The sequence below is a fragment of the Actinomyces sp. oral taxon 181 genome (assembly GCF_018370895.1).
Classification (GTDB): domain Bacteria; phylum Actinomycetota; class Actinomycetes; order Actinomycetales; family Actinomycetaceae; genus Pauljensenia.
The window spans coordinates 1-57671 of record NZ_JAGYZL010000009.1; the positions used below are offsets into that span (position 1 = coordinate 1).

The 57671-nt window shown below is 54.9% G+C and carries 45 protein-coding genes and 1 other RNA gene (1 of these 46 running past the window's edge); 14 read left to right on the forward strand and 32 right to left on the reverse strand.

Features of this window, described 5'->3' with window-relative positions; translation table 11 throughout:
- Positions 1 to 83: 83 nt before the first annotated feature.
- From KHW85_RS05205 to gdhA, 16 genes are all read right to left on the reverse strand, one after another.
- A complete protein-coding gene (locus KHW85_RS05205) occupies positions 84 to 2204 on the reverse strand; it encodes a VaFE repeat-containing surface-anchored protein (protein WP_291459074.1) in 2121 nt (706 codons plus the stop codon).
- A gap of 425 nt (positions 2205 to 2629) precedes the next feature.
- On the reverse strand, positions 2630 to 4774 hold the full coding sequence (locus KHW85_RS05210) for a pectate lyase (RefSeq protein WP_291459075.1): 2145 nt from the start codon (positions 4772 to 4774) through the stop codon (positions 2630 to 2632).
- Positions 4775 to 5279: 505 nt separating this feature from the next.
- Positions 5280 to 5654: a transfer-messenger RNA gene (gene ssrA, locus KHW85_RS05215) on the reverse strand.
- A 179-nt stretch (positions 5655 to 5833) separates the two neighbouring features.
- Positions 5834 to 8038, reverse strand: a complete 2205-nt coding sequence (locus KHW85_RS05220; RefSeq protein WP_291459076.1) for a YhgE/Pip domain-containing protein — start codon at positions 8036 to 8038, stop codon at positions 5834 to 5836.
- Positions 8035 to 10635, reverse strand: coding sequence for a YhgE/Pip domain-containing protein (locus tag KHW85_RS05225; RefSeq protein WP_291459077.1), 2601 nt, complete (start codon positions 10633 to 10635; stop codon positions 8035 to 8037). The genes KHW85_RS05220 and KHW85_RS05225 overlap by 4 nt, the downstream gene beginning before the upstream one ends.
- 81 nt (positions 10636 to 10716) lie before the next feature.
- Complete coding sequence (smpB, locus tag KHW85_RS05230) at positions 10717 to 11244, reverse strand: SsrA-binding protein SmpB (protein ID WP_291459078.1); 528 nt, start codon at positions 11242 to 11244, stop codon at positions 10717 to 10719.
- 40 nt (positions 11245 to 11284) lie between these two features.
- Positions 11285 to 12556, reverse strand: coding sequence for a peptidoglycan DD-metalloendopeptidase family protein (locus tag KHW85_RS05235; RefSeq protein ID WP_291459079.1), 1272 nt, complete (start codon positions 12554 to 12556; stop codon positions 11285 to 11287).
- Positions 12557 to 12560: 4 nt separating this feature from the next.
- A complete protein-coding gene (ftsX, locus tag KHW85_RS05240) occupies positions 12561 to 13475 on the reverse strand; it encodes a permease-like cell division protein FtsX (RefSeq protein WP_048713394.1) in 915 nt (304 codons plus the stop codon).
- Positions 13475 to 14164: a cell division ATP-binding protein FtsE gene (gene ftsE / locus KHW85_RS05245; protein WP_009408207.1), complete on the reverse strand. Its 690-nt coding sequence runs from the start codon at positions 14162 to 14164 to the stop codon at positions 13475 to 13477. The genes ftsX and ftsE overlap by 1 nt, the downstream gene beginning before the upstream one ends.
- A gap of 105 nt (positions 14165 to 14269) precedes the next feature.
- Positions 14270 to 15397 (reverse strand): peptide chain release factor 2, encoded by a 1128-nt coding sequence (gene prfB / locus KHW85_RS05250; protein ID WP_291459080.1) that lies wholly within the window; start codon positions 15395 to 15397, stop codon positions 14270 to 14272.
- 156 nt (positions 15398 to 15553) lie between these two features.
- Positions 15554 to 16696, reverse strand: coding sequence for an ABC transporter ATP-binding protein (locus KHW85_RS05255; RefSeq protein ID WP_291459081.1), 1143 nt, complete (start codon positions 16694 to 16696; stop codon positions 15554 to 15556).
- A gap of 21 nt (positions 16697 to 16717) precedes the next feature.
- Positions 16718 to 18487 carry an iron ABC transporter permease gene (locus KHW85_RS05260; protein WP_291459082.1) on the reverse strand — a complete coding sequence of 590 codons (1770 nt, stop codon included), beginning with the start codon at positions 18485 to 18487 and terminating at the stop codon, positions 16718 to 16720.
- A 138-nt stretch (positions 18488 to 18625) separates the two neighbouring features.
- A complete protein-coding gene (locus KHW85_RS05265) occupies positions 18626 to 19684 on the reverse strand; it encodes an ABC transporter substrate-binding protein (protein WP_291459083.1) in 1059 nt (352 codons plus the stop codon).
- A gap of 124 nt (positions 19685 to 19808) precedes the next feature.
- Positions 19809 to 20486, reverse strand: a complete 678-nt coding sequence (locus tag KHW85_RS05270; protein WP_291459084.1) for a response regulator transcription factor — start codon at positions 20484 to 20486, stop codon at positions 19809 to 19811.
- Positions 20483 to 21331 (reverse strand): HAMP domain-containing sensor histidine kinase, encoded by an 849-nt coding sequence (locus tag KHW85_RS05275; RefSeq protein ID WP_291459085.1) that lies wholly within the window; start codon positions 21329 to 21331, stop codon positions 20483 to 20485. Before KHW85_RS05275 ends, KHW85_RS05270 begins: the two co-directional genes overlap by 4 nt.
- Before the next feature lie 115 nt (positions 21332 to 21446).
- Complete coding sequence (gene gdhA / locus KHW85_RS05280) at positions 21447 to 22811, reverse strand: NADP-specific glutamate dehydrogenase (protein ID WP_178705387.1); 1365 nt, start codon at positions 22809 to 22811, stop codon at positions 21447 to 21449.
- Positions 22812 to 23004: 193 nt separating this feature from the next.
- Here gdhA and KHW85_RS05285 point away from each other — a divergent pair, with 193 nt between their 5' ends.
- Positions 23005 to 24234: a phosphotransferase gene (locus tag KHW85_RS05285; RefSeq protein WP_291459086.1), complete on the forward strand. Its 1230-nt coding sequence runs from the start codon at positions 23005 to 23007 to the stop codon at positions 24232 to 24234.
- Positions 24235 to 24341: 107 nt separating this feature from the next.
- Here KHW85_RS05285 and KHW85_RS05290 read toward each other — a convergent pair whose 3' ends face one another.
- The 3 genes from KHW85_RS05290 to KHW85_RS05300 all read right to left on the reverse strand — a co-directional run bounded on the left by KHW85_RS05290 (position 24342) and on the right by KHW85_RS05300 (position 31812).
- Positions 24342 to 27746 (reverse strand): ATP-dependent DNA helicase, encoded by a 3405-nt coding sequence (locus tag KHW85_RS05290; protein WP_291459087.1) that lies wholly within the window; start codon positions 27744 to 27746, stop codon positions 24342 to 24344.
- A complete protein-coding gene (locus tag KHW85_RS05295; protein ID WP_291459088.1) occupies positions 27743 to 30889 on the reverse strand; it encodes a PD-(D/E)XK nuclease family protein in 3147 nt (1048 codons plus the stop codon). Before KHW85_RS05295 ends, KHW85_RS05290 begins: the two co-directional genes overlap by 4 nt.
- Before the next feature lie 137 nt (positions 30890 to 31026).
- Positions 31027 to 31812, reverse strand: coding sequence for a DUF5067 domain-containing protein (locus KHW85_RS05300; protein WP_178705398.1), 786 nt, complete (start codon positions 31810 to 31812; stop codon positions 31027 to 31029).
- 258 nt (positions 31813 to 32070) lie between these two features.
- Here KHW85_RS05300 and KHW85_RS05305 point away from each other — a divergent pair, with 258 nt between their 5' ends.
- Positions 32071 to 32295: a DUF3107 domain-containing protein gene (locus tag KHW85_RS05305; protein ID WP_178705401.1), complete on the forward strand. Its 225-nt coding sequence runs from the start codon at positions 32071 to 32073 to the stop codon at positions 32293 to 32295.
- Between the two features lie 37 nt (positions 32296 to 32332).
- Here KHW85_RS05305 and KHW85_RS05310 read toward each other — a convergent pair whose 3' ends face one another.
- The gene (locus KHW85_RS05310) at positions 32333 to 32956 is read right to left on the reverse strand and encodes a ferritin-like fold-containing protein (protein WP_291459089.1); all 624 of its coding nucleotides are present in this window, start codon (positions 32954 to 32956) and stop codon (positions 32333 to 32335) included.
- Between the two features lie 187 nt (positions 32957 to 33143).
- Between KHW85_RS05310 and KHW85_RS05315 the strand changes: the two genes are divergently transcribed.
- On the forward strand, positions 33144 to 34778 hold the full coding sequence (locus tag KHW85_RS05315; RefSeq protein ID WP_291459090.1) for a DEAD/DEAH box helicase: 1635 nt from the start codon (positions 33144 to 33146) through the stop codon (positions 34776 to 34778).
- A 117-nt stretch (positions 34779 to 34895) separates the two neighbouring features.
- Here KHW85_RS05315 and KHW85_RS05320 read toward each other — a convergent pair whose 3' ends face one another.
- The 8 genes from KHW85_RS05320 to KHW85_RS05355 all read right to left on the reverse strand — a co-directional run bounded on the left by KHW85_RS05320 (position 34896) and on the right by KHW85_RS05355 (position 42160).
- The gene (locus KHW85_RS05320; protein ID WP_178705410.1) at positions 34896 to 35237 is read right to left on the reverse strand and encodes a DUF2249 domain-containing protein; all 342 of its coding nucleotides are present in this window, start codon (positions 35235 to 35237) and stop codon (positions 34896 to 34898) included.
- Positions 35238 to 35369: 132 nt separating this feature from the next.
- Complete coding sequence (locus tag KHW85_RS05325; protein WP_291459091.1) at positions 35370 to 35990, reverse strand: CPBP family intramembrane glutamic endopeptidase; 621 nt, start codon at positions 35988 to 35990, stop codon at positions 35370 to 35372.
- Between the two features lie 104 nt (positions 35991 to 36094).
- Complete coding sequence (locus KHW85_RS05330) at positions 36095 to 36907, reverse strand: hypothetical protein (protein ID WP_291459092.1); 813 nt, start codon at positions 36905 to 36907, stop codon at positions 36095 to 36097.
- On the reverse strand, positions 36907 to 37635 hold the full coding sequence (locus KHW85_RS05335; protein WP_291459093.1) for an ABC transporter ATP-binding protein: 729 nt from the start codon (positions 37633 to 37635) through the stop codon (positions 36907 to 36909). The genes KHW85_RS05330 and KHW85_RS05335 overlap by 1 nt, the downstream gene beginning before the upstream one ends.
- A 16-nt stretch (positions 37636 to 37651) precedes the next feature.
- A complete protein-coding gene (locus tag KHW85_RS05340; protein WP_178703731.1) occupies positions 37652 to 38017 on the reverse strand; it encodes a GntR family transcriptional regulator in 366 nt (121 codons plus the stop codon).
- A gap of 187 nt (positions 38018 to 38204) precedes the next feature.
- Positions 38205 to 40571 carry a glycogen/starch/alpha-glucan phosphorylase gene (locus tag KHW85_RS05345; protein WP_291459094.1) on the reverse strand — a complete coding sequence of 789 codons (2367 nt, stop codon included), beginning with the start codon at positions 40569 to 40571 and terminating at the stop codon, positions 38205 to 38207.
- A gap of 108 nt (positions 40572 to 40679) precedes the next feature.
- Positions 40680 to 41318 (reverse strand): MarC family protein, encoded by a 639-nt coding sequence (locus KHW85_RS05350; protein WP_291459095.1) that lies wholly within the window; start codon positions 41316 to 41318, stop codon positions 40680 to 40682.
- The gene (locus KHW85_RS05355) at positions 41315 to 42160 is read right to left on the reverse strand and encodes a PHP domain-containing protein (RefSeq protein ID WP_291459096.1); all 846 of its coding nucleotides are present in this window, start codon (positions 42158 to 42160) and stop codon (positions 41315 to 41317) included. Before KHW85_RS05355 ends, KHW85_RS05350 begins: the two co-directional genes overlap by 4 nt.
- A 57-nt stretch (positions 42161 to 42217) precedes the next feature.
- Here KHW85_RS05355 and KHW85_RS05360 point away from each other — a divergent pair, with 57 nt between their 5' ends.
- Positions 42218 to 43750, forward strand: coding sequence for an aminopeptidase P family protein (locus tag KHW85_RS05360; RefSeq protein WP_178703720.1), 1533 nt, complete (start codon positions 42218 to 42220; stop codon positions 43748 to 43750).
- Positions 43751 to 43810: 60 nt separating this feature from the next.
- Here KHW85_RS05360 and KHW85_RS05365 read toward each other — a convergent pair whose 3' ends face one another.
- Positions 43811 to 44491, reverse strand: a complete 681-nt coding sequence (locus tag KHW85_RS05365; protein WP_291459097.1) for a general stress protein — start codon at positions 44489 to 44491, stop codon at positions 43811 to 43813.
- 87 nt (positions 44492 to 44578) lie between these two features.
- Between KHW85_RS05365 and KHW85_RS05370 the strand changes: the two genes are divergently transcribed.
- The 10 genes from KHW85_RS05370 (at position 44579) to KHW85_RS05415 (ending at position 55895) form a co-directional block, all read left to right on the forward strand.
- The gene (locus KHW85_RS05370) at positions 44579 to 45883 is read left to right on the forward strand and encodes a CBS domain-containing protein (RefSeq protein ID WP_291459098.1); all 1305 of its coding nucleotides are present in this window, start codon (positions 44579 to 44581) and stop codon (positions 45881 to 45883) included.
- Positions 45876 to 46451 (forward strand): DUF1003 domain-containing protein, encoded by a 576-nt coding sequence (locus tag KHW85_RS05375; RefSeq protein ID WP_178703714.1) that lies wholly within the window; start codon positions 45876 to 45878, stop codon positions 46449 to 46451. The genes KHW85_RS05370 and KHW85_RS05375 overlap by 8 nt, the downstream gene beginning before the upstream one ends.
- 42 nt (positions 46452 to 46493) lie before the next feature.
- A complete protein-coding gene (locus KHW85_RS05380; protein WP_178703712.1) occupies positions 46494 to 47624 on the forward strand; it encodes an Mrp/NBP35 family ATP-binding protein in 1131 nt (376 codons plus the stop codon).
- Between the two features lie 95 nt (positions 47625 to 47719).
- Positions 47720 to 48355, forward strand: coding sequence for an O-methyltransferase (locus KHW85_RS05385; protein WP_019127244.1), 636 nt, complete (start codon positions 47720 to 47722; stop codon positions 48353 to 48355).
- 304 nt (positions 48356 to 48659) lie between these two features.
- A complete protein-coding gene (locus KHW85_RS05390) occupies positions 48660 to 50285 on the forward strand; it encodes an anthranilate synthase component 1 (RefSeq protein WP_178704540.1) in 1626 nt (541 codons plus the stop codon).
- Positions 50263 to 50961 (forward strand): gamma-glutamyl-gamma-aminobutyrate hydrolase family protein, encoded by a 699-nt coding sequence (locus tag KHW85_RS05395; RefSeq protein WP_291459099.1) that lies wholly within the window; start codon positions 50263 to 50265, stop codon positions 50959 to 50961. The genes KHW85_RS05390 and KHW85_RS05395 overlap by 23 nt, the downstream gene beginning before the upstream one ends.
- Entirely contained in the window at positions 50954 to 51985 is a 1032-nt protein-coding gene (trpD, locus tag KHW85_RS05400; protein WP_178704542.1) for an anthranilate phosphoribosyltransferase, read from the forward strand. The genes KHW85_RS05395 and trpD overlap by 8 nt, the downstream gene beginning before the upstream one ends.
- Positions 51982 to 54282: a tryptophan synthase subunit beta gene (gene trpB, locus KHW85_RS05405; RefSeq protein WP_178704545.1), complete on the forward strand. Its 2301-nt coding sequence runs from the start codon at positions 51982 to 51984 to the stop codon at positions 54280 to 54282. The genes trpD and trpB overlap by 4 nt, the downstream gene beginning before the upstream one ends.
- Positions 54279 to 55136 (forward strand): tryptophan synthase subunit alpha, encoded by an 858-nt coding sequence (trpA, locus tag KHW85_RS05410; protein WP_178704548.1) that lies wholly within the window; start codon positions 54279 to 54281, stop codon positions 55134 to 55136. Before trpB ends, trpA begins: the two co-directional genes overlap by 4 nt.
- A 3-nt stretch (positions 55137 to 55139) precedes the next feature.
- Positions 55140 to 55895: a HisA/HisF-related TIM barrel protein gene (locus tag KHW85_RS05415; RefSeq protein WP_178704551.1), complete on the forward strand. Its 756-nt coding sequence runs from the start codon at positions 55140 to 55142 to the stop codon at positions 55893 to 55895.
- Here the strand turns inward: KHW85_RS05415 and KHW85_RS05420 are convergent.
- The 3 genes from KHW85_RS05420 to KHW85_RS05430 form a co-directional block, all read right to left on the reverse strand.
- The gene (locus KHW85_RS05420) at positions 55878 to 56042 is read right to left on the reverse strand and encodes a DUF3117 domain-containing protein (RefSeq protein ID WP_178704554.1); all 165 of its coding nucleotides are present in this window, start codon (positions 56040 to 56042) and stop codon (positions 55878 to 55880) included. The two genes, KHW85_RS05415 and KHW85_RS05420, sit on opposite strands and share 18 nt — an antisense overlap.
- Before the next feature lie 89 nt (positions 56043 to 56131).
- A complete protein-coding gene (locus KHW85_RS05425; protein WP_178704557.1) occupies positions 56132 to 56866 on the reverse strand; it encodes a TIGR00730 family Rossman fold protein in 735 nt (244 codons plus the stop codon).
- Between the two features lie 8 nt (positions 56867 to 56874).
- Positions 56875 to 57671, reverse strand: the 3' portion of a protein-coding gene (locus KHW85_RS05430; RefSeq protein WP_291459100.1) for a BMP family ABC transporter substrate-binding protein. It continues 265 nt past the right edge of the window; 797 of the gene's 1062 nt are visible here — the last part of the coding sequence; its start codon lies off the right edge, out of view; its stop codon occupies positions 56875 to 56877.

Sequence of the window (57671 nt, forward strand, 5' to 3'; positions counted from 1 at the left end):
CCCCCCCACCACTCATTTTTAGGACTGCTTATCTAAGGCTCGTATGCTCCAATCCGGTAAGTCACCTCAGATATCAACGTGCCCTACAAGCATCCTTTCCTTCCCCGACGATAGAGCACTCCACCAGCAAGGGCTCCGACTCCCGCGAGCGAGACGATCAGAAGACCTGAAGTGCCAGTACGAGCAACCTTCGGACGCTCGGGCTGTTCCACGTTGAGGGTTTGCTCAGCTGCATTGATATCTCGATGGAATGCGATTCGCTGATCACCGAGAAATAGATCTTCGAAGATGACAACGCTTTTTGCTTTGATGTCTTCTCCCTGAACATTAATCATCACCTCTGTACAGCCAGACGCTGTCCCAGCAGTGAAATCAGCTGTTCCTTCTACCAGTCGACCAGCTGCGTTCAATGGTTCACCGCTTTCTCGGTCAACCACAATTGCTTTCAGGGAGTATCGTTTCCCTGCCTCGAGGCCTTCATAGCAGACCTGATCAACGATCTTGGATGGCCCCAAGCGGCCTATGATCTGGTCACCGTCACCTCCATCGCGAGCATGCGTTGCCAGGCGAATGATTGAGGACGCTTGTCGCGTGTACTGTTCATGCGGATCCTCAACACTGGAACGGAAGGCTTCAACGCGACCGTCACCGTCAAACTCTGTTGTAAACACATAGGTCCCAATACGCTGCGGGTCTACTGAGAAACGAAGATCACCAAGCGATGGATAGTATCCATTCTTTGCGGGGACCTCGACAGCTCCAATTTCCTCTGCTTTCTCCCGGTTTTCTTCAATAACCTCAAGGCCCTGAGGGAAGAAAAGCAGACGATGACGCATGTGCGATGTGTCGGCAGCAATTCTGTCAGAACCACTCCAATGAGTGTGCCCTTCTGGGAAGCCACTCACCCAGAGATCATCGATTAAGAAGTCACCCCCATTGGTCTCTTTGAGCTGTGCGGCAGAGTGAATCTGGATCTTCCAGGGAATCACTTGCGTTTCATGAGCAAGCCCCAGCTGGTCGGCCCAATCGGCGTGGATAAGAGGAGCGTATTGCCCCTGAGCTTCCTTACTCACCCTCCATACCCAAGAAACAAATCCTGGTTTTGCCTGTCCTTCAGAAAGAGGAATACTGACCTGGCGCTCCCCTTCTCCACGAAAAACAACCGTTGTTCTGCCAAGAACTCGCATATCCTTCGAGATGAAACGTACATCCAAAGGTTCGTTTGGTGGTTCGGTCCCCAGATCGTAGGCAGTCCCTTCGAAGGTGACCGGTATTGGTCCATGCTCATCATTGATCCACTTTCCGTCACCGTAATTGGGGTCTGCAAATGCTGTGACGGTATCGCTCAGGGTATTATCCTTCACGCTGGTTTTGGCAACTTGTGAACGCCCCATTGGCTGAAAGTCCATGAGCACCTTCCAGGTCCCTCCCTTGAGGCGCTTTTCTTCCTTATCGCCACCCGGCCTGTTTCCATACGAGGCCGTGTCTTGAGTTGCCGAGTTAACTCCGTATTTCGTGAGCGTCGAGCGCACAGGGTTTTCGTAGTTTCCTACCCATTTCACGGTTCCGTTACCCGTTGCTTCCCATTCAAGATTGAGGGCATTTCCTTGTGTTTCTCCATCCCATCGGCTGGTACCCGTGGAAGTGAAACGCGCAGGACCAATGAGCATGAGGTGGAGTTTGAGTTTCGGAATCCACTCCCCTTTTTCATTCTTCACGCCGAGGTCTTTGAGTAAACCACTGCGAGGAGTCTGGCTTTCTACGCTTCCATTTTCGTAAGTTGTAACAGCAGATTCCTTAGCTTGACGCACGTAATCTTTTGCCCTGTCAAAAACTTGCGGCAGTTGACGGCGCACACCGTCAACCAAACTATTGACGGAATCTTGAGTATTCTTTCCTGATTGCTCTCCTTCAAAATTCGCGTGAATCAGAAATGAGAGAGCTGCTCGGTTCTCTTGGTGTCGGTCATCCTGGTAGCGATCAAGAAGCCACGCCATTTGCGCGGTCGATAGATCAAGCTCATCCGGCCCCCAGCGCTTGGATTCTCCCAAATCTGTAATCGATGCGGTGTCCTGCGGCTTGGGATTTGCTCGCCACATGTGAGTGCACCACACCGGGTAACGCGTCTCAACGTTGTGCGGTGCGGTGTAGGCCCCTAGCCAAAATCCTCCAGCAGATTGCGCTCCGACCCCTTTAACGTACATGCCGTTTCCTTCAAAGAGCGCGTGCGCTGGCTGCGGATTCAACGCCAGTGTGCTGAGAGTTCCGATTGCCGTTGCAAAGACCAGTGCAACAGCTCCTTTTCTTGCACGATTTCTTGCACGATGAACCCAGCGTTTTTGAATATTTGGATGCCTCCCGATCATGGCTCATTCCTTTCGCAATCACTGGAGGTCGCTCCTCCATGATGCGAGGGTATGAGGATGTCCTATCGGCTCGGGACGAGGATGCAAAATCTGTGGATAACTTCTTTCTGCGCTTACTCTGTGGACAAGATTGCTGCTCAAGCAACGCGAAATCTTATGCAGAGATTAGCGGGTGAACGAAATGCAGTATGGATACAGCACTGCCCACACTGCCGGGCAGTGCGGGCAGTAAAACTAAGGTTTGACGACGCTACTCGCGCACCTCACTTATGCGACCAAAAACGGATCACTGTCTGTGGCTGGCTAGGATTTTGGAATGATCGAGCCATCTCACCTTGGTAGGTGTAGTCATCGGAGAAGCGAGTAGTGGACGTCGGCAGGTACTGCGGGTCATCACCAAGGATAAAGTTGTAGATCTTCTTGTTACCTTCCCACGAGAAGTCCATACCGTCATTGATCTGAACACCATCAGCCTTAGGAATCCAATAACGATGGGTCTTTCCATCAACCGGATTCACCCAATCGCCGTCCCACCAGTAGAGAGCATAATTCGCATCTTCAGGGATCCCGCGGTCGACCTTGCCATTGACGCGAGCGTAATTCACAACCAGATGCTGAGCCTCATAGCCATCCCAGTCTCTACGCGGATTATTGCCAATGCTCATACCGCGAAGTTTCATCTCTTGGGAATTGAATGCGAAGTCCGATCGAACGTCCTCTGCAAAAGGACGCACGATGATGTTGTCGTAAAGATCAACGCCAGCAATGCGGCCGTTAACCTGAACTTCTTGGAAGTCGATCGCACCGCGGTGCCCGCCATAGTAGTCATCCTGCGTACCACTGCGCACAATCTTGTTGCGCTGAATGCTGGCCCTTTTGTTTAGCTTCAAGTTCCAGTCGAAATTGTGACCGCCAAAGACGGTATTCAGTCGAATACCTGCACCTTCAAAATTCCCCGTGATGAGGTTATTCTCTGCCTTCTGTCCAGCTCCACCAAAGAACCCAATTCCACCTGCACGCCACCCGAGCTCGATCGTGTTGTGCGTGAACTCGATATTGTCGGTGTGACGAGCATTTGATACATATTGGACAGCCTCATGGGGCAGCGACTGTGCGTGACTCGACCACGAGGCAAGGCCGTCATCGCCGTTTCCGCGAATATTCGAATTACGCACGGCCGAATCCCGGCTTCCCTGTGAGTAGTTCAGGCCATCGGCAAAGTTATTGCGAATACGGGAGTGATCGACCAGCATGTGCTCTGTGTACTGCATTTGATTTTCATTGACATAGTCCCCCATCCAGAAGCCACACTCGAAGTGTTCAATCCACAGGTTGATAAACTGTGAATTCTTGGTGACGCCTTGGAATCCCTTATAGTTCGCCCCTTCATCGTAACGAGACTTGAGATTAGTCGACATGTAGAAGTCTCGGAACTGCAGGTCATGGCTGGTATGTTCAAGAACAATGCCACCGCTTGCCTTGTTCGGGTTACGGAAGAAGACATTCGTGTACCAGATGCCCGCACCTTGGACCGTCAGTTGGTGGTTGTCATTCGGAGAATGCCGAACGACAAGCTGACGATCAAACTCAAAGGTTCCACGCGGAATATACAGAGTCTTGTTCTCATCCGATGCGCGCTTCAAAGCAGCCAAGAATGCATCAGAATCATCTTGTCCATCATTGGGGCGCGCATAAACCTTACGAGTTTCCCAAACACCCGGCGCTTTCTCTTCAGTCACCGTCAGGTCATCATCAGTAATGCTTACTGAATTGTCAGGGCGTGGAATTTCCGGAAGCGCCTGCTCAAGCTCAATAAAGTCAATGCCATAGACATAACCTTCACTCCCCGAACGAACAACGCTAACCGTATCTCCCGGGTTTACCTGCCGGTTAAGCAAACCGTGAACCTCATCAAAAAGGAAGCGGGCATGTGCCGGGCCATTACCGGGATCTTTCTGCCATTCCTCGTCATACACCTTGCTCTTCTGAACGTACTGATACGCAGTTTCTGACGAGAGATTAAAAGTGGCAGCCGTCTCTCCGTTGACACGAATATCAACACTTCCGGCCGCGTGATCAGGAAGAGTGAATCGAAGATCAATTGCATTCCCGGGAACTTCGGCAGTGAAGCTTACTGAAGAATCCTGGCCTTCGAGTTCAACATAGGACTGTTCGCCAGCTTCAATCGCCGTCGAGTCGAGCATTGTGTTGACGGGCTGACTCTCGTCAAGAGAGACGATGTGTGCGCGGTCAAGTCGGCCACGCTCGGCCTCGTAACGGGTATAGGGGAAGGAAGCGCCATAAGTTGTATCACTATCGGCAGCGACGGCACTGTTACCGCCCAGTGAAGGCACCATTGCAATGACGGCAGCCGCGCCAACTGCTCCCACAATCTTTCGGTGTTTCATGAAGAAGTTCTTCCTTTGTATCGGCAGCGACACCACTTCCGCATATGAGATTGCGAAATTTGGTCGCCTCTAGGTGTCGAAATAGGCAGCCCAACCGTTTTTACGGCTATGAGAAGGCCTATACGTTTTCAACCCTAAGGAAGCTTCGTGGGAGCATTTGTAAAGGAATCTTGATTCGGACTCATCATCTGCTACAAGATTTCTGCACGAATTCTTATGAATTACTTATACATTTTGATGCGCATAATTTAGCGGATTTACGCGCAAAATGATGCGCATTGATGCGTAACGAATCTTCGCTTCAAGTTACTCAGAAAGCACGCTCTCTAAAGCATTGGAAGCGAATATTCACCAAGTTATTTTGCTGGATTTTTCGATTTCAACGTCTGCGGTCCCTCTGCGTAGATCCTTTATGCATCATTGGGCAGAGCACCGCCCCCAAAGACCATTAAAGCGCGAAATAACAACAGAAAGCCTCGGAACTTCAACGAAGTTCCGAGGCTAATTGTGGAGATGGGGGGAATCGAACCCCCGTCCAACAGCCGACCCCGAGGTCTTCTCCGAGCGCAGTCTGCGAGTTATTTCTCAGCCCCTGGCATCATGCAGACCTGCTACCAGATAGGCTCAGTTGATTAAGTGTCGGAGCCGTCCTACCAACACGAACGGCACCCAGTGGCTTCCTAGACGACGCCAGACACCGGACCGGAAGCAACTTCCGGGCTGACGGACTAAAGGTTCACGCGGCAATCAGGCGGCGAGAACGTAGTCGGTGCGATTCTGTTCGGCACCTATTGGTTTGCACACATCGTTAACGAGTAGAGCATGCCTCCTCGGCTCGCTTCCCCTCGATCGACGACCGCTGTCGAAACCGATCATCCCCTATTGAGTTCTTCACTCACCGGCGCCCTGCCACCACAGCAGCACAAACACCGGACTTGAAATCATACGTCCCAGCAGCTGAGCTGGCAAGAGATTCCCGAGGCCTCGCCCCGCTCCCCCGTTCCCCGCACGCAGGTAGCCGCAGCTCCTTGGCCTCGACGAAGAAAAACAGGGGAGGTTCTACATAAGCTTTGTGGACTCCAGCTTCTCAACCAAGAGTCGCGTCCTCTTGATAAGCAAAGGACGCAATCCAAAACCAAGCAGCGCTGCAACGAATGCAAAGGCCCCCAGCAACAGCATTGCATCAAGATACTCCCCGCCCGAGTACCCCGCGATCGCAGCGCGCAGGGCACTAATTCCATGGGTCGCCGGCAGGTACGGCGAAATTGCCCGGAAGAAACTGGGCAGAATATCCAACGGGAAGGATCCGCCGGCACCCGTGATCTGCAAGACCAGGAACAGTACGCCCAAGGCTTTCCCCGCATTACCGAAAGTAGCGATAAAGGTATAGAGCAGGAAAGAAAACACCAAGGCAATCGCCCACCCGGTAAACATAACTAGCCAGGGATGAGCGTGCTGGATCTTTACAAAGAACAGCAAGCCCAAGCACATAATGGTGGCCTGGGTCAAAGCAATCAGCCCGAAAATTATGTAGCGCCCAAGGAAGCCTTCCCACAGAGCTAAGCGATGCCTCTTGAAATACTCGACAGTTGGATGGGAAGAATCCAATCCTTCAACAACATTCTCTGTGGTGACATCACTGCGAATGGTGATGATCATGAGGACCGACCCCACCCACAGTGCGAGCGCCGTATAGAAGGGCGCCATCTGAGAACCAAAATTCTCGACCGGATACACCGCAATGGTGGTGACGCCCACGGGAGCCGCAAGAGCAACGGCCAGAGCCTGAGGATCTGAGCCAATGACGGTGCGGACCTGCGCAAGGTTCCCACTTTGCAAAGCATCATTCAACTTGTTATGAATGTCTGCGATCTTTTGCGAGGCTTCACGAAGGTGATTTCCAATTCCGCTAAACGTCGATTGAAGTTTCGATAGCCCCTCACGAACCCCATTCGAGCCATCATTGACACTGGAGCTGGCTGCAGACAGCTGTGCGCGCAGGTTTTCCATCGATGAGGTTGCTGAAGTGATGGTTCCCGAAAGCTGTTCTAATTGTGGACGTAGGGTGGAGTCAACATCGCTCTTCAAATTGGAGATAGCCGACTGAGCTTGTCCAACGAGGTTCTTGACATCCTGGCGATTTGAGCCAGCATCTGCAACGCTCTTTTCCATGTCATCAGCAAGCTTATTCATCGCATCCTGCAGCGCGCTCAGACGGTCAGCAGAAGCTTGCAGGCGATCCAGAACATCTTGAGAAATAGGTGTTCCCGGCAGATTTGCCAGCGTTTCCTTCACATGCAGGTACTGCGTTGCTTGATTGCCCACCGACGAGGCCTGGGAACGCAAGGTCGCCACCGCCGAAGCAACGCTACTGCCGCCTCGGGAATACACATCATCAATGGATGCAGAAAGTACCTCGAGGGAATGAGCAGACGCACTCACGGCTGAGGAAAGAGCAGAGGCAGCGTGCGAAGCCCCAGCGCTGATCTGGTCAATGGAAGCCGAAGCGTTATTTGCCGCGCTCTCCAGCGGATCTCGGGCCTTCGAAGCATTGGCAATCATGGTCTGCGTAGAATCCACCAGCTGCACGGAGGCGGCGATAAGTCCGGCATAGGCATCCGCGCTGCTTGCCGCAGCGTTCAGGCGCTGCGAGGTCGACTCCAGGCGAGAATTCAGCGCCTGGATACCGCGAACATTCGTGGGATCAGAGAGCGAATCTGAAAGCGAAGAAGCCGTATCCACGGCAATTTCTGCAACAGTCTGCGCAAATACCTGGTTGATTTGCGCAGAAACGCGCTCTGCACCTTGACCGGCGATTTTTGGTGCCAGGCCATTCTTCTTTTCATTGATGTAGTAGGTCAGGGGTGTCGAATGCGCATCACTGGAAAAGAAAGTCAGCATCTCTTGAGAGAAGTCCGAAGGGATGACAACCGCCGCGTAGTACTCCCCCGATCGAGTCTTCTCAATTGCTTGTTCTTCGCTATCAATCACCCAATTGAATTGCTCATTCGTCCGTAAAGCTGACACAACACGGTTACCGATATTGACCTCAAGGGGAATCAGATCAGACTTATACCCCCTGTCGGTATTGGCAATCGCAATCCGTAGGTTTTTTGTGTTGGCAAAAGGGTCCCATGATGCGGAGATGTTGAACCACGCAAAGAATGACGGAAGAACAACCAGTCCAAGAACAACGACCATACTGATCACGCTTCGATGTGCTCGCGAAAGATCAGCGCGGAAGATTTCCCATACCGCTTTCACTTCTCGCTCCCTTCTTCCGCTGCTTCTTCATCGTGCACAGCAGCGCTCTTCTTCGCTGCCGAGGCGAAGAGCGCTGCTGTACCACGAGCCCTCCGTTGCAAAAGCGAGCGCACATCGGAGTCATTCATATTTGTGAGCAACTGCTGACGTTCAAGAGACTCACGAACAAACTCGACAGCAATCAAGAATGCGATAATCGCGAGGATCCACACAATCCACAGTCCCAACATCATCGGCACCTCGGTCGCACTCGTAACAGATAACACCGCAAGGAGAGCCGGAACGACAATCCCCAGAACAAGCGCTGCACGGCGCATCCGCGGATAACGACGTTCAAAGGTGCGTACCCGACGCGAAACGGAACGCGAATACGACTCATGGTCGGCAAGAACAGAGACGATCTGGGAAAGACGGAAACGCGAGGAGGGAAGACGAGTGGCCTCGCTAATAAACAATCCAGAGCACGACAGATCACGGGTCACCATCGCGTTAAGGTTCACAAGATACGGACGCAAAGCAAGTCCGATGGTGAAAGAGAGCGCCACGTGAATCGCCAGCACTCCAATTGCTCGAATATACGCGTGGTCATAGAAGCCACCGACCGTTTCGCGCATCGCATTAATGCCATAGGTGAAGGGGAAAAGCGGATAGAGGAAACGGAAGAAGGAGGGCATCATCTCGATGGGATACAGGCCAGCAGAGCCCGGGATCTGCAGCATGACAATGATGACACATAGGCCTTTACCAATGTGTTGGAAGCAAGTCGCCAACATGTAAATAATCGAGAGGTAGGCCAGGGAACTGATCATCGCTGTCCCAACAAAAGCAAGCTTGGAGACAGTTTGGATCCCAATGATGAGATCTCCAATGGATACAACCAGTGCCTGCCCAAGTGCAAAGAGCGCCAGAAGCATCCATCGCGACATATAACGCTGGACCGAGCTCATGGGACCGACTTCCTCGTCATCGACCTCGAGCTTCAAAATAACGACAAGAGAAAATGCACCGATCCACAACGCAAGGTTCGTAAAGAGCGGCGCCATTGCGGAGCCATATGTGGCAACTGGGAAGACGGCCTGGGTTTGGATCGACGTCGGCGCGGCCACAAATTCAGCGATCTTTTCAGGGTTCAGATTCATGGAGCCTGAAAGAGAATGAATCGCATTCGAGGAAGAAATCGCGGAGATATCTCCCTGTACGCTTCCAAGGTCATTCATCAATGCGCTGACGTTTGTCGCTGACTGGGCAAGAGTGGTCTTCGTGGAATCAAGAAGCGCAGTGAGCTGATCAAGCAGGCCATTCATCTGTTCTCGTTGACCTTGAAGCACGGCAATTGCAGAACGAAGATTCGCTGAGGCGCTCGACATTTGATCCAGCGCATTGGAAATCGTGGGAAGTTGGTCTCCGATACCCGAGCGCGCTTGAGCAGCGGAATTACTCAGTTCTTGGCTGGAGCTGTGAAGTGTCGCGAGCGCTTGGGTGATCGAATTCGAGGTCGTCGCAAGACTGCCGTTAAGAGTCGACAAGTTCGCCAGAGTTTGTCCAACCTGAGAATTTTGCGTGCTCAGGTCCTGCAAAGCTTGCGAGGCCGTGGGAAGTTGTGCGATTCCTAAGTTTTGAAGTTGGCGCAGGATGTCCCCATTGGTCTGATTGATGGACTGTCCTTCTGTCAGGAGCCCATTAATCGTTGTCGTTGCGCCTTGCACTCCCCCGTTGAATGCCCCTCCTGCAGCCGATGCCTTCGCACTGGCTTCAGTAGCATGATTCGTCAGCCCATCGAGCGCACCAGACATATTGGTGCTGAAATTCGACAAAGTGGAGCGCGTGTCATTTACTAACTGATCTGCCTGGGACAGCGCGCTGTTGAGATCAGACAGGCTCGAATCGGCCGAATTCAACGAATTGCGTGCACCAGAAACCTTTTCCTTGGCCGCATCGATCCTGCCGTCCATCCCTTTGAGTGTCTGTTCAGCTTCCCCCAGCTGGTCGCGAGCTACGGTGATCTTATCTTTAAGATCAGAACGGTTACTCTGCAAAATGTCAGAAATGGAGCGCCCAGTTGAGGAGAGCTTTGCAGAAAGGGTCTGCGCGACGGTCGAGACAAAAGTCGAGTTGATCTGTTGATCAAGGGCATTTGCACCGGCTCCAGTAATTTTTGGAGCAATGGCGTTGTTGCGCTCATTAACGTAGTACTGCACGTTTGGCTTTGAATAGGTGCCGTCAACAATGCCCGTTAATTTTTGAGAAAAGTCTGAGGGGATGACGATCGCGGCATACGCTTGGCCCCGCTCAACATCCTTTTGTGCTTGATCGGCAGAAACGAAATACCAACCCAGCTGGTCATTCGCACGTAGTTGATTTTCTACCGTAGTCCCAACGTTAATGAAACCGATGATGTCTTTCGTCGCACCCTGATCTTCATTGGCAACCGCCACGCGAATCTTCCCTGTATTCGAATAGGGATCCCAAAAACCGACAATGTTAAACCACGCATACAGTGCTGGTACGAAGAGAAGACCGACAATGACAATCCACGCGGCAGGCACGGTTACCATCCGCCGCATGTCTCGCTTGAGCGATCGCACAACGGGCTTCATCAACGCTCCTCAAAAAGAACAGGCTGTGTAACCTCCCAAATAGGGGGGGCACACAGCTCTTCCTCGTGAACACGCCGCCGATCAGCGACGTGCTTGTTTGACATAGCGACGCATCGCGCGCTCTGCCTCACGCTGGTCCTGTTTTTCACGCAGGGCCTGACGTTTATCCCACTCTTGTTTACCGCGAGCAAGGGCAATCTCGACCTTTGCGCGGCCGCCGATAAAGTACAGCTCAAGGGGAACGATGGTGTATCCCTTGGCAGAAGACTTATCGGCCAGAGTGGAAATCTGACTGCTATGCAGCAGTAGCTTCCTCTTTCGCGTCGGCGCGTGGTTGGTCCACGAGCCCTGGGCATACATGGGGATATTTGCCCCGTACAGCCAGGCCTCGCCGTTCTTAATCTCTACCCAGGCGTCAACAAGCGAAGCACGTCCCATTCGGAGGGCTTTCACTTCGGTCCCCGAAAGGACCATGCCGGCCTCCCACGTATCTTCAATGAGATAGTCGTGGCGAGCCTTCTTATTGCGCGCAATTGTTTTCTTCTCGTCCGAGGCGGCCTTACGCTTTTCGGATTCGGTAGGCTTTGGTTTCTTCCATTCCTTCGGCATAAGCACCCCCTCAGTGAAAAATTACAGGAGAACTATTGTCCTACAAGTAATCCAGAGGTTCAACATCAGCCCCATTGCGCATAACGGACAGGTGCAAGTGGCAGCCAGTGGCGTATCCGGTAGCGCCGACCCATCCCAGCACCGTATCGCGTCCAACGTGCTGACCAACATGGACATTGGTGGCCTGCATATGAACATACGCAGTCGACATGGACGCGCCATTCATCATCCCGTGGTTCACGTAGACAACGTTTCCGCCAGCGGTTTCAACGGTCACAGCGGTGACAACACCTTCGGCAACCGGATAAATTTCAGTACCGCAGTTTGCCGCAAAGTCTGTTCCATTGTGGTAACGAGAAATCCCAAGGACGGGGTGGACTCGCCACCCGAATGGTGACGTCACAACCAAAGGAACAGGAAGCGGGCTAGAGAAGTTCGAGGAGGAGGTATAGCGCCTATTCTGGCGACGGTTCTCTTCATCGATCGCAGCGAGCTTCGAGGTCGCATCTTGGTATTCGCGCTGCCACTGACCAAGTTGCTCTTCAGCCTGAGCCTTCTGTGCATCCCACTGGGCGCGTTTTTCTTCCGAGGTTTTCTTCAGTTCGGCGAGTTCACGCAGTTTCGTTTCCGCAGTGTTCTTTGCGCTCTCCGCTTCTTCCGAGGCCTTACGTGCTTTCTCCTCCAGAGAGGAAATTCGGGAAGTAACGGCGTCTTGTCTGCTCTGCTGGTTGCGCGTCGCCGCCTGCATATCCATTGCTTGACTGAGCGCACTGTCTTGAGCGCGTGTCAACGCATCCGCCGCGGCTGCACGATCAGCAATTTCCTCGGTTCCCGAAGACGACAGTGCGATCAGAAGGGGCGAGCTCACTCCCCCAGACTGATACATCTCGCGCGCCAACGCACCCACAGCTTTTTGAGATTCCTCTTGCTGTTTGCGTGCTTTCTCCATCGCAGTGTTAAGACGAGCAACCTCCGCCTGAGCTGCATTCAGTTGTGTCTGCGCAACATCATGTTCGCGCTTGGCACCCTCGTAGCGTTCATTAGCAGTGTCAAACTCAGCCTGAGCAACGGGGATCTGCGCATTCGCAGTTTCAAGGTCTAAGTAAACCTGGGCGAGCGAAGCATCCAAACCCTCAAGGTTGTTGCGAAGGTCTTGCACGTGCTGCGCAGACTCGCGCTGAGCCTGAGCAACGCGATCACGATCTTCATCTGCAAAAGCGGGTGGTACCAGAGCCAGGGGCGCTGCAACAACAAGCAGCGCAACCATACTGGTAAGTCCCGTTGAAAAACCGTGAAAACGCGTCTTTGCCATAGGATCAGATCTTCGTGTACTTCGCGAGTGAGAATGCGGATGCCGACAGTGCAAGGAGCACCGCAGCAACGATGAGGATCGGGGACATGATCCACACCTCACGCATGCCAATAAAGTTCGTCCAACGGAAGGCCTGCGCAAGCCACTGATTGACTAGGACGTGAACACCGACGAACAGGGTTCCCACTGCCAAGAGAGCACCGACCACCGCAGCAATCGCGCCCTCAATCATGAAGGGAGCTTGAATAAACAGATTCGAGGCACCAACCAGTCGCATGATGGAGGTTTCGCGTTCACGACTCATCGCGGACAGACGAATGGTGGTCGTAATGAGCAAGACCGCAGCGACGATCATGACGCCCGCCAAGCCTAGCGACAGGCCTCGGGCCTTACCCAAAACCTGGAACAGGGGCTCAACAATCTCACGCTGATCCTTGACAACGGACACACCAGCTGAACCGGTGAATTCGTCGCGAATAATGCTGAATTGTTCGGGATTGACGAGCTTGACGCGGAAAGAAACCTGCATCATGTCCTCGGTCGTCCACTGCCCCAGCGGAGAATTACCGTAGATCTTCACGAAATTCTTAAAGGCCTCAGCCTTTGATTCTTCGTAGACGTCCTTCACGTAGGGAGCCAGCTCTGCAGAACGGAGCTTATCGCGGACCGCCGCAATCTGTGTTTCCGTTGCCTCTTGGTTATTGCAGCTCGGAGTCTGGTCATTGTTGGCACACATGTAGATCGACACCTCGATCTTGTCGTACCACTGACTCTTCATTCGCGAGACCTGCATCTGCGAAAGGCCTGCAATACCCACAAATAGCAGGGACACGAAGGTCACGATCACCACGGCAACAGACATCGCGCGGTTTCGCGACAGGCCCTTGCCAACTTCCGAAAGAATAAAACGTAACTTCATTACTTCACCGCCCCATACACGCCGCTGTTCTGATCACGAGCAACCGTTCCATCGTGCAATTCAATGACGCGCATACGCATCTGGTTCACGATTGCGGCGTCGTGTGTTGCCATAACAACCGTGGTCCCATTGCGGTTAATACGATCCAGCAAACGCATAATTCCAAGCGAGGTATCTGGGTCCAAGTTACCGGTTGGCTCATCTGCAAGAAGCAACTCGGGACGGTTCACCATCGCGCGCGCAATTGCCACACGCTGTTCTTCACCGCCGGAAAGCTCATGGGGAAGACGTTTTTCTTTGCCCGCCAAACCGACCAGTTCCAGAACATCGGGAACCTGGGTTTCAATGGCATGGCGAGGCTTACCAATAACCTCCATCGCCAGAGCAACGTTTTCATATACGGTCTTTGAAGGCAGCAAACGGAAGTCCTGGAACACGGTCCCGACCTGGCGTCGCAGCTTAGGAACCGACCAACGCGAGAGTTTACCCACGTCATGGCCAAGGACCCACACCTTTCCTGACGTCGCACGAATTTCCCTCATGGTGAGCTGAAGGAAGGTGGACTTACCGGAACCGGACTTTCCCACGAGGAAGACGAACTCTCCGCGCTTCACTTCAAGGGAAACATCATCTAACGCCGGACGCGCACCAGGCTGATACACCATGGTGACGTGATCAAATCGAATCATGAGCCGTCTCTGATTGGGGTTATGGTCCCTTTTACCCTATGCAGCTCGGGCCTCAAAACTTAGGCGACACGCGCAAAAACCCGGGCTAGGCCCGGGTTTTTCGCATCAGTCTTGATTCTGTTGGTTCTTGCGCCAACGAATTCCGGCGTTGATAAAGCCGTCGATATCACCATCGAAGACGTTCTGAGGATTGCCGGATTCGTATTCGGTACGCAGGTCCTTCACCATCTGGTAGGGCTGCAAGACGTAGGAGCGCATCTGGTCACCCCACGAGGCCTTCACATCACCCGCGAGCTCCTTCTTCTTCGCTTGTTCTTCCTCATGACGTAGCACAAGAAGGCGAGATTGCAGAACTCGAAGAGCAGCCGCACGGTTTTGAATCTGCGACTTTTCATCCTGCATCGAAACAACAATACCCGTCGGAATGTGTGTCATTCGAACGGCGGAGTCCGTCGTATTCACCGACTGACCACCGGGACCAGAGGAACGGAAAACATCGATCTTCAGTTCAGACTCGGGAATCTCAATGTGGTCCGTCGACTCGATCAGAGGAATAACCTCAACAGCAGCGAAAGAAGTCTGACGACGCCCCTGGTTATCGAAGGGGCTGATTCGCACGAGGCGGTGGGTGCCGGCCTCGACCGAAAGAGTGCCATAGGCGTAAGGAGCTTGGACCTCAAAGGTTGCAGACTTTAAGCCAGCTTCTTCTGCATAGGAAGTATCCATAACCTTCGTCGGATACCCGTGGCGCTCTGCCCAGCGCAAGTACATGCGCAGCAGGATCTCAGCGAAATCTGCAGCATCCACGCCGCCAGCGCCGCTTCGGATTGTAATGACCGCGTTGCGCTCGTCGTATTCACCGTCAAGAAGAGTGCGGATCTCAAGAGCGGACATGTCGTCCTTCAATGAGGCAAGGTCAGATTCGGCCTCGGCAAAAATATCTTCCGCGTCCGCAGGATCGCTCTCAGCGGTCTCACGGGCCATGTCAACAATCGCCTCGAGATCGTCAATGCGCTCTTCCATTGCCAGAACACGATCGAGCTCGCTCTGGCGGTGCGAGAGCTGTGAAGTCACTTCCTGTGCATGCGCGGGGTCATCCCACAGGTCAGGAGCAGCTGCCTTCTGCGACAGCTCCGCGATTTGAGCGCGAAGACGCTCGGGCTGTACAACGGCGGAAATATTTTCCATCGTCGTACGCAAGGACTGGATTTCTTCAGAAAACTCAATGGCCACGTCTAAAGGGTAGCCGATTCATCTAATTATTGACGAGGCCGGGGCCGGGTGAGGGACAATCACTCCCCTCACCCGGCCCCGGCCGTGCCGTTATTTCACTGTATTTTGCGCCTGTATAACGTATCCGCCTGCATTCAGGCGATTGCGCCCAGCATTTCAGGAGGCCAGCTGGCCAGAAGGCAAGAGCCACGCCTTCTCGGCCTCGATACCGAGGCGCACATACTGACCTTCTTCAAGAAGGTCCTCTGCACGCGGGTCAGAGACCACACACACCAGCGAGCCAAACTCGGTTTCGATCTCGTATTCAACGGTTTCGCCGTAGAAGATCGAGGTAACAACTTGACCCAGCGAACCGGTCAGTGTCGCAGGCTTTTCATCGGTTGCAGCGATACGCATGGATTCAGGACGAACCAGAACAACCAAGTCATCGCCCGAACGAATGGCTTCCTTTGCACTCTCTGATGCGTGGACATTGAGCTGCTGGCCCAGAGCCTCAATCTGAACCTTGCCGTCCTCGCCGACCTCACTGGCCTTTGCGGGAACAAAGTTTGCGCGGCCAACAAAGTCAGCAACAAAAACGCTGGCCGGGTGCAGGTAGATTTCCTCGGGGGTATCCACCTGTTCGATTCGTCCTGCATTCATTACGACAATGCGGTCGGACATTGCCATTGCTTCGGACTGATCATGCGTCACGTACACGGAGGAAATCCCCAGACGCTTTTGCATCCGACGGATCTCCACGCGCATCTTCACACGCAGCTTTGCATCCAAGTTCGACAAAGGCTCATCGAAGAGCAGAACCTTCGGACGAACGACCATCGCTCGGGCCAATGCAACACGCTGCTGCTGGCCACCGGAAAGTTGGGAAGGAGCGCGATCCGCCATCGCGGTCAGGTTCATTGCCGCAAGTGCGATATCAACCTCTTCCTTAATTTCCGCTGCGCTCTTCTTACGCAGATGAAGGCCGTACGCTACGTTCTCACGCACACTCAGGTGCGGGAACAATGCGTAGGACTGGAACACCATGGACATGGGACGCTTGTTCGGCGGAATAACCACCATGTTTTCGCCATCGAGCATGACCTGGCCCGAAGTCGCATCTTCGAAGCCCGCGATCATACGCAGGGTCGTGGTCTTGCCACAGCCCGAGGGTCCCAGAAGGGTGATGAATTCACCGGGGTGAATATCCAGGTTGATGTGATCAACCGCGGTGACCTCGGAAGCGGTGTTCGAGAAGGTCTTGGTCAGCTCCACCAGGGACAGGCGGCCGGGAGCATTTGTGTCATTCGTATTCGACATGGGTCTTTCCTTTGTCAACAATTACATGCCCGCGCCATTGGTGGCGGTGACAGATTTATCTCGAACAAGAACATTTGTTAGGCCGATAACAGCCATCACGATGACAATCAAGATCGTGCAGAAGGCAAAAGCGTTACCGAAACGGCCCGCATCAACCTCAGCAAGAATCTGAGAGGTCATGATCTTCGTCTTAGGAGTCGTGATGAAAATGATCGGCGACAGCGTCGTCATGGATCGCGCGAATGCGTAGGTCAAGCCAGCGATAAATGCCGGACGAATCAGAGGAAGCGTCACCTTCATAAAGGTATGCAAGCCCGATGCACCCAAGGAGGTCGAGGCCTCGTCAATCGAATGGTCGACCTGGTGGAGAGAAGCAATACCGGAACGCTGGCCCGAGGGCATCGAACGCGCAACGTAAACCATAATGATCGCCAGGGCACCACCAAAGACCGCGGAACCACCCGCGAGCGCGGGCATGAGCATCAGTTTTCCGCCGACAATGATCGGCTTGTTATAGGTGATGAGGTAACCAATACCCAGAACCGTACCGGGAACAGACAGGCCGAGCATGCCCAGGAAGTCCATGAAGCCGGCCGAGGCCTTGAGACGCACGACTACCAGCCATGCAACAACCATGCCCAAGACACCAGCGATGGGAGTTGCGATCAGAGCCAAGATGGTCGTGTCGATGATTGCATCATTGCCGATGCCCGAGAGCACGTACTTGAAGTTCTTCAGAGTGAAGGTGTTGTCCACACCCAAGATCGAGACGAATGCTCCGACAATAACCGTTGCGTAGATAGTGACAACAAAAGCTGCCAGCAGCAAGGTTGCAATTCCCAGTGGGATGCGCGCCTTCATTGAGCGAACCATACGAACCTTGCCGGTCGGCTTACCCGTCACGGTAACCGTTGAGGAGCGTCCTGACCAGTAGCGCTGTAGAAGGAAGACAAGTAGCGCAGGAACGAGAAGGATCAATGAGTATGCCGAGCCCGCAGCCGTGTTGTATTCGCCGTTAACAGCGATGTACGCGCGCGAGGCCAGAACGGTGAAGTCACCGCCGATAACCAGCGGGTTCGCCAGGTCAGCAATGGCCTCGACGAAAAGAAGAAGGAAGGAAGCGGCAAAACCGGGGACGAGCATCGGAAGCGTGACGGTACGGAAAATTGTCCACGATGACGCACCCAAGGAAGCGGCGGCCTCTTCCATCGCCGGGTCAAGGTTCTTGAGCATTCCGAGCATATTCATGTATGCGACGGGGAAGAAGGAAAGAGATAAAACCAGGGTCAGACCTGAGAGGCCATAAATATTCCACTGCTGTCCCAGAACCTGCGTCGAAATCAAGCCGTTACGACCAAACAGGGTGATAACCGATGTTGCCACAGCGAAAGGCGGCGAGACGATCGGGATCATGCAGATCAGGTGGAGGATCTTCTTACCCGGGATATCGACTCGCGCTTGCACGTAGGCGAAGAAGAAACCAGCAAGAGTGCCGATCAAGCCAACAACCAGGCCCAAAACGATCGTGTTCAGTGCAATCGTTCGGTTCGTTGTCGAGCTGGCGAAGGAGGTCAAAACCTTCAGGCCATCAGTTGAGAAGGCTCGCGCTAGGATCGTGACCAGCGGCAGCAAGACCAGAAGGAAGAGAACTGCCGTAATGATTGCGACGATCGCAACCGTCACAGGGTCGCGACGCACCTTCGTTCGTTTTTTCTTTCCCGAGGCCACGGCTTGCGCCTGCGGGGTTTGCGCCCCTTGGGTGCGTGGTGGCGCAACTGTCTCCACTGACATTGGCTATCCGATCTCTCCAAGTACCCGCGTAACGCGGAAAAGTCCCTGTTGATGTGCACGTCGTTCAGCGGACATGCGAAGAAAGAGGGAGGGGATGGAACAGGGACATGGAAAGAACCATCCCCTCCCTATGCGCCACTACTCGCGCGGCTTTGCGGCAACCTCTTCATCGAAACGCTTGGTCAGCTCGGGCTTTGCGGCCGCTGCTGCAGCGAAGTCGTAATCGATCAGCTTGATCTCATCGAGCTTGGCCATCTTGTCGTTGGTCTTGGCATTCGGGTTGGTCAGAATCTGGTTCGATCCAACGGTCTGGCCAAGGTTCTGAGCATCAGCGGAGATTGCCCAGTCGATGTACTTCTTGGCGGCCTCGGAGTGCTTCGAGTTCTTCACCAAAGCGACGCCGCCGATCTCGTAACCGGTACCTTCCTTGGGGAAGGAAACAACGAGGTCCTTCATGCCCTCATCGCGGTACTTCACGCAGTCGTGAGAGAAGACCAGGCCCACTGCAACCTCGCCGCGTCCTGCGATCTGACCGGGGGCAGTACCGGACTTGGTGTACTGCAGGACATTTGCGTGCATCTTCTTCATGTAGTCGATACCGGCATTCTCGCTACCGCCAAGAACGACCTGGGTCCACAGTGTCGTGAATGCAGTTCCCGAGGTCGAGGGGTGTGCCGTAGAAACCTGGCCCTTGAGTTCGGGCTTGAGAAGGTCATTCCAGGACTGAGGAACCTGGAGGCCCTTCTCTTCAAGGACCTTCTGGTTCGAGCAGAATCCCAGAACACCGACGTAGACACCGGTCCAGTAGTGCTTCGGGTCCTTGTACTTATCCGGGATTTCCTTAGCGGTAGGCGAATCGTAGGCCTCGATCAGGCCCTTACCTGCAGCTGCACCATAGCCGTCAACCGGGCCACCATGCCAGACATCAAACTCTGGGTTGTCCTTCGCGGAGTCCAGACGAGCGACGGTCTCACCGGAGGAAAGGCGAACGTAGGTTGCCTTAATTCCGGTCTGCTGAGAGAAGGTCTCTGTCCACTTCTGGCAGAGGTCTTCCATTGCGCCGCAAGCAACGGTAATGGAATCCGAAGATCCGCTTTCGCTGCTACCTGAGGATGCTGAGTCATTCACAACACATCCGGAAAGTGCTAGTGCACCCGCCGCGCTGAATGCTGCAAGGGAGATGAAGCTCTTTTTCATCGGATTCTCCTTTGAATCGAGGGTTTGCACGGGGCTGTCACTATGCTCGTGCACTCTTGGTTTCATTCTTACGTGAAACAGAACACGAAAAGAGCACCCTTAGTAACGAGCGGTAACTGATCTGTTACCGAAGATCCGGCATCGTGTACCCAACCGAGCGAACCGATTGGATCAGCTCTCCCCCACGATCCCCAAGAGCGCCTCGCAAACGATAAGCGGTCATCTTGATCATGTCTTTACCGCCAGAGCTATCCTGCGTTTCCCAAACAGAGTTGAGAAGCTCGCGGTAGCTCACAGGCGCCCCAATATGCGAAGCAAGGAAATCCAAGAAGCGTCGTTCTGTCGAGGACAACTCAACCGGCACACCGTCGACGTAGACTTTCCGGTCACGTCGATCGATACGCAAAGGACCATTGGACACAACATCGTTGGGGTCCTTCTTACTTCGGCGCAAAAGAGCTTGAGCGCGAAGAGTCATTTCCTTTGGGCTAAAAGGTTTCGTAATGTAGTCATCCGCACCGCTTTCAAGTCCCTTAATGCGGTCGGATTCTTCAGAAAGCGCCGTAATCATGATGATCGGAACATCACTCATCGCTCGAATTCTTTGAGCAAGCGAAATCCCTGAGATCACGGGAATCATCAGGTCAAGAATGACCAGGTCGTAGTAGCGAGTAGCAAATTTTTCCCAAGCCTTCGCCCCATCGCTTGCAGTTTCTACAGTTATTCCCGCGGTTTCAAGGGCAAATTTGATAATCATGAGGATCTGGGGCTCATCATCAACAACTAAAGCCTTCGCGCTCACCTGGCCTCCTCAGGCAGGAGTGATTGATCGCCACTTCGTATGGTACGCGGAATAGTCAGATAGAAAGTTGTTCCTTTAGAAGAAACCGTATCAACCAAGATCGTGCCACCGTGAAGTTTCAAAATCTTTTGCGTCAGCATCATCCCTAAGCCCGTTCCAGGTCGTAGCGATCCTCCGGTATCGAATGGGATGAAAAGACGCTCTTTTTCTTCCTGTGTCATTCCGCGACCGTCATCAACGATAGAAATGGTGACGTCTTCATCAAAAGCTTGTACTGTAACGACGATCGAAACATCATCGCCCGCATGACGGGCTGCATTATTAATAACATTGGCGATCGCCTGCCCCATCAAGCGCGGATCCAATGACATATAGATGGGGGCGCCATGGTTTTCCAAACGGATAGGCGAGGAATGGAAACGACGCATCTGCGCGACATGCCGACGCACTAGTTCGCGCATTTCAACGCGTTGAAGACGAAGATTGAATAAATCGGATTCCAGGCGTACTTCGGCCAGAAGATCATCGGCCATTTCGACAACCTGGTGCGCATTTTCGGCAATGGTCTTCGCAAACTTCATTTGCACATCATTCATAGGTCCAGCCGAGCCATCAGCAAGAAGTTCTGCCGCTCCCCTGACAACAGTTAATGGAGTGCGTAATTCATGGGAGAGAACCGCTGGGCCGGCCATGTAGTCCTGGTGAAGTTTGCGTAGTTGTTCTTTTTCTGCACGCAGGCGCTGAATGTCGCGACGCATCCGAAGAGCAAAGACAACCGCAAGAGCGGCAAGGAGCCACGAGACTGCGATAGCAACTATGGCAACTAATTGCATTGTCCTGCTCACCTTTCCATTGCACTCTCAACGATATCCCCACCCGGTCACGAAAGGCGAATGATGTATCTAAAAGGGGGTCCTTCACGCCATTGACGTGAAGGACCCCCTGCTGCGAGTCTTCGAATTAGATCAGGCCCTGAGCAACCATCGCATCGGCAACTTTGATGAAGCCGGCGAGGTTTGCACCTGCAACGTAATCGCCGGGAACACCGTATTCGTCAGCGGTTGCAAGGCAGTTCTCGTGAATGCCAACCATGATTTGGTGAAGCTTTGCGTCGGTCTCTTCGAAGGGCCACTGGGTGCGACCCGAGTTCTGCTGCATCTCGAGTCCCGAGGTAGCCACACCACCGGCATTCGAAGCCTTACCGGGTGCGTAAAGGACACCGGCGCGGCGCAGCTCATCAATGGCCTCGGGAGTGGTGGGCATGTTCGCGCCTTCCGCAACCATCTGCACGCCGTTATGAATCAGGGCCTCAACACCTTCAAGACCGAGCTCGTTCTGGGTAGCGCACGGAAGAGCAACGTCACAGGGAACCTCCCAAATCGAGCCTTCTGAGAAGAAGTGCGCGCTGGGACGCTCGGCGGCATAGTCGCTGACGCGACCGCGACGAACTTCCTTGACATCCTTCAGCAGATCGACATCGATTCCCTCTTCATCAATAACAAAACCGGAAGAATCGGACACTGCAACGACCTTCGCGCCCAGCTGCTGAGCCTTCTCGGTCGCGTAAATTGCCACATTTCCTGAACCGGAAACAACAACGCGCTTGCCTTCGAAAGAATCACCACGAGCACGAAGCATTTCCTGCGCAAAGTAGACCAAGCCATAACCGGTGGCCTCGGTACGAGCAAAGGAGCCGCCCCAGGTCAGGCCCTTACCCGTGAGAACACCGGCATCAAAGCTATTGCGAATGCGACGGTACTGTCCGAAAAGATAACCGATTTCGCGGCCACCCACACCAATATCACCGGCAGGAACATCGACGTTGGGACCAATATGACGCTGAAGCTCAGTCATGAATGACTGGCAAAAACGCATGATTTCGGCGTCAGACTTACCCTTGGGGTTGAAGTTTGCACCGCCCTTCGCACCTCCCATGGGCAGGCCGGTCAGAGAGTTCTTGAAAATCTGTTCAAATCCAAGGAACTTGATGATCGACAAGTTCACCGAGGGATGGAAACGCAGGCCACCCTTGTAGGGGCCGAGCGCGGAATTGAATTGAACGCGGAAGCCACGATTCACATGAATGTGCCCCTGATCATCACTCCAGGGAACACGGAACATGAGTTGGCGTTCAGGCTCGACAATTCGCTCAAAAATCGCCAGATCCTGATATTCGGGCTTACGCTCAACCAGAGGAGTCAGTGTCGAGAGAACCTCGAAGACTGCCTGGTGGAACTCACCTTGGTGGGGGTCGCGCGCTACCAGTTCATCGAAGACCGATGCGAGCTCGCGGGGAAGCTGAGATGTATCGAACTTTTCACTCATGTCTTGATCATGGCACATTCCGGTTTATTTACCTTTTCTTTTCCAACATATGGACTCCGCATTGCATGCGCTCTGATCACAGGCACGCAAAACTCACCGCAAACGCTCACATATTCGGTGTACATGGCGACAATTTTGCCTTCTCTCGATGCGCCTGCCCCGCTGTTTTCTCCCAGCACATTAAGGTCTAAACGTGACTCGATCTAAGACTCCCTATGAACTTGCTGCCCTTGCAACAGTTGCGGTTCCGCGGCTCGAAGTAGCCGGACTGCGTCCCCCGCAGTTCAGCGATGAGGTCCTTTCAGTCACCGGACTCATTGACACTTCAGGTGACCGCTGGATGGTTGTCTGCCCACACGACACTGTTGGCGGACTGGACATGGAAGCGCAGAACGCGGTTCTGGAGCGTTTGGGGAAGGCTCACGATTTCTCGAAGATCCCCTTTGAGGTTCCGCGTCCCGCTGGTTTCACCCGCACCCCAGAGGGTGATCGAGTCATGGTCCATCGCGATCTGGGTGGACACGTCATGGAAACCTCGGATTTCGACGACCCACACCTGCTTCCTGCATCTTTGGGAAATGCATTGGCCGCACTACACAATCTTCCCGAGCTGATCTATACCGGCGTCAATCTTCCGGCTTATTCGGCAATCGAGTGCCGTGACCGTCACCAAGCGGTTTTGGACGAGGCCGCGCAGGAAGTCGTCATTCCCGCAAACTTGTGGGATCGCTGGGAAGAGTCGCTGGAGAATTTGTCTTTGTGGCGTTTCCTCCCCTCCCCCATTCACGGCGATCTTTCCGAAACTTCAATTCACATCGACCACGGTCGGGTCTGCGCACTGACAGGTTTTTCATCCGCACACGTTGGCGACCCTGCCGTCGATATTGCATGGGTATTTGCGCGTGCTTCGGATGAGTTTTTAGAGCGCTTCCACGAGGCCTACCAGCAGACTCGTTCCGAGAAAGACCTGCACCTTCTGGCGCGCGCTGAGCTTCTTTCTGAATTGGCCGTGGTGCGTTGGTTGGTTCACGGACTACACAGTGGAGATTCCGATATTGTCGACGAGGCCCGAGCCATGTTGGCTGAGCTCTCGGCAAGTATTGGAGAGAGTGCTCCCAAGCGCATGGAAGAGCCTGCGAAGACTGCAAGCGATTCTTCGACTTCAGAAGAAGAGTCTTCTTCACAGAGCGAGGACACAAGCCTTCGGACATCTGAGTCGGCTCCCGCCAGCCCGCTCGCTACCGACGCAGCTCGAAGCACTGCCTCCACCGGCAAGGGCGAAGGTCATGCTCGTCCTCACTCCGGTCCGATCAGGCTGAGTGCCCATACGTCACAAGCTGATGCTAAGGGTGGCTCTGAGCAAGCGGCCGAAGCGCCCACTGAGCACATCGATATGAGTGCGATCCTGCCTACTCACGAGTAGATCAGGCTTCGCATTATTTCTCAGATTTCTTCTTTTCTGCGCGGTACTTAGCGAAGCCGGGCAGACGCTTTCGGCGGCAATCGTTCCTCCCTTCACTGTTGTCAGTGCTAGCTGGGATTTTTCTTCTGGAGTTCGGTGAGTGCATGGGTGAGCTGGGATTCAAGCTGATCGACGGGCGCACCGGTTTGAGTCACGATGTCTTCGATGCTGTAGCTAATAGGACCCCTGAGGAAACACACTCGCGCTTGCACTTCACTGGGAGAGAGACCTTCGCGCTGCGCCCAGGCGATGCGGTAGAGCTGAAGCTGACGCGCGTAGTATTCCCACGTCGAAAGCGGCGTGTTCTTCCCAGGAAGGTGCGATGTCTTCCAGTCAATGACGATGTATGTGCCGTTGGCATCTTTAAATACCGCGTCGATTCTTCCTTGAATAGATATTCCCGCGAGGGTAAGCGCAAAGGGCTCTTCGATCGCAATGGGTTCAAGCTGTTCTAGGTCTAGCAAATGGAAGTTTTCTTGCATCTGAGCAAGCAATTGTTGATCAGAAGCTTCCAGTGCTTCGCTGCCTTCCACGGGTTCATCCCACAGTTCACCGGTACTGAGGTGAAGTTCTTTTTCAACCCATTTGTGGAAGATCGTGCCGAGCACGGAACTTGATTGGGGTTCAACGGGCAAAGGCCTACGGATATTGTTAATCCACGTATCTGCCTTCCCAATCAAGTCTGAGATCCCGGTGGCACGAACGCGATCAATGCGAATATCAAGCGCCGAATGAAGAGTCTTTTCTCGTTCTTCAAGCAGTAGCTGGGTGTCGTGAACCAAGGGATTGTCGCTGGCATCCAAGACATCTGGGTCACCTTCACTCTGATCTATGAGTGCTTGAACGCGTGCAGCGCTTTCAATGACCAGCTGGCGTGAACGTCCTGGAAGGATTGGATACTGTCGCAGTCGAGTATCGACCTCGATAAGCTGTTCAGATTCCCAGTCTTCGTCAGGTCGCGCGGCGACCTGTTGAGCGTCTAGATCGAGTGCGTTCACTGTTTCCATGAGATAGCGGGATGGATCGCGCGGTTTCAGGCTTCCTGAGTCAAACCAAGAACCACACAGGAGTAGATCGTGTCGCGCTCGAGTCCATGCGACATAAGCCAAACGCCGTTCTTCGCATTCGTGGTGAATTCCTTGGCGATAGTGGATGCTCTCTTTATTTGTTTCCTTGCCGGACTTTCCCTGCATATGGTTGTTGAAGATGCTCATCGCTGTGGTCCGCGAACTTGTTGCTTCAGATGCGAGCAGATCAAAATATTCTGCTATTCCGGTTTGCCCGTACTCTTCAGGGACGATCTGGGGAAGATCCGAATAATCTCTGCGCACGGGGTAGGGCAACTCTGAAAGCGAGTTAAACCATTCTTTTGCCCCCGGAGGATCCTGCTTCCAGTCTCTTGGAGAGGCACTGTGGTTAGGGAAGCGCGAATCTTGTAGGCCAAAGACCACGACCGAATCCCATTCCAAACCCTTTGCAGAGTGAATCGTCAGCAATTGGACGGCATCGGCCCGAGTGGCGCTGGTAGGGATTGGGAGTCCTTTTTCTTCTTCCTCTGCGACCGCCAGCCATGTCAGGAATCCGGAGAGATCAGCCCCTGCGACCTGCGCTTCGTAGTCAGCCGCGATATCAACGAATGCATCGAGCATTTCCATTCCCCCGTCACCCAGGGGGTCGGACATGATGGCTTCTCTGAGCCCAAGGACGGACATTGCACGCTCGATTTGTTCATCAAGTGGCCTACCGGTTCCTTGACGAATAATTTCAAGTCGGCGTGCAAGAAGCGAAAGCCGTTCATGTGCGACGACGGTAAATGACGGGCCTCCTGAAGGCGCATGCCATCCCACAGGCGGAAGCTGATCGATGGCATCCATAAGGAAAACATCCGGATGTTCCTCTTCAGCCTGCCTTCCCTGCCGAGCCCGGTATTTTGCATATTGGTGAAGAACCAGAAGGTCCGCCGCGCCAATATCCATCGCGGTGACAAGGCGCATAAGGGCTGGGGCATTCGTCGGATCTGAAGCGAGCTCAAGGGCGGCTCGAACATCACTGACCGAGGGCTGGTCTAAGAGGCCTCCTAAACCGACAACTTGAACCGGGATATTTGCGTCTTTGAGTGCACGTTCAATCGCAGGAAAATCTGCACGCCTACGACACAACACAGCGCAGGTGTTCCACTTCCCTTTTTCGTCTTGGATGCGATGCTGTCGGATAAATTCGACGACATGCTCAAGTTCTTCCTGGTAGGTCAGCGGATAGCTTGCGCTGACTTTCCCTTCTCCTGCTTGAGGCCTTGGCCCAAGAACTGGAGGTTTGACCTGGGGAACCTTAATGGAGGTGCTTCCTGAGCCGTTTTCTTGCCCGATTCTGGGAAGGCCTCGCAGCGGACGAGCAACCGCATTTGCTGCCTGAAGGATCGCGTGGTCGTTTCTCCACGCGGTAGATAGGGTGAGTTGGTTTGCCTCATGCCGGCTTGAAAATGCGGTCAAGAAGTTACTGAGCGCGGATGCCGAAGCACCTCTCCAACCGTAAATTGCTTGGCTGGGATCACCGACTGCGGTCGTTGGATGATCTGCAAATAGAGTGGAGAGGAAGGCCATCTGGATGACCGATGTATCTTGGAATTCGTCGAGAAGGACAGCTTGATAGTCGGAGCGCACCTGACGGACAACTGCAGCATTCTCCGTAACGATTCGTGTTGCAAGAAGAAGCTGATCTGAAAAATCAATCAGACCGTGACTGCGTTTGTAGTCTTCGAATACCCGTGCCATATCAAGGAGCAAAATCCTATTGGCATTGACGGTAATCATGGATTTGAGGGAACCAGTTGGATCTTTTCCTGCAGATTGAGCGATTTCTTCCAGCTCTTCGCTAAATGCACGGAGGGCTTTTGTTCCCTGCTCAAGAGTCATATTTTGTTCCGCGATATGACCGCTTAATGCAAGTACCGCGGCAACAATTGATGATGTCGGTTTGTATCGTCCATCTTCTTCGGGATATTCTCCCCTCCAGTTTTGGACGATCTCGGTAAGAATCTGAACCTGCTGCGCCTGTCCAATCAAGCGCGAATCGGGATCTACCCCAATTGTTGCGCCGTACTCGCCAAGGATTCGAGCGGCGAAAGAGTTATAGGTCAATGCCGTTGGATCGCCCTGGAAGCTACGGCCAAGATTTGATGCCAAGACCCCGAGGTCTTGTCGTATTTTGAGGCCCAGCTCCCCCGCTGCTTTTCGTGTAAAGGTCAAGCCAAGAATTCGCTCCGGCTCGATTCCATGATGGGCAACCATGTAGAGCACACGCTGTGACATGGTAGTTGTCTTCCCTGCGCCCGCTCCCGCAACGACAAGCAGGGGCTCAAGAGGTGCTTCAATTACGGCACGCTGCTCATCCGTTGGGGGGAAATACTGGCGACTTCTAGGGGTGGCCAAACGCAGAATTTCATCAACACTGAGCTGTGTACTATCGATGCTCATTCCACACTCCTCTTTCCTTGCTCACGAGCTGGGCAGGAACGGGCGAACTCGCAGTATTGGCATGCTTCATCAGAGGGCGTCGCAATAAAAGATGGGCCTTTCATTTTCTGCCCGATCTCATCAAGCTGGCTGATCCAATCCGCCCTTGTTTCCGGGTCTAAGGGGTCTTGCGAGATGGTCCGGACATCACCGTAACCAAGATATTTGAGCTCTGCTCCTAAAACTTCATAACCCAGTTGTTCGACTGCGAGTTGATAGAGAGCGAGCTGCGGGTGGTCCGGGTCCTTTTTCGCACCGGTTTTATTTCCCTTCTTCCCGGTCTTGAAGTCAATAATCCGAACGCCTTGGCCTTCCAATTCCATTCGGTCAATTCTTCCGCGGATGTGAACTGAAGAGATTGGAACATCGAATGGCACTTCAACTTGAACATTTCCGTTCGGATCTGCACAGTTCCCCATTTGACTAGATTGCTCAAGATATTCGCCGAGTGCAGATGCCATCTCTCGAAGGTGGTCCATGTGGATTTTGCTTGCGGCTTGTCCTTCATCCACACCCATTGCGCGAATCTCTTCTTCGAGTGCATCCATAACAGCACTGCGAGGCCCGCATGGGAAGCGCTCGGCCAGGCTGTGGATTAACGTTCCATCTGCTGCACTCTGCGTCGGCATCGACGTGCCGCTATTGGAAGCAAAGAACCAGCGAAGAATACATTGACGTGCGCTATCAAAACTGGAGGGGCTCACGGCGACACGCTGTTGGTCATAGATCGGGCTATCGGAGCTGATCCCTCCGGCTCCAATCCAATTGCTGGGAATTGCGCTGGCGACTCCGCATCTGGCAAGAATTGCAAGCAGACGGGTAGCAAGCTCGGGTGTTTGGGAGCCATTCTCCTGCGCGGCAAGATACCTCAGTCTGGAGATATGACCAGAAAGGTCTAACGCGGGTGGGACGTCTTCAATGGGAAAACCGTCTTCGGGGATCTCGATCCCCGCTCCTTGTGCAACGAGTTCAACAAATTGCGATGGTGCTTGATCTTCATTGGAAACAACTCCGATGTGCAGTGCCAGATTCGTTCGTGAAACGGCAGCAAGAAGGCGCCGAAGTTCATCGTCTAAAACTGCCCGACGTTGGATTCGAGGGTCATCAATGACCTCTTGTGCAGGGTCCGTACTACGCGTGATCTCCCCAAGAAGATCGGCGCGCAGCAGACGCTGTCGAAGCCGAAGATCGGGCCAGCTGCCATCCTGAAGCCCATAAATTGCAACGACGTCCCAATGCCGCCCAATCGCCTGTTCTGGGGTGAGAACCTGGATCCCTTCGTGGCGATATGCGGTTGCAGCGATGGTGTCGGTCACTACATCGGATTCGAGGAGCTCACGCGCAAACTCTGCGGCGGTTCTCTGCGGATTTCTTTGTTGCCAGATATCCGCGACTCTAAACAGCGCAATCACCGAATCTAAGACATCATCAAAATAATCTGAATCCGAGTCGTGCGCTAATGCCCGTTTGCTCAGTTCCTCCGCTACATCTGCCGTCGCCCATGCTTCCCAGAGCGCTTTTTGAGGGCTGAGGGTTTCTACTTCTTTCCATAGCGTCGAGGCCTTAAGAAGCTTGCGCAGTTCCTTTTCCACGTTCTGTGAGACAAGAGAAGGGTCCTGAAGAATGCGAGAGATCGTATCTGTACTGAGGTGCTGAACGCGCCCCTGTGCCAGCTTCTGATCGCTATGCGCCCACACATAGTTGTGAAGGAGCGAACTCACATGCAGAGCATCGATCGAGATCAGATCTGAACGTAGCCAGCGATCGATCACTCCCACGCCATTGTCGTCATTCGGAATTAAGGTTTTCAGCAACGCACTGGTCATTGAATTGGAGGCAAAATTGAAGGCTTGTTGCCCTCCAGCCAGGGGAATTTTGCTACGTTTCAGAGCCCTTCTGGCCTGCTGAATGAGAGATTGCGAGCGAACAATCACTACCTGCTGAGACCAAGGAATGTTGTCACGCAGATAATGGGAGCGCAGCTGATATCCCAGAGCTGCCCCCATCTGTGCAAGGCTGGCACAGTTGTGGATGAATATCCCTTGCTCACCGAGTCGTCTTTCAGAGTCACCAGCAAATGGGGCATTTCTTCTTCCGGCGGGTCCGCTTTGTGTAATGCGTGAGGCAAGCGAAAGGGTCAACGCATGAAGCTGAGGAGTACCGACGTAGCCAGCCCCGCAATCTTCAATTTGGATATCGAGGATTCTGGCCAGATCGAGATCCATATGGGCATAACCACGCTTGTATGAGGTTACTGAGAGATCCGGATTCGAGAAAGCAATGATACGACTTCCCAATTGATGCGCGACATGAAGTAGCTTCAGCAGCGAGGGGGTGCAGTCCTGTAGGTCATCGATCAGAAGATACTGTGGAATCTGGGCAAAAATCCGCACTCCGGCGGACTGCGCACGATCATCCCATTGGGCAAGGAGCTGGGCAGCTTGCCTTCCCAATCCAGCCCCGTGCGCCAACATGGTTCCTCGGAACTCCACCCCCAGCTGCGGAAGGTCGTTCCATTTCCTGAGCAGGGGTGCAAGACTCACCCACTGCTTCATTCCACGGATGAGACCGAGCTGCTCGAGATGCTCAGCGCTGGTCCCAAACTCTGCAGCAGTATCAATGAGATCACGTAGTTCCATCCGAAATGCCGGAAGTGAACGGATGGTGTCTGAAAGCTCTTCGGGCCACTGAATCGCAGTTTCTTCTAACAGTTGAGAGACCATGCGATCCATGTTTGCGCCCGTCAGGAGCTCAACATCACCCAGCGGTTGATCACGCGTATTTCGCCACTGCGACACGATTGAATAGGCCCACCCAATGGGGGTTCGAACCGGGCGCACTGTATTGGGAGCAAGCGCTTGTACCGCAGGCATTAATTGATCGGCACGCAAACGATCCGGAGTGAGAACTAAAAACGAATGGTCGTTGCGTACAAGTTCAGCAACAGCAGCAAGAAGAAGAGTCGTCTTCCCGCTTCCGGGCGCACCGCGAAGTACAGCATCACCTTCAGTAATCTGCTTAAGCAGCAAGCGCTGATGGTCGCTGAGTTCCGGTAGCCCTGAGAATTCAGAGCCAACCGTGATACGCACCGGTGTGTTGTTCATATAGTGATTCTGACAGAGGCCACCGGCATTTGGAGCCAACTTTTGGCTTCACATCGAAATTGAGAAAAATGTGCCCCCGAAGCGGAGGCTTCGGGGGCACATTCTGGCAGTCCTACTCAAGGTGGGAGATTAACCCTTTACTGAAGTGAATATTCCTTTTTGAATGCCTTCGTTGAAGGGACAGTGCTGTCAATCATCAGCGTAACTGGAGCAGCTGCATCGCGAAGAACATACCCTTTCACAAGGGTCATGCTTTTACCAGCTGGGAGCTCTTCCAAGTCCGCGAAAGGCTCGTATCCTTCAGGCATTAGATTATCGGAATAAACTGCACTATCGAGCGCAGCCTTGTTTTGGGATACCTCAACATAGTATGCAAAAGGATTCAAACTACTTGTGTCATTATTTGTGATCTTTAATGTCACAGCGACCGTTGGCTCACCTTCCTGGTCATCTACCGACTCCTCGACCTTCTTCACCTCAATCGTGACTTTACCGTTCTCCAGCTGAACAACATCCGAGGTAGCCGCACCTTTGGAAGCTCGAGACGATACAAAAGGTGCCCCGAAGGCCTTACCATTAGCCTTCGGATACATAGCTTGGCTTCCAAAAACAACAACAATGGCAAGAATCGAAATCACCAGTGAGGTGATTGCTATACCGGAGCCACGGTGAGTCATATCCGGGCGTGTCTGAACGACAGCAAGAATCGCCACGACTGTAGCAATAAGGGCCAGAATGAAAATTAGATTGTGAAGAATCGGAATCCAGGACAGGAGAAGAGAAATAATTCCCAACACGAGTGCGGTGATAGCAAGGGGAGATAAGGGTTTAACTACAGTTGCTACTCCAAATTGTCCTTGAGGAGGAACAGTCGAATAAACCCCCTCAACGGGCATTTCCTGAGGATAAGGAGGAAAAGACATCGTTCACCTTTCGAGTAGATTCAACTTTAAGCTTTACCGCCAGAACACAAAACAACTCGTCAACACAACCCGATAGCTACGGCTTCTCGCACTATTTTCAACACAAGCCTACATGCTAACCACTTAGAGACTAAACCGCGACGACGCTTCAACTGCCTCCACAATTACGCCCTCGCAGAAATAGCAGGCCCGCTCCCCCGTCTGCACGTACTATGGGGACACAGAAGACCATTCGATCCACAACATCTGGGAGTCGCAGTGAACATCACGATCGGTATCAACGCCAGCCCGCGCGAACTCGACCTCGAGCTGGACCTCAGCGAAGACGAACTCTTCGCCCAAGTCACCAATTCCCTACGCGAGCAGACTCCCCTGATCCTTACGGACACCAAGGGAGAGAAAACACTCGTTCCCGCCCAGGCGATTTCCTACGTGCGCGTGACTGCCCCGCAGACGCACCGCGTCGGCTTTGCTATTCACTAGAAGCAAGCCGAATGAGCTGACATTGATCCACCTGCGTCTAACCGCGCAGGTGGATTCCTTTCATACGCTCTGCATGCTCAACACTCAACGCCTGAGCAATTGCATCTGCATCTTCGGGAGAATCTGATAACTCAGGGTGCATGAACAGGGTTGAGCGCACCAATCCCAAAACCTCTCCAGCAACCCTTCTCGCCCACAAAGACAGGCGCGCAGCAAGCTGCTCATCGGCCTCGAAAATCGGAGCCAAATTCTGACGCTCCCACTCCCCCTGCTCAAGATCCCACTTTGCCCCCGCGAAAAGGTTTTTACGCGACGCAATCTCACGCAGCAGGCCACCCAAGATTCCCAAGGTCACATAGGTTTTGACCGTGCGCTCGTACCAGGTCGTCGGTCGAGTACGCGCATCCAGATCGTCATAGAGTCCATCAAAAGCTTGAGCCTTCACAGCTAAGTCAACACCGCGATGCTGACACCACGTTTCAACCTGGGTGTAGGTATCAAAAACTCGAGTGGCCATACGCGCATGCTCGACCTTCGCCTCGAAAGTCGGCGCCTGGTCACTATCCTTTGCCAAGCGCGTCATTGCAGCCAAAATCGAATACGCGATCAGACCGACAACGTCAGCGTCGCGATCCGGTACAGGTTCATAGGTACGTTCCATGCACTAACACTACATCAGATAAACGTGACGGGTTCCTCCTCGAGCGATCCGCGTCAACCTCGTAGAATACAAATGACAGTGCTGACCGATCGCACGTGAGATATTTTGCCTGGGCGCCTACGCCCCCTTGAAGAAGAACCGCGATCGGCTGCAATTTCCAACGGGTTTTTCCCAGAACAGGTTGATCGTGACTTCACCGTCTGACTACTCTGCTGGCGTCGTACGTTTGGGCTCAATCAAAGCCCCTTCGACCCAAGAAGATGAAACCACCCCCGATATTACGAACTCGGGAAATGAAACTTTCGAAACGAAGTCTTTCGCTGATTTCGGGGTCAGTGACCCCATCGTTGATGCGCTCGAAGAACGAGGCATCACCCACCCCTTCCCAATCCAGGCACTGACTCTTCCCGTTGCACTGGATCGCCACGACATTATTGGCCAAGCCAAGACCGGTACCGGTAAGACTCTGGGATTTGGCATCCCCGTATTGGAAGATGTCATTGCCCCGGACGAAGAAGGTTACGAAGATCTTCTTAACCCGAACATGCCTCAAGCCCTCATCATTTTGCCGACGCGAGAACTCACTAAGCAGGTGGCCGATGATCTGCGTGCAGCGGCTTCTAAGCTCTCAACGCGCATTGTTGACATCTACGGCGGCGTTGCTTTTGAACCGCAGATTGAAGCACTCAAGCGAGGCGCAGATATCGTTGTCGGCACCCCGGGGCGTTTGATCGATTTGCTCCGCCAAGGCGTTCTGCACCTGAACGGCGTGGAAAACGTGGTCCTTGACGAGGCCGACGAGATGCTTGACCTCGGTTTCCTCCCCGACGTGGAAACCTTGCTCTCACGCATTCCCGCGGACCGCCACATGATGCTTTTCTCGGCGACCATGCCCGGACCTGTGATCACGCTGGCTCGCAAGTTCATGAGCCAGCCGACCCACATCCGCGCGCAGGATCCCGACGATCAGGGTCAGACCGTCAACACGGTCCAGCAGGTGATTTACCGCGCTCACGCCATGAACAAGACCGAGATCGTTGCGCGCATCTTGCAGGCACGAGGCCGCGGTCGCGCTGTGATTTTCTGTCGTACCAAGCGTGCGGCCGCGCGCGTTGCCGACGAACTCAGTGAGCGCGGTTTCGCGGTTGCTGCCCTTCACGGCGACCTCGGTCAGGGGGCGCGTGAGCAGGCCCTGCGTGCCTTCCGCAATGGCAAGGTCGATGTTTTGGTCGCAACAGATGTTGCCGCGCGAGGCATCGACGTTGACGATGTCACTCACGTCATCAACTACCAGTGCCCCGAAGACGAGAAGGTCTACATTCACCGCATTGGCCGTACCGGTCGCGCGGGGAATTCCGGTACAGCTGTGACCTTCGTCGATTGGGACGATGTCCCGCGTTGGTCGTTGATTTCGAAGGCGCTGGGCTTGGGAGTTCCAGAGCCTCTGGAGACTTACCACACCTCGCCGCACCTGTACACGGATTTGGATATTCCCGAGGACGTTACAGGACGTCTTCCGCGCGCACAGCGTACGCGCGAGGGGCTTAGCGCCGAAAAGATTGAGGACTTGGGCGGTTCCTCGCGTGGTGGCCGAGGCCGAGGCCGCGGTGGTCGTTCCTCTGGCCGCTCGGGAGGACGCGGAGAACGTTCAACTTCTGGCGAACGGACCCGCACCCGACGTCGTACCCGCAAGGACGGAGATCAGACGTTGAATTCCGGAAAGCAGGGACGCTCCGACCGCGGAACCAAGGGCCGAGGCCGAGGTGAGCACTCCCCCGCACCACGAAAGCGGGTACGCCGCCGTAAGGGTGGCGAAGAGTAACACTCATAAACAGCCAGAGCGTCTAAGTGTGTGCCCCGTACCGATTGGTACGGGGCACACACTTAGACGTAGTAAGAGTTTTTCAATCTCTCAAGGTGAGCAGTCTATATCTCCTGATCAGCCAACGCGAGTGATCTTGACGATCGCGCCTTCATCGCTGACGGCAACCAGTTCGTAGGAAAAATCGCCTTCAAGAGTCATGTCGATCTGGTTGAGAAGCGGCGTGGGCACGTGAGGCGCAACCAGCTCCATGGCCTCGCCGACGTTCAAAGAAGAAACGGCACCTAGGATTGCGGGGTGACGCAGGCGAGGCGGGAAGGGACGTGCATCCAAGCGCGGAAGTTGAGCTCCATGATCACAACCGCAACCGCATCCGCCGGACTGGGCAGGCTCCTGTGCTTTTTCAGCGGAAACATCACGAAGTTCGAATTCGGGCAGGTTGGAATTAGGCTCGATCATGAGATCCCTTTCGTGGGGCTCGGCGACTGAATCAAGCGCCTGAGCAACAGCTTCTAATAAAACATAGTTTATACGTTTTTATTAAACCTGCCCTTTGAGGGTATTGGATTCCCGGAGTAGTCCACTTCAAAACTACAGAAGATTAAACGCACTCCCCAGAGCGACCAGGAGATTTGCTAAAGAGTGCAGCATCCAACTGGGAACCACAGAACCTCCGGCCGCCTGTTCGTTCAACCACCCCATAACCCAGCCGTTGATTCCAGAAAGAACAGTGATGGCAACAAGGCTTGATACGGGGAGATAGTTGATAAACAACAGCACGTGAAGAAGACCAAACACGATGGCTTGAATGGCGTTTCCGCGGGAAAAACCAAAGGACGCACATAAACGCTTAGCTAAGAAACCACGGAAAAATAGTTCCTCAGCCAAGCCGGTCTGAATAAAGGCATAGAGAAGGATCGGGACGACTGCAAGAAGTCCGGCGCCGATAAATCGCGAGGTCGCCAGAGCACCCCATACCGGACTTGCAATCCGCAGAGATGCCAGCGATACAGCGACCCAGCACGCTAAGGCAATGCCCAGTTGCTTCTGCGAAACACGCTGAACAGGACCGACTTTCCACATCGGAACATAAAGACCAATCCAGGTCGCAAATTCCAGGCGACGTTTAGTTGTCACCGCCCACCAAATCACTGGAATCAGCAGAGAAATTCCCAACTGAACGAAAGATGAAATAAAAGTCGCGAAGAGCATGAGTTTCCCTGTCACACAAGCAGATAACTCTCAAAGAATACAGCTGCGCCCGGGACGCACGTTAATGCGTCCCGGGCCGTATACCGCTTATTGACCAGCTCTTATTAACGCAAGGAGGTTCGCTTTTCAATCGAGCGCGAAGCCCACACTGCTAGGAATAGCGCAAAAAGGGGCACAAGGATGTAGGAGGCGATGCCGATGACGTTCGGTTGACCATCGGTCCCCATCGTCGCGCGGTACGAGGTCCACATGATCTCGGTGCTGAAGTGTCCATCAGTCGTGACAGACAGCGGGAGGAAGAACGTAGCTACCATGGACAGCACCTGGTCGACAACGTACACGAGGACGAAACCGATGATGGGGGCACCAAATCCGAGGTGGTTGAAGCACCCTTGAGCACCGATGGACATGACGGCGCTGCCCTGCACGATCCAGGACAGTGACAGGATCACCTGCACCACCATCATGATGACGACGGTGGAGGTCGGAACTCCGGCGACGAGGGAACGAGGCCCGGCCGTGTACTCGGCGAGGCTAATGCCGTCGCTCCACGCGGCAGCCGAAGCGACGGCGATAATTCCACCGACGGCCAGAGCCAGAGCTAGGAGGCACTCGATCGCGATGCGCGTGTTCTTCGCCCAGAAGATCACCCTTCCGGAGATCGGCAGGCTCATCGTGAAGTAGCCGCGCTGACCGTACAGGGTCTTCCAGTAGTCGGCCATCGCCGCGATCGCGCAGGCGACCGGCGTGAGCGCACACAGGGCGTAGGCGAGGACAGCGGTGGAGCCGCTGATCCCCGGCAGCCCCGCGGCGACGATTCCCGACGCGACGGCAATAGTAACGATGAACGCCCCGAAGGAGCGGGCGTCCGTGCGGTAACGCGAGCGGATCTCGTAGGCAAGCAGCTTGGTGAACATCAGCGGTACTCCTTCCGGAAGATGGCGTCGAGGGAATCGCCGTGGGTGGCCCGCAGGTCGTCGGCGTCTCCTTGCAGAAGGACCTGTCCGTCCTTCATGAAGAGCGCATAGTCGACGAAGTGCTCGATGTCGGAGATGAGGTGGGTGGACATGATGAGCAGGGACGTGGGATCGAACTCGCGCAGGATGCCCTCGAGGATCACGTCGCGCGTGGCAGGGTCGACGCCACTAATGGGTTCGTCGAGCAGAAACACGCGGGCACGCCGGGACATGACGAGGCTGATTTGAAGCTTCTCCCCCATGCCCTTGCTCATCTCCTCGAGGCGGCGGTCGGTGGGCAGTCCGAAAAAGTCGACCATCGAGGCAGCCTTGTCGGCGTCGAAGTCAGCGAAGAACGTGGAGTAGACGCGGATGGCATCGGCCGCGGTCCAGTCGGTGTTGAGGAAGTCAGCGTCGGGCAGGTAGGAAACGATCTCTTTGGTGGCAACGCCGGGCGCGTGCCCGTCGATGCTCACGGTTCCCTCATAGTCGGAGAGGACTCCGGCGAGAATCTTGAGCAGCGTGGTCTTGCCGCATCCATTGGGGCCCATCAGACCGACGATGTGCCCGGCATCCAGTGACAGCGAATAGTCCCGTAGAGCCGGTGTTTTCCGGTAACGCTTCGTGAGGTGCTCGACGTGAACGAGGCCCTGCCCCGCACACCTCGACCGCTCAGTTTGTGTGGTCATGAGTTTTCCTCCTTGGCTACTTCTCCGTGGTATCCCAACGTTGATCAATCAGAGCCTGAGCACCTTCCAGATCGATTCCCAGTGAACGACATGCGCGAATGTAAGCATCTACCGCGAGATGCGCGTCGTTCGTCCGCAGAGCATGCAGAGCGCTCTCATCAGTTGCAACAAAGCGTCCTGCGGTCCGCTTCGGGACCGTCAACCCTTCTTCGTCAAGTGCACTCAGAGCTCGCTGAACGGTATTGGGATTGGTGCCTGCCTCGATCGCGAGATCACGCACGGAGGGGATCTTTTCGCCAGGTTTCCACGTACCGTCGGTAATACGACCGCGAAACGAATCAGCTAATTGGATCCAGATTGGACGGGTGTCATCGATGCGCATCGATGTGTCCCTCCTGTCTATCTGTATTAATACACTAATACAGTGCCACACTATCGAAACTGTGTCAACACAGTAATACAGTTTGCTCAGAAGACGAACAACAGCAAACGCCCCGTTGGGAAATCCCAACGGGGCGTTACGGCATTAAGCCATGCATTCAGCCTTTGAAAGGCCGCTTTTTACGCATTCACGCAATCGGTTCGGCATTGATGTGCCAAACCTCGCGAGCGTAGTCACTGATGGTTCGATCCGAAGAGAAACGACCGGAACGCGTGATATTGATCCAGGCCTTGCGCGACCAAGCTTCCTGATCGCGGTAATCCTGTGCCATACGGTCCTTCGTCTCACGGTAAGAAGCGAAGTCTCCCAAGACATAGTAGACGTCAGCGGGCTCGTATCCCGATTCCAGAAGCGACCAACGCAGATCATGGAACCAACCGGAGTTGGAGTCATCCAAGGTGCCATCGGTCAAAGCATCAATCACGCGCTTGAGACCAGGAACGTTCTCGTAGTGCCAACGAGGATCGTAGTGGCGACGCAGTTCGGGAAGCTCATCATCGGTCGCACCGAAGATATAAGCGTTCTCCTCACCCACGGCCTCGAGAATCTCAACGTTCGCACCATCCAAGGTTCCCAAGGTCAGCGCACCGTTCATCATGAACTTCATGTTCGAGGTGCCGGAAGCCTCCTTACCGGCCATCGAAATCTGCTCAGAAATATCCGCGGCGGGAATGATATGCTCGGCGGGCGAAACATTGTAGTTGTGAACGAAAACAACCTTGATGCGGCCATTGATATCCGGATCATTGTTGACCAGATCGGCAATGGTGTTAATCAGCTTAATAATCGCCTTCGCGCGAATGTAGCCGGGAGCGGCCTTCGCACCAAAGATGAACACTCGCTTGGGGACATCCAAAGCCGGATTGTCCTTCATACGGAAGTACAGATCCAAGACGTAGAACGCATTGAGCAGCTGACGCTTGTACTCGTGCAGACGCTTGATCTGGACGTCGTAAATTGCATCTGGGTCGATCTCGACGCCCTCGCGCTCCTTGATCCATGCAGCAAAGTCAACCTTATTCGCATGCTTAATCTGAGCCAGACGAGAATAAAGCTCCGAGTTACCCGCACCCGTGTACTCAGAAAGCGCATCAAGGTCGGTCACCCAGCGATCCGAGCCGGTCACTTCATCCAGAAGCGTTGCCAAGCGCGGGTTGCACTGCTTGAGCCAACGACGCGGAGTCACGCCATTGGTCTTATTGTTGAAGCGCTCAGGCCAAATCGCGTACCACTCTTTGAGCGTCTCACGCTTAATAATTTCAGTGTGCAGCGCAGCCACACCATTGATCGAGTACGAGGCGTAGCAAGCGATCCAGGCCATGCGGACCGTGTTACCGGCGACGGGAGCCATGTAGTCAATAGTCGCGCCATCAACACCACGCTCGGACATGTCAATGCGGAAGCGACGGTCGATCTCTCGGACGATTTCGGAAATACGCGGGAAGAGGCGATCAAAGATGTGGATATCCCAGGTCTCAAGCGCCTCAGCCAAAACCGTGTGGTTTGTGTAAGCAAAGGTACGCGAGACAACATCCCACGCATCTTCCCAACCCAGGCCATGCTCATCCATCAGGATGCGCATGAGCTCAGGAATCGCAAGAACAGGGTGAGTGTCATTGAGCTGGATGGCGTTGTACTCTGCAAAACCGCGCAGGTCCGAACCGTGCTCAGCAACGTAGTTATCAACAATGGCCTGCAGCGACGCAGAGCAGAAGAAGTACTGCTGGCGAACACGCAGAACCTTACCTTCAAAGGTCGTGTCATTCGGGTAAAGAACACGGGAGATATCCATGGTGCGCTCGCGGTCGACAATCGCATCGGTAAAGCGCTGCGAATTGAACGCATCGTAGTCGAACTCTTCCATGGGCTCGGCCTTCCACAGACGCAAGGTATTGACGTTCTGGGTGCCATAACCGGTAATCGGCATGTCATAAGGAATCGCGCGAACGGTCAGGTCCGCATAGCGAACAATGCGCTGTTCCTCTTCGCGACGAATAACGAAGGGGTAGCCCTCTTCCATCCACGGATCAGGGTGCTCGGTCTGGAAACCATTGTCGAAGAGCTGCTTGAAAAGCCCGTAGCGGTACAAGATGCCATAACCGGCAACGGGAAGATCCAAGGTCGCGCAAGAATCAAGGAAGCACGCTGCCAGACGACCAAGACCACCATTACCCAAAGCGGCATCGGGTTCTTCTTCCAGGACCACGGACAGATCCTTGCCGAGTGCAGCCAAAGCCTCGCGCGCCTCGTCAACCATTCCAAGGTTGGAAAGGTTATTGAGCAACGCGCGTCCCATGAGGAACTCTGCGGAGAAGTAGTGTTCCATACGACCCACTGAGTAGCTGCGCTCAGTTGCATGCCAGCGATCAGCAATATGATCAATGATTGCCGCCGAAAGGCCCTGCCACGCTTCCATTTCAGTCGAGACGCGTTCTGGACGCCCGGACACGGCGCGTACCTGGGACTTCAGCTGTTCCTCTAGGGACAGGCTCATAAAATCTCTCCTTGCGATTGACTCAGCACTACCGGTAGCACTGGAATAAGCCTACTGTAGCCCCGCAAAGCGGGGCGAGATAAAAAAGACGACGGACTGCCAACCTGACTAGTGAACGATTCCAGCGTTCTTAATAAAGTCGAAAACGCCCCCCATGACCAGTTCTGTTGCAATAGCGGCCAAAAGCACACCGGAAATCTTCGTGAGCAACATAATGCCACCCGTTCCCAGGAACCGTGAGAGCTCCAAAGCAAAACGCATTGACAGCCAAATCACCACGTGGGTTGCAACCACTGCACCAACAACGCCAACAATGGAACCAACTGTGTGAGCCTGTGCCATCGACACCATCACAGCAACAATCGCGCCCGGGCCGGCAAGCAGCGGAATCCCCAACGGGACCAATGCAACGTTCACTGCGTCATCACCGGTATCGGGCTGCTCCATGTCGCTGGAGGTCAGCAATTCCATCGCAACCAGGAACAACAGCACGCCACCGGAAAGTTTCAACGATTCCATTGAAATATGGAGCGCGCGCAAAATCTGCTGCCCAAGGAAAGCGAAAGCAAGGATGACTCCGAAAGACACCAGCGAGGCTTGGAAAGCCGCTTTACGTTGAGTAGGGCGTGACAGCTTGGAGGTCAGCCCCAAGAAGACAGGCATCAAGCCCATAGGGTCCAAAATGACGATCAAAGTCGCAAAAGTCGTCAACAAGACCGTAATGTCCACAACAGAACCGATACTCATGGGTGCAGGACCTCTAAAAACGCTTCCTCTTCAAGTTTGTTCAGCACCGACTGATCCGTCAGGTTTTCACCAAGTTGATTCGGCTTTCCTAGGCCGTGATAGTCGGAGGAACCAAATACTTCCAGCTTCAAACGGCGTGCGATCCGCTCCACATCGGCTCGATCCTCTTCGGTATGATCACGATGATCGCGCTCAATCCCAAACAGGCCCGCTTCTTTCATCATATCAATGACTTCCTCGGGCAGAAGCCTTTGGCGAGCTCGCGCGCGCGGATGCGCCAACACAGGGACTCCCCCGGCGGCTCGAACCAGCTCCACAGCATCGACGGGGTCAGGCGCCCAGTGCATGACGTAATACTTACTAGAAGGATGCAGAGTCTGCGCAAAAACGGCACTGCGATCAGGAAAAGCTCCTACTTCAACCAGGGCATCAGCAATATGCGGACGCCCAACCGGTCCATCCTCAGGAGCAAGAGCGCGCACCTGCTCCCACGTGATTGGGTAATCCTCTGCGAGGCGTTCAACAATTTTTTGCGCACGCGTGAGACGCGACTCAGTTGCACGACGCTGCACTGCGAGCAGGGCCTCGTTCGCGGGATCGGGAAGGTATCCCAGAAGATGAACAGTGATCCCCTCACGCGCGCAGGACAACTCGACCCCGCGCACTAAGGACACCCCAGTTCGCTCAACGCAGGCTGCGGCCTCGTCCCAGCCAGCGTAGGTGTCGTGGTCAGTCAGCCCCACGACATCCACATGCGCCTGACGCGCTTTCTCCATGAGTTCGGCGGGAGTATCGGTACCGTCCGAGTACGCACTGTGTGTATGAAGATCGATCCTCGTCATGTATTTAGAATACGGTCCGCGTAGCACGCCGCACGGGGAAAGTGAGACCATGACTCTATGACTACGACTGAAACAACCTCCGCGGAGGAAGCACCCGATTCTTTGGCTGAGCGCGTGAATAATCGCTCGCGCCGCCCATCCTCAGATGCATTCCGAGAATTCATGGGCTCCCATTGGGGGCCACGTCCCGATCCGGGTATTACTCGATCGGCCGTTGCCGACTACCTTCCCGCTCGCGCAACTGCAGCCGGAGAACCTTTCACCGGTGAACGACTGGTTATCCCCGCAGGGACCTACAAAGTTCGCTCAAACGACTGCACCTACCGTTTCCGCGCATACTCGGCTTTCGCTCACCTGTCCGGTCTTGGGCAAGAGCGCGAACCCGATTCGGTCATTGTCCTTGAACCCCTTCCAGAAGGCGGTCACGAGGCGGTGCTGTATTTCAAGCCTCGCACCTCCCGTTCTTCCCAAGAGTTCTACTCTGACTCACGCTACGGTGAGTTCTGGGTGGGTGCCCGCCCTTCCCTCGAGGAAGTTGCAACCGAAACCGGTCTGCGTTGCGAACACATCGATACCCTTCGCGATGCTCTGGCCAAGGACGCAGGAATCGTCCGTTTACGCGTGGTTCGCAACGTCGACGAGGCCGTGGAAGCCATGGTCAACGAGGTGCGCATGCAGGCAGGCCTGCCTTTTGGTGGCGACGCGGCCGAAACTGATGACGCTTTAGAAGAGCGCCTCTCAGAAATCCGCCTGTGCAAGGACGAATTTGAGATCTCTGAATTGCGTCGCGCAGTCGAGATCACAAAGGCTGGATTTGAAGATATCCTTCGTTCACTTCCTCGAGCCGTTGGTCACCGCCGCGGCGAACGCGTCATTGAGGGCGCCTTTGGTGCGGTAGCCCGCGAAGAAGGAAACGGCTTGGGCTACGACACCATCGCCGCCTCGGGCAACCACGCGAATACTCTGCACTGGATCGACAACGACGGTCCAGTTAACGATGGCGACCTGGTTTTGGTTGATGCCGGCGTTGAGGTTGATTCGCTCTACACCGCAGATATCACCCGTACTCTGCCCGTCAATGGAACCTTCTCCCCCACTCAGGCGAAGGTGTACCAGGCAGTTTTGGATGCCTGCGAGGCCGCTCTTGAGCGTGCCAATCAACCCGGAACCCGCTTCCGCGATGTGCACGATGCCGCTATGAAGGTTATTGCCGCACGCCTTGAAGAATGGGGCCTGCTGCCCGTCAGTGCAGAGGAATCGCTTTCTCCCAATGGTCAGCAGCACCGCCGCTGGATGCCTCACGGCACAAGCCACCACCTGGGTCTGGATGTTCACGACTGCGCTCAGGCGCGTCGCGAAATGTACCAGGATGCGCTGTTGGAGCCCGGAATGTGCTTCACCATCGAACCCGGTTTGTACTTCCGCGCCGATGACATGGCAATCCCCGAGGAATTCCGCGGAATCGGTGTGCGCATTGAGGATGATGTTTTAGTGAACGCTGATGGCAGCGTCACCCGAATCTCGGAAGACATCCCGCGCACCATTGCCGATGTTGAGGCGTGGATTGCCAGCGCTCAAGGGCGCGCATAAGCCTGAATGCACAAGTGGCCTCGTCCCAGCCGGGACGAGGCCACTTCGCGCGTATATACGTCAGTTCTGAGGATCCGTTTGCGAGCTTTCGTCGTCGCGATGCTCCGCGCCGGTAGCGCTGGTGTCAGTTTCAGGTAGTTGCGACAAACGCACTCCAAAACGAGGCTTCTCATCGGGACGCGAGCCATACTCAGTTGGACCAGTGCTTTCGCGAACAGTGCGAACTCGACGCGGACGCATCTGATTACCTTCGGTCTTCTGCAGGAGATCGAAAGCTTCACGAATGCGATCACTACCAGCAGCCTTCGAAATGATCACCGCATAGCGACCGGCGACTACCTGGGACTGAGAATAAAAGTCCCCTCGACGGCGGCGGATCAAGAACATTGCAGTGCTTAGACAGGCTGTGATCAGGGCACCCGCCAACATGCAGGCACCTACCCAGACCATCGTATTTCCCTGATTGACAGAGAGCACGATACCGATCATGGCACCCCACAGCGCACCATTCATCACTGCCTGGGAAACCGCTCGAGCCCAGGTCACGCGCCCGATAATTCGCTCAACCGAATAGAGGTCGGTACCAACCACGCTGACGTTCTCAACCTCAAAGTCATTGTTTGACAAGACCTCGAGAGCTGCCAAAGCCTGATCGTAAGAAGCATAGGAGGCAACTTCGGTGCCGTCAGGAAGGCTTCCGCCCCCACGGGTCCGCCGGGTTCCGCTCACAGGTACGCTCATACTTTTCCCTTTCGTATTCTGCCATCGTAGCGAGAACTTGCTTGGCGTGGGCGGGTAAGAAGTTCGCTCTGGGGATAAACTGGCCAAGTGAGCAGTGCACCTATAAACGTCGGAACAACCGGACGCCGAATCTACATCGGCAAACTTGCCGGTACCTCCGTCTTTGACCCATTGGGCGAGAAAGTTGGTGTGATTCACGACGTTGTCGTGACATTTCGCCTGAATTCGACCGCCAATGTCATTGGCTTCGTCGTCGAGGTCGGCCCCCGAAAACGCGTGTTTCTGCCCTTCACCCGCGTGACGGCAATTGAATCCGGTTCCGTCATCACCACCGGCCTGCTCAATATTCGCTCCTTCAACCAGCGCCCCGTTGAAACGCTTGTCATCACTGAGCTTTTCGATCGTGAAATCACAATGAATGACGGAAGCGGCGTTGTGAAGATCCTTGACGTCGCTATGCAGCAGCGCCGGCCTCGCGACTGGATCATCTCCACCCTGCACGTCCAGCGCGTCCGCACAACAACTTTGGGCTTCAAACGCGGCGGAACAACCATGACAGTTCGCGTCGATGAGGTCTCTTCACTGCTTAAGACCGATTCGAACCAAGCTGCTACCGCACTGATTCAACACACGGAAGACATGAAGGCTGCCGACCTCGCAGACTTCCTTCACGACCTTCCTGCAGAACGACAATTGGCCGTCGCAACGGAGCTCCCCGACTCACGTCTTGCAGACGTGCTGGAAGAGCTGGGTGAAGACGACCGTGTGTCGATCGTTTCTCAGCTGGAATCCAAGCGCGCTGCGGACGTTCTGGACGCGATGCAGCCCGACGATGCAGCTGACCTCATGTCTGAGCTTCCCGTTGAAACAGCACAGTCTCTGCTGTCCTTGATGGAACCCGATGAAGCTGCAGACGTTCGCCGACTCATGGCCTACAAGGAATCAACAGCCGGTTCCCTGATGACCACCGAACCGGTTATCTTGGCCCCCGATGCGACTGTGGCTCAGATGCTCGCTTCTATTCGTCGTTCCGATCTTCCGGTTTCCTTGGCCGCAGCTGCATTCATCGCACGTCCTCCCTTGGAAACCCCGACGGGCCAATACTTGGGTGCTGTCCATTTCCAGCGCGCACTTCGCGAACCCCCCAATACACTTCTGGGGACCATCATGGACACCGACCTCGACAGGCTCTCCCCCGACGCTCACGTCGCGACTGTGACGCGTCTGCTGGCGACATACAACCTGACAGTTCTTCCCGTTGTCGATGAGGACGGACACCTTCTTGGCGCCGTTTCCGTTGATGACGTTTTGGACGAGCTGCTGCCACGTGACTGGCGTGACTGGGATGATGATGTGACCGACCGAGTAATGGCAAGGAGTATTGATGGCTGATCGTCTTGATACCCCCACCGAGCGGAAGTTTAAGCTTTTTCGCCGCCGTTCCTCCGGCGATGGTTTTGGCCAGTTTGCCGAGGCCACGGCCCGCTTCATGGGCTCGCCGAAGTTCATTCTCTACATGACGATTTTCGTCGTCTCATGGATTGTCGCAAACGTCCTTCTTTACAAGGTTTCAGAACAGTACGCCTGGGATCCCTATCCCTTTATTCTGCTGAACCTTGCCTTCTCAACCCAGGCTTCATATTCGGCGCCCCTGATCCTTCTTGCACAGAACCGCCAAGATGATCGTGACCGCGTTCAAGCAGAACAAGACCGTCAGCGCGCGGAACGCAATCTTGCCGATACCGAGTATCTGACCCGCGAAATTGCTGCTCTTCGCATTGCACTGCAAGATGTTGCAACACGCGACTTCGTCCGATCGGAACTTCGCGATATGCTCAACGATCTGCGCGAGGAGCTTGAAGAGCGTGACGAACGATTTGCTCAGCTCAGCGCTCAGGCAAATACGGACCAAGCAGAAGATTCTGCGGATCTGTCTACTCCGCTTCACGCCGACAGCTAAACCAGTCTGCGCAAACCGTTGCCGGGTCATAGGATTAACACCATGACTTTGACCTCGCAGAACGTTCTTGATGCCCTGTCGACTGTTATCGACCCCGAAATTCGTCGTCCAATTACTGATCTCAATATGGTCGATGCCATCAATATCGATGGCTCAACGGTTTCGGTCACGATCTTGCTGACGACAGCGGGGTGCCCTCTGCGCACAACGATCTCAGAGGACGTGAATAAGGCTCTCAGCGCCCTTGATGGCGTGACGGATGTCAAGGTCACCATGGATGTCATGAACGATGAGCAGAAAAAGGCTCTTCGCGAAAAGCTCAACGGCGGTCGCCCCGAGCGCGAAATTCTGTTTGCACGCCCCGATTCTCTGACACGCGTCATTGCCGTCACCTCAGGAAAGGGCGGCGTCGGCAAGTCCTCAATGACCGCAAACCTTGCCGCTGCATTGGCTCGCCAAGGCCTCAAGGTCGGCGTGATGGATGCCGACATCTACGGTTTCTCAATTCCTCGAATGCTGGGAGTGAGCCATGATCCTCAGGTCATTGACGGAATGATTATTCCGCCTTTGGGAGCCGAAGGAGTCAAGGTCGTTTCGATTGGCATGTTCGTCCCCGATGGCCAGCCCGTCATTTGGCGTGGCCCCATGCTCCACCGCGCACTTCAGCAATTCCTTGCAGATGTTTTCTGGGGCGACCTTGATATTCTACTCATCGATATGCCTCCCGGCACCGGTGATGTTGCAATTTCAATCGCACAGCTCCTGCCCAATGCTGAAATTCTTGTTGTGACAACTCCGCAGATTGCTGCGGCCGAGGTCGCTGAGCGCGCCGGTTCCATTGCAACCCAGACTGATCAAAAGGTCATCGGTGTCATCGAGAACATGTCCTACCTCCCCCAGCCTGACGGCTCCAAGTTGGAGATCTTCGGTCACGGTGGCGGCCAGTCTGTATCTGATCGTTTGAGCGCTCAGCTCGGCTATTCGGTTCCGCTTCTGGGACAGGTTCCGCTGGACATTTCACTACGCGAAGGCGGCGACGCTGGCGATCCTGTTTCAACACACGAAGGTCCCGCTGCGCAGGTCCTCCAAGAGCTCGCTGGAAAGCTTGCTCACGCCTCGCGCGGACTTGCGGGACGCCCGCTGGGTGTCGCTCCCCTGAACAAAACCATTTAATTCAAGGAATCGCCGCCACCATGGCGCGTAGTCATAAAGTTGACAAGGGTTGTGCGTAACCTATGAGACATAGGTACACGAGTGCGGAGGAAAAGATGGCGTCAGATAAAGCCTTGAGTTGGGTTTTCGCAGAAGAATTCGTCGAAGAAAACGAGCTTCTTGCGCAAGCTCGCGAGGCTGCCACCGATTTGGGTGCTGATCCTGTCTCAACCGGAGTTGGCGCCGCCCTTCGTCTTCTGGCTGCAACCTGCGGCGCGAAAGCGGTTCTGGAGATTGGTACGGGTGCCGGCGTTTCTGGTCTCTGGCTGCTCCAAGGTATGTCTCCGGATGGAGTTTTGACCACTATCGATCAAGAGGTCGAATTTCACAAGCACGCACGCCGCGCCTTTACGGCAGCTGGGATTCCCTCCCAACGCACCCGCCTCATTGCCGGTCGCGCGCTGGATGTTCTGCCCCGTATGGCTGCCCGCGGTTACGACATGATGGTGATCGATGCACCCAACGCTGAAATCCCCGATTATTTGGATCATGCGCTCCGTGTCCTCCGCCCCGGCGGACTGATCGTGATTGTCCACGCTCTCTGGCATGACCAGGTTGCTGATCCCGCGCAGCGCGATGAGCAAACCGTCATGATGCGCGAGATTGCAAAGGTTCTGGGATCTTCTGAGGAGTTCATTCCCGCGATGCTCCCCGTTGGCGATGGCCTTCTTGCTGCAGTCAAACGACGCTGAGCCAGGCCGCTTCTTCTTCCCTTCTTCTGGTGCCCGTAGATCTCGTTCTCGCGATCTACGGGCACCGCTCTTGATGATTCCCCTATCCGACTCACTTCGTATGTCTCACTTACTGGTACCGTTGGCGCCCCCGAGCACCCCGCATTAGTATGAAAAACATGTTTGGTACTTCAGCATCACAGATGTGGTGGTGGCTCCCCTAAGGGCGGGCCTCCTTTGACGTACCTGGAAATGATCAAGGCTCGCTCATGTGGCGGGCCTTTTTCGTTGCGTTGGCCCGCCGAGGGCAAGGGATAGGAACACAATGACACACGCAGACACACCCCACGTGATCTCGCGCGAGGTGCGCTACCACCCAGACGGCGGCAAGCTTTTGGCGTACCTGTGCGAGAAGGGATTGGTCCCCCAATCGGCCTCGGGCCACCCCACACGAGTTGTCCTGTTGGATAGCGCCGATATCGCTTCGAAGCAGCACCTCACCACCATTGCGGTTCTTGATACTTCCGCGTCGATTCAATGCGATGGAGACTTCGTACGCGTCACCTCAACCAATCCGGTTGATGGCCAAAGCGCGCTCAATCAGGTCTGCGAGGCTCTCCCGAACGCTCTACGCGAGCGGAAGGACACGCATGCTCTCTTTGAGCTCCCTTCCCTCCGCGAAGACGAGGCCGATGAGGAAACACGTTTGAAAGAGCGCGCAACCATGGAGCCGTTGCGAGTTCTTACCGATACTCCCATCGATCACCCGCACCTGCCTTTGGTCGCCGGAACCGTTTCTTTCGATTACCTCGCAACATACGAATCCCTACCCGATATCGAACAGGGATTTAATTCCTGCCCTGATTACCTGTTCTTCCTTGCGCGAATCATCTTGGTCGTCGACCATCCTTCGCAAAGCGCCAACATTGTCGGAGCCTCACTCGACCGTGATTCTCTTGAGCGGCAAATCGATGCGCTTGCCCAGGCTATCGACCACGCCCCGCTGTCGACCGAGACTCCCACGGCCTCGGAAATGAAGATCGATCCTTCATCGCAGCCTCTTATTGCACGCCCGACCATCTCTGATGATGACTTTGAGGCTCTGGTTACGACCATGCAAGAGCACATCGCTGCTGGCGACATCTACCAGGTCGTTCCCTCGCGCGGTTTTATCGCGGATTGCCCGAATGCACTGAGAAGCTACCGCTTTTTGCGAGATGAGAATCCCAGTCCTTACATGTTCTATATCGGCGCGGACGACTTCGAGCTTTTCGGAGCATCTCCGGAATCCTCGCTCCTTCATTCAGCAAAGGACGGAACGGTTGCAATTCGTCCGATCGCGGGGACACGCCCTCGAGGATTTGCCCCCGACGGCAACATCGATCACGAACTAGACATCCGCTTGGAACTTGAATTGCGTTCGGATGCGAAGGAAGTTGCCGAACACGTTATGCTCGTCGACTTGGCACGCAACGATGTCGCGCGCGTTTCACAACGAGGAACTCGTCGCGTTGAACAGCTCTTGCGCGTCGACCGTTATTCCCGAGTCATGCACCTGGTATCTGAGGTCAGCGGCACTCTGGCAGAAGATCTGCACCCCTTGGACGCTTTCCGCGCCTCGATGACCATGGGTACACTGACGGGCGCTCCAAAGCTTCGTGCGGCAGAGCTCATTCGCAACTACGAAGGCAAACGCCGCGGTTCATACGGTGGTGCTGTTGGTTACCTTCGAGGCGACGGAGAACTTGATACCTGCATCGTCATCCGTTCGGCATTCGTCAAGGACGGACAGGCAATCGTGCAGGCCGGAGCCGGAGTCGTTGCAGATTCTGTCCCCGCTCGCGAGGCTGAAGAAACCGTCCACAAGGCAAGCGCTGTTTTGCGCGCTTTGGCCGCCTCAACCGCTCGGCCGTTAACTATTTCCTCAAATGCGGAAGAAAGCGAGTTCTAAGATGCGCGTGATTTTCCTGGATAACCGCGATTCTTTCGTCTATAACTTGGTGGATTTAACCGCCCGCGAGGCCGCAGTGCAGGTCTTCCGCAATACGACCCCAACAGCAACGCTCCTCAAGGCACTTGTTCCGACCGAAGCCGAGCGCGCCGCGGGAGAACGCCCACTATTGATTCTTTCCCCCGGTCCGGGACACCCCCGAGGCGCAGGAAACATGATGGACATCCTTGAGGTGGCCCTCCGCGAGAATATCCCAACATTGGGGATTTGCCTGGGCTTCCAAGCAATGGTCGAGGCCTGTGGGGGCATCGTCGGCCCCGTAGGGGCAACCCATGGGCGCACCGACCGCATTGAGCTTACCGAGGCCGGTATTGAAGATCCTGCTTTCTCCGCAATTGCAGAGGCACCTCGTCCCGGTGACGATGCTGAGCACGGATATATTTCCGTCGCTCGTTACCATTCTCTGGGCACGCGTAGCCTTCCCGATGCTTTGGTTTCCTTAGCACACACCCGTGATGGGATTGTCATGGCTGCGCGTCACCGCAGTGCACCGTGTATCGGTCTGCAATTCCACCCAGAATCGATCCTAACCCCGGCTGGGCCGCTTCTTTTGCGTGCTCTACTGACTGACCTAACCCTATCCACCGCTACTAATTCAAGGAATGAACATGAGTGAGTCCTTTCTGCGCCGCGCATTGAACGGTCACGTATTAGACCAGGAACAGGCACGTTCCGTTTTCGAGGAGATGTCACGCGGGGAACTCAGCGAAATTGAAATCGCAGCTTTCCTTGGAGCGCTTCATGCGCGCGGTGAACAGCCCAGTGAAATTGCGGGTGCTGCGGAAGCTTTCCGCTCAGCAGCACAACACTTCACGACAACGGCCCCAGACGTCATTGACGTCGTTGGAACGGGCGGTGACGGTGTCGGAACAATCAATATCTCGACGGCCTCGGCTTTCGTTGCGGCGTCCATGGGACTCAAGGTTGCCAAGCATGGTAACCGAGCGGTGTCCTCGAAGGCGGGAGCCGCAGACCTTGTTGAGGCTGCAGGTATCCCCCTAGACCTCTCCCCCGCCTCTTCAGCGGCGCTCCTGGAACGCACCGGTTTCTGCTTCTTATTCGCACAGAAGTACCACCCGGCGATGCGCTATGTTGCACCCGTGCGCGGCGCTTTGAAGAACCCGACAATCTTCAATCTCATCGGTCCCCTGGTGAACCCTGCACCGCTGTCCTACCAGGTACTGGGGGTTGGTAAACCTGAACTCCTCGATGTCGTTGCGAAGGCCTTGGCGTCCTTGGGCCTGAAGCATGCACTGGTGGTTCACGGTAGCGGTACGGACGAATTTGCTGTCCATGGCCCCACCGAGGTCCGCGAGATCACCCCAGAGGGTATTGCTTCATTTACCCTGACCCCTGAGGAGCTGGGAATTACTCCTGCTCCACTCTCAGAGTTGGTCGGTGGGGATGCAGAAGAAAACCTGCGTCTGATCTCTGAGATCTTCGCCGGAAAGGGTGCGCCAGCCCAACGAGAGGCCATCGCTGCGACAAGCGGTGCGATGCTCTATCTGGCTGGCAAGGCGGAATCTTTGAACCAGGGAACTGAATTGGCACTGTCGCAACTCTCCAGCGGCGCCGTTGCCTCCCACCTTGACACCATCGTTTCAACCGCACGCGAATTGAAAGAGCAGGAGAATCAGTGAACCAGCCGTCTTTCTCTCCCATTTCCACGCGATTGCGCGAAACCGGGACCGTCCTTGATTCGATCGTCGCTCAGCGTCGTACGCGTCTTCCCGAACTGCACGAGGCCTACGGACACATCGATCCCCTGACGCTTCCTCGCTCGACACGCTCTTTTGAGGACGCACTACGCACGCGTCGTTACGACGAAAAGGAAGGCTTCCAGCCTCATCCCAGCGGCCCGGCAATCATCATGGAGTGCAAGTCCGCTTCACCAACTTTGGGCACAATTATCGAGGGGGCATATTCTCCACGTCTCTTGGCTCGTGCCTACTCACGCTACGCCGCAGCGATCAGTGTGTTAACAGAGCCCGACCGTTTTAACGGTAATTTCACTGATCTCGATGAGGTCAGAGACGAGGTTAACCAGCCTGTCTTGTGCAAGGACTTCATCATCGATCCCATTCAGATCACGGCTGCTCGCTCGCACGGGGCAGATGCGATCCTACTGATGCTGTCCGTTTTGGACGATGAGGACTACACAGAACTTTCCTTGGCGGCACATCGCCTGGGATTGGACGTCCTCACCGAAGTTGACAGCGAAGAGGATATGCGCCGCGCCCAGCGCTTGGGCGCACGCATTATTGGCATCAACAATCGCGATCTGCGCACGCTTCAGATCGACATCACCCGCACGCAGAAGCTGGCTCCCCTTGCTCCACAGGGAGCAGTGATCGTTGGCGAGTCTGGCGTTCATTCGCGCGATGATGTGCTGACTCTTGCCCCTTACGTTGATGCACTGTTGGTTGGCTCCTCGCTCTCGGGATCGGATGATCCCGCGCAGGCAGCTTGGCAGATCACAGGAGGCCAGCCCAGTGCCGGCCATGATTTCCTCGAAGAAGTTGCACTGCACACCTCGTGGAGGCCCTACTCCAGTGAGCGCCTCGGCGCAAAGACAGAGGGCACAAACGACGAAGAAACTCCCGAGCGCCCAACGAAACTTTCTCCCTACTTCGGACAATTCGGCGGACAATACGTTCCCGAGCTTCTGATCCCCGCACTGGACCAGCTTGAAGAAGCCTTCGTCCAGGCAATTGACGACCCAACCTTCATCGAGGAGATCAACACTCTGCTCCATCAGTTCCTGGGACGCCCCACCCCCGTCACAGAGCTGCGCAACCTTCCCGGTGGCGGTGCTCGGATCTTCCTCAAGCGTGAAGATCTGGTCCACGGTGGCGCACACAAGGGTAATCAGGTTCTGGGACAGGCTCTGCTGGCTAAGCGCATGGGTAAGACGCGCATCATCGCTGAAACCGGAGCCGGCCAACACGGGACCGCAACCGCAATGGTGTGCGCGCTCTTGGGATTGGAATGCACGATCTACATGGGCGCGGTCGATGTTGTTCGACAGGCCCCAAACGTCGAGCGCATGGAGCTTATGGGTGCAACTGTTGTCCCCGTGACCGCGGGCAGTGGGACCCTCAAGGACGCCGTTAACGAGGCCCTGCGCGACTGGACAGCGACCTTTAAGACCTCGCACTATCTGTTGGGAACCGCGGCCGGTCCGCACCCCTTCCCCACCATGGTTCGCGAATTCCACCGCATTATTTCAACCGAAGCCCGTGCTCAGATCCTCGCGCAAACCGGTGCACTCCCCGACGCGGTTATTGCATGCGTGGGTGGAGGCTCGAATGCAATCGGTATGTTCGCTGACTTTATTGACGACCCATCTGTTGCACTCTACGGTGTTGAACCTGCGGGTGAGGGGCTGAATTCCGGACACCACGGCGCGGCGATTCATGAGGGTAAGGTCGGCGTTCTTCACGGTGCGCGCTCTTACCTCATGCGCACTGACGAGGGACAAGTCGAAGAGTCCTATTCAATTTCCGCCGGCTTGGACTACCCCGGTGTCGGTCCACAGCACGCCTACTTAGCTGCGAGCGGCCGCGCTCACTACGTGGGAATTACCGATGACGAGGCCGTCAACGCCTTCATCGACCTCTCACGTCATGAGGGAATTATTCCGGCAATGGAGTCCTCTCACGCCTTGGCTTACGCCCTCAAGATGGCGCGCGAGCTCAAGGATACGGGCCACACCGAGGGGCTCGAGACACGCGAGGGACACGTCCCCACACTGCTTGTGTGTCTATCCGGCCGAGGTGACAAGGACCTTGACCAAGTCCGCGAGCGCTTGGGAGGCTCCTTCTCTAGGGACGGAGCCGTTGCCCGCGCCGCTGAGCTTGTTGCACAAGAACGCGCCGGTTCTGGAACCCATAGGACTCATTCCTATGATCTGGGTTCATCTAAGGAGGAACGATGACTCGCTACGCATCAATGTTTGAGCGCTGCGCCGCACAGGAACGCGGGGCAATCGTCCCCTTCGTTATGCTGGGTGACCCCACTCCTTCATCTTGCGAGGCCATCATCGAGGCGCTCATCACCGATGGCGCAGATGCTCTGGAGCTTGGGATTCCCTTCTCAGATCCGGTCGCAGACGGCGTTGTTATTCAGGAAGCACACCTGCGGGCCCTTCAGGCCGGTACTGCTATCGATGAGTGCTTCCGGATCATTTCTCGCATTCGCGACTCACACCCCGATCTCCCCATCGGCCTGCTGGTCTACGCGAATGTGCCCTTCTCCATTGGGGTTGATCGTTTCTATGAGCTCTGCGCGCAGGCGGGAGTCGATTCGGTACTCATTCCAGATCTCCCGATCCGCGAGGGGCATCCATTTGGAGAAGCAGCACTCAAGTCGGGCATCGACAGCGTGTACATCGCTCCCCCATCGGCCTCGCCTCGCACCCTGAGCGACGTCGCGCACTCTGCACGCGGCTACGTCTACGCGGTCTCTCGCGTGGGCGTGACGGGCGCAGATCACGAGGCCTCGACCGTGGGCTTGCACGAGGCGGTTGCAAAGCTTCGCGAAGAAGCGGCCGCTCCCGTTCTCTTGGGGTTTGGAATTTCGCGACCCGAACACGTGCGTGCTGCACTCCAAGCGGGAGCAGATGGCGCGATTTCGGGTTCAGCGATCGTGCGCATCATCGCCGAGCACGCGGCCCAAATCGCGAAAGAGGAAAAGAACGGCACTCGAGAAGCGCTGAACGAAACTCTTGTGCGGCTGGGCGAGTTCTTCGCACCGATGTACCAAGCGACCCTCAATCACGGAAACAACTGAGTCGTGGATATTCTTCCCGCACTTGATATCGCCAATGGCCGGGCCCTCACGCACCGTAGAGCTGACGGAGGTGAGGACCAGGCCAGTGCTGATCCCTGCGAGGTTGCGCGTTCCTTCATCGCTCAGGGTGCTCGCTGGATTCATCTGGTCGATATTGATGCGGCCTTTGAGCGAGGAAGCAACTCAGATGTGCTTTCTGAGGTAATTTCTGAGCTGGACGGATCTGGAGCATCCGGCCCAGGCAGGCACACCTCTGAATGCCGCATCGAGTGGTCTGGTGGTGTACGCAGCGGGGAGGATATCGAAGCAGCGCTTCAGGCAGGTGCTGATCGCGTCAATCTGGCTTCTCAAGCCTTGGTTGATATCGATCGGGTCCGCACTTTGATCGCTGAGTTTGCCGGGCACCTCAACATCTGCATTGACGTAGAGGGCGATCGAATTCGTCCACGAGGCGTTGATGGAGACGCGGGGAACCTCTGGGAAGTCTGCCGCGCTCTAGATCTTGCGGGTGTGCAGCGCTACATCGTCACCGAGCGCCAACGAGACGGGGCACTTATGGGTCCGCCCGTAGACCTACTCAGAGATCTACGGGCGAAAACACCTACGCTTCTGGTTGCCTCAGGAGGAATCCGTCATGTCGAGGATATCCACACCTTGAGGCGTGAAGGTTATCTGGATGGAGTGATTGTTGGCAAGGCTCTCTATGTCGGGAGTCTGACTCTTGAGGAAGCCCTGAGTGCCTCACAGGGCGTTAGCTAAGGCCTGAGCCAGTTCCTGTGCTTCGTCAGCGCTGAGTTCGATGACCAGACGGCCACCGCCTTCGCTGGGGATACGCATGACAATCCCACGACCCTCTTTTTCTGCCTCGAGGGGGCCATCTCCGGTTCGCGGCTTCATAGCTGCCATGTTCGTTTCCCTTCTGAACGCCGGGTATTAAATACCGCTAAAAACACATTTATTCTACCGAGAATGGCGTAATTTAGTAAGGTATTGAATTATTTGTGTCCAATTACTATTTCCACAGCTTCTTCGGGACTATCGACCACGTGCAAAAGTTGAGGGTCATTACTTGAAAGCATTCCCGATTCCTTCATGGTCGAATTAATCCATTGAACTAATCCACCCCAATAGTCGCGCCCAACCAAAATGATCGGGAAGGAATGTACCTTACCGGTTTGCACCAAGGTTGCCGCCTCAAACAGCTCATCCATGGTGCCAAAACCACCCGGCATAGCGATAAAGCCCGAAGAATACTTCATGAACATGGTCTTGCGGGCAAAGAAATAACGGAAATTAATTCCAACATTGACCCATTCATTCATTCCCTGCTCGTGAGGAAGCTCGATTCCCAAGCCGACGGAGGTTCCTCCCGCTTCCCACGCACCCTTATTGGCCGCTTCCATAATTCCCGGTCCCCCACCGGTAATCACGGCAAAGCCCGCCTGAACCAATAGGGAGCCAATGGCGCGCGCACGCTCCCAATCTTCGCTTCCGGCAGGGGTGCGAGCCGAGCCGAAAACCGACACTGCCGGCCCCAACTCGGCAAGCGCTCCAAAACCTTCGACGAACTCCGACTGGATACGAAGCACCCTCCAGGGGTCCTCGTGCAGCCAATCCGCAGAGGACTGGGGGCGCAGCAGGCCGGTATCGGATGTTTCGCGGGGGATCTTTCCTCCACGAAGGATTACCGGGCCTCGACGATAGGAGGAATTCTGGTGTGTGTGTTCCATGGGTTCCTTCACTTATGGGGAGAAATCAAGAGGGGATCAAATTGGGTCGTGATCACAAGACTGCCAGTAAGCAGCTGCTGGCGCATCGACGCCAAGGAGTCTTTGAGCTCGGGGGTCATGAGTGCCTCATGAGCAGCGAAAGGAGCCAGCGTCACGCCGTTATTATCAAGAGAATCGATGACCGCATTCGTTGAGAAATCGCTTCCTCGTGCGGAAGTAATAGCCTCGGTCGCATGGTCCTTCGTGGTCGTAGTGACCGCTGTAATAACCTGGGGAAGATCGCTGGGAAGATCATCCCCCATCCATACCACGCGCTGGGCCGAGTTATTTCCAGCTGCCTCAAGTGCGTGGAGCGCACCTTGGTTCCCAGCGTCTGCGAAGGGAACCAAGATATCTGCACCCGCAGCAAGCGCCTTGGACGCTGCGTCCTTAATGCTTGCCGGATCATCGTTTCCGGTGAAGGTTCCGCGCATGCGGGTGGTATCCCATCCTTCAAAGCGGATCGATGTCCCATACGAAAGGTTGTAGGCGTCGACTCCCTGCGCAAAGGCATCCATCAATGCTTCGCGTTCGCTGGTTTCAATCCCACCAAATCCGGCAATGGTTCCGGTCGTCGTCAAACCTGCGGAAGCATAGCCAGCCATATAGGCGCCCTGGGTTGCGCGCGAGACAACAGCCTTGCCATTACCGAGCTCGACAGTCTTATTTGCTGATTCGAAACCAGAATTAACGGTAATAAAGCGAACTGATGAGTATTTCTTTGCCGCCTGAGTGATCGCCTGGGTCATTCCCTGACCTTCGGAGA

What these genes read in the sequence shown, in the direction of transcription:
- KHW85_RS05290 (WP_291459087.1), bottom strand. Translation starts at nt 27,746, where the DNA reads ATGAGCATCGATAGTACACAGCTCAGTGTTGATGAAATTCTGCGTTTG.
- KHW85_RS05260 (WP_291459082.1), bottom strand. Translation starts at nt 18,487, where the DNA reads ATGTCAGTGGAGACAGTTGCGCCACCACGCACCCAAGGGGCGCAAACC.
- KHW85_RS05320 (WP_178705410.1), bottom strand. Translation starts at nt 35,237, where the DNA reads ATGATCGAGCCTAATTCCAACCTGCCCGAATTCGAACTTCGTGATGTT.
- KHW85_RS05385 (WP_019127244.1), top strand. Translation starts at nt 47,720, where the DNA reads ATGGCGTCAGATAAAGCCTTGAGTTGGGTTTTCGCAGAAGAATTCGTC.
- trpA (WP_178704548.1), top strand. Translation starts at nt 54,279, where the DNA reads ATGACTCGCTACGCATCAATGTTTGAGCGCTGCGCCGCACAGGAACGC.
- KHW85_RS05380 (WP_178703712.1), top strand. Translation starts at nt 46,494, where the DNA reads ATGACTTTGACCTCGCAGAACGTTCTTGATGCCCTGTCGACTGTTATC.
- KHW85_RS05210 (WP_291459075.1), bottom strand. Translation starts at nt 4,774, where the DNA reads ATGAAACACCGAAAGATTGTGGGAGCAGTTGGCGCGGCTGCCGTCATT.
- KHW85_RS05300 (WP_178705398.1), bottom strand. Translation starts at nt 31,812, where the DNA reads ATGTCTTTTCCTCCTTATCCTCAGGAAATGCCCGTTGAGGGGGTTTAT.
- KHW85_RS05365 (WP_291459097.1), bottom strand. Translation starts at nt 44,491, where the DNA reads ATGAGCGTACCTGTGAGCGGAACCCGGCGGACCCGTGGGGGCGGAAGC.
- KHW85_RS05345 (WP_291459094.1), bottom strand. Translation starts at nt 40,571, where the DNA reads ATGAGCCTGTCCCTAGAGGAACAGCTGAAGTCCCAGGTACGCGCCGTG.
- ftsX (WP_048713394.1), bottom strand. Translation starts at nt 13,475, where the DNA reads ATGAAGTTACGTTTTATTCTTTCGGAAGTTGGCAAGGGCCTGTCGCGA.
- KHW85_RS05235 (WP_291459079.1), bottom strand. Translation starts at nt 12,556, where the DNA reads ATGGCAAAGACGCGTTTTCACGGTTTTTCAACGGGACTTACCAGTATG.
- KHW85_RS05330 (WP_291459092.1), bottom strand. Translation starts at nt 36,907, where the DNA reads ATGTTCACCAAGCTGCTTGCCTACGAGATCCGCTCGCGTTACCGCACG.
- KHW85_RS05310 (WP_291459089.1), bottom strand. Translation starts at nt 32,956, where the DNA reads ATGGAACGTACCTATGAACCTGTACCGGATCGCGACGCTGACGTTGTC.
- KHW85_RS05395 (WP_291459099.1), top strand. Translation starts at nt 50,263, where the DNA reads ATGCGGAAGAAAGCGAGTTCTAAGATGCGCGTGATTTTCCTGGATAAC.
- KHW85_RS05375 (WP_178703714.1), top strand. Translation starts at nt 45,876, where the DNA reads ATGGCTGATCGTCTTGATACCCCCACCGAGCGGAAGTTTAAGCTTTTT.
- KHW85_RS05420 (WP_178704554.1), bottom strand. Translation starts at nt 56,042, where the DNA reads ATGGCAGCTATGAAGCCGCGAACCGGAGATGGCCCCCTCGAGGCAGAA.
- ftsE (WP_009408207.1), bottom strand. Translation starts at nt 14,164, where the DNA reads ATGATTCGATTTGATCACGTCACCATGGTGTATCAGCCTGGTGCGCGT.
- KHW85_RS05350 (WP_291459095.1), bottom strand. Translation starts at nt 41,318, where the DNA reads ATGAGTATCGGTTCTGTTGTGGACATTACGGTCTTGTTGACGACTTTT.
- KHW85_RS05255 (WP_291459081.1), bottom strand. Translation starts at nt 16,696, where the DNA reads ATGTCGAATACGAATGACACAAATGCTCCCGGCCGCCTGTCCCTGGTG.
- KHW85_RS05355 (WP_291459096.1), bottom strand. Translation starts at nt 42,160, where the DNA reads ATGACGAGGATCGATCTTCATACACACAGTGCGTACTCGGACGGTACC.
- KHW85_RS05265 (WP_291459083.1), bottom strand. Translation starts at nt 19,684, where the DNA reads ATGAAAAAGAGCTTCATCTCCCTTGCAGCATTCAGCGCGGCGGGTGCA.
- KHW85_RS05340 (WP_178703731.1), bottom strand. Translation starts at nt 38,017, where the DNA reads ATGCGCATCGATGACACCCGTCCAATCTGGATCCAATTAGCTGATTCG.
- KHW85_RS05335 (WP_291459093.1), bottom strand. Translation starts at nt 37,635, where the DNA reads ATGACCACACAAACTGAGCGGTCGAGGTGTGCGGGGCAGGGCCTCGTT.
- trpD (WP_178704542.1), top strand. Translation starts at nt 50,954, where the DNA reads ATGAGTGAGTCCTTTCTGCGCCGCGCATTGAACGGTCACGTATTAGAC.
- KHW85_RS05390 (WP_178704540.1), top strand. Translation starts at nt 48,660, where the DNA reads ATGACACACGCAGACACACCCCACGTGATCTCGCGCGAGGTGCGCTAC.
- KHW85_RS05225 (WP_291459077.1), bottom strand. Translation starts at nt 10,635, where the DNA reads ATGAAGCCCGTTGTGCGATCGCTCAAGCGAGACATGCGGCGGATGGTA.
- smpB (WP_291459078.1), bottom strand. Translation starts at nt 11,244, where the DNA reads ATGCCGAAGGAATGGAAGAAACCAAAGCCTACCGAATCCGAAAAGCGT.
- gdhA (WP_178705387.1), bottom strand. Translation starts at nt 22,811, where the DNA reads ATGAGTGAAAAGTTCGATACATCTCAGCTTCCCCGCGAGCTCGCATCG.
- KHW85_RS05360 (WP_178703720.1), top strand. Translation starts at nt 42,218, where the DNA reads ATGACTACGACTGAAACAACCTCCGCGGAGGAAGCACCCGATTCTTTG.
- KHW85_RS05295 (WP_291459088.1), bottom strand. Translation starts at nt 30,889, where the DNA reads ATGAACAACACACCGGTGCGTATCACGGTTGGCTCTGAATTCTCAGGG.
- KHW85_RS05325 (WP_291459091.1), bottom strand. Translation starts at nt 35,990, where the DNA reads ATGCTCTTCGCGACTTTTATTTCATCTTTCGTTCAGTTGGGAATTTCT.
- KHW85_RS05425 (WP_178704557.1), bottom strand. Translation starts at nt 56,866, where the DNA reads ATGGAACACACACACCAGAATTCCTCCTATCGTCGAGGCCCGGTAATC.
- KHW85_RS05205 (WP_291459074.1), bottom strand. Translation starts at nt 2,204, where the DNA reads ATGTACGTTAAAGGGGTCGGAGCGCAATCTGCTGGAGGATTTTGGCTA.